A 57,671-nucleotide genomic window follows, 5' to 3' on the forward strand; every position below is an offset into this window, starting at 1 on the left:
TCTCGGGCCAGCGCAGTCGCGATGGCCTTGCCAAGGCCGCTGGTGGAACCGGTCATAAGTGCTGTTCGTCCGGTCATGGAGGACATAGCTCGATCACAGCACTTCCGGACGTGTTTGGCGAGAGTGCGTTGGTGGGGGAGCCTACTTTTTTGGCTTGTTCGCCTTGGCTTTAGGCGCCTTGGGCGGGAACTCTGCCACATGGGCGAAGGCACGTGCCACCCACGGCTCAGCCTGTGCAGCATCGCTGTTCCATGCTTCGGGCCAGCCGACGTAGCCGCCCATGGGCCGTTCCTCCGGCCCGAAGGGTTGGGTTACTTCTTCAGCTTCCAGTGCGGCCCTGTCAGCGTCGGAAAGCTTCACGCCGATTGTGGGGCCGAATAGGCCTGAGAACATGTTGCCGTTCACGAACGCACCCAGGTTGCCGAACATCGGTTTGACCACAACATCCGGATGATCTGGCAGTACGGAGCGGAAGCGCTCCTTGTCTTCCTCTGAGGGCTCGGGCATCTGCATAATTTGAACTCCTGCGTCGTGAGGAACTAATGGGGTGCGGCAATTACGGCCAGGATAAGTCAGTCAGACTCCAGCCGCGCCAGCGCCCACTCCCAAGCAATCAGCTCCTGTTCCAAGCGGACCTTGTCGCCATAGGTCCCGGCCTGGAGTGCCTCATACACGAGGGCTTCGTTTGGCGTCAGGCGTGTCAACGCAGCACGCGACGGCGACGCCTCCACGCTCCACGCGTCCCGGTGCGCCAAGAGAGTCGCTTCGTCCATGAGCACGCTGGACACATGCGGGTGCACGGATCGGAGCTGGTCCAAGATGCGGAAGCCGTGAGTGTCCAAGTCACCCCAGTAGAGAACCTGGCAGGACTGCAACCAGGCAGCGTCCCTCAATGATGAGAATCCGTAGCCCTTCCCGAAAATGGCGAGTGTTCCGGGCCGGTCTTGCAAGGCAAGGAAGTTCACGAGGTTCTCGGTAATGATCACATGCGTGACTGGGAGCCGGAGTGATTCAAAGGCCGAGGCCGTGACCGTAATGTCCCGCGCATCACCCAGCAGCGGTATGGACGGGTCCAATAGCCGGAAGCGAACCTGCTCCGGTTGATGAAGGAAGCCGTGGCGTTCGGCGAAACGAGCTGCGGGAGTGCGGGCTATCGGCGTGCCAAGCACAGAGTCATCAAGGTCCGGGTCTGCAGCACCTGAATCGTCGTCCGAGGGCAAGGTTCCTGCCAGGCCCGGCCTCAGCGACTCCACCATCTCCTCAATAGTCCTGCGGTGCGCCTCGATGAATTTGGTGTGCACGCCGGGCAGGCGCAACTGCCTCACATAAACGGCGGGGGAGGGGTGATCCCTAAGCCAAAGTGCCACCCGGGCAGCGAGTAAAGCGTCTTGACCTAGAACCAGCAACTGCTTCGGACGTTTCGCGGTCCAAGCTTGGAGCGCCGGGTCTAAGCCGCCCAGCTCGGCAGCCAAGGACAGGAACTGCTTCGTTTCCCGCTGCTTACCGGCGAACTCAATCTCGTCCTCCACAGAAGCAAACACGGCCACAGCGGGAAGGCGGTTTGAACCGATAGTGGTGCGTCCGACGTCGACGGTCTCCAAACTGAACGGACCTTCTGCGGCGAAGAGTCTCGCTGCCCATTCGCGGGCGGCCGCGTAGTCCCCGCGCAGTTCGGTAGCCGATGGGCGCTTCAACACCCGGCGGCGTGGATAAACTCCGCTTGGATCAAGAGCTTCCCGCAGCAGCTGCCCCCGATCCCACGCAGTTGCCGACAGCGCTCGCAAGTCAGCCAACGAGGTCCACCGGGAAGCAGTTGACTTACCCGGCACGCCGCTCCCGTTCCTCACGGTACTCAGTGATGGTCATGTTCCGAAGTTGGGAATCGTTGCCGTTGGTGTTTGCAACAAAGCCCACGTGTGCCACAAACGGCTCGATGACATTGATCTTCTGCAGTGGGGTCACGATCAGCAGCTGGAGCTTCATGCGTTGGAACAGCTCCATGCCGTACCGTGCGGACTCGTCGGAGCCACGACCGAAAGCCTCGTCGATCACCACGAACCGGAAACTCCGGCCCTTCCCGGAACCGCCTCCCCGCGCAGCTCCCTTCCCGGCCGCGAGCCCAAACTGGAACGCCAACGCCGCCGCCAGGATGGTGTACGCGAGCTTTTCCTTCTGGCCACCGGACTTGCCGCCCGAATCGGTGAAGTGCTCAAATTCCTCGCCGGTCTCCGTCCACCTTTCGGAAGCTGAAAAGGTAAACCAGTTCCGCACGTCAGTAACCTTGGCCGTCCAGCGTTCGTCAAGACTGGTGAATCCCTCGCGACCCCGGAAGCGTTCGATCAGACGTTCAACCTGCAGATACTTCTGCTCCGAGTACTGCTCGTCGTCGCCGATGGTGCCCTCGGAGCAGGCACGCAAGTCAATCCCGAACTGCCTCACATCAAGATCTAAAGAGCTTTGGTGCTCCAGTTGGATATGACGGCCCGGGTTGTATTGGATCTCCGCAAGCGACTGGTTGATCTCGCTGATGCGGTTCACGATGTCCTGCCGCCGGCTGTCCAGGAACGCGTTGAACGCAACCACCTCGTGGATGGTGTTCTGCGTCAGCGAGTCCTTGAACCGTGCCTCGAATCTCGGCAGGTCATCACGCTCCAGCTGCCCAAGCAGCCGATTGAACTCTTCGGCCGCCTCCAACGTCGCGTCGATGTCCGTTGTTTCGTTGGGGTACTTGTTACGGAAATCAGCCATGAGCCGGATCGTGGTGGCACTCGCTGTCGCGATCCGTTTCGTCAGAGCATCGATCCTTGCGGTCAGACTGGACCGGACCGAGCTCTCGGCCGGGCCAGTGTTGCGGTAGGTCAGCGCTTTATCACCCAAGGCCTCGGCGGTGAGCCGCGCTACCGCCGCCAGCACATCGCCGTCGTCCGTTAGCGGTTGTTCCGTGAGCGTCAGGCGGCATTCCTCAATAGCTGCAGCGATTTCCCGGGCAGCATTTTCATTGCCACCGAGCCTCTGCTGAACCCTATCCGAGCGCTCCTGCAATCGCTCGATGCGGACGGACACCTCCGATTCCTTAACAGTCAGTTGCTGCAACACACTGCTAGCCGACTGAAGCTCGAGCTTCTCATCCTTGAGCTCCTGAACCCTGCGGGCGGTCAGCTGCCAGGCGATGTCGGAAAACTCAGCCACGGACCCGACGTTGCCCAGCAACTGCCGCATCCGTCCCATGTCACCGAGCCCGGCGTCCACCTTCGCCAACTGGGTGCCGACACTGCGGTGCTTGCCATCGATGTGGTCACGCTCGGCCCTGATGCGGACGATCTTGTCGTGGTTGTCCCAGCCGAGCACGAAGGTGCGCCGGTCCATGAGGCCCTTGCGGTCGTCCTTCTCATGCCGCCCCCGGGCGCCCTTTATCTGACCGTTGATCGTCAGGGCCTTGGGATACCGACGGAACTCATCCATGGTGTCGCAGCACATGTAATCGAACCGCGCGCTGAGCTCGTCCAACAGGAAATCCCGGAAGGGCGTGCCCTGCTTGATCGCGATCTTCGCCCCCAAAGTCCCAGGTGCGGGCGGCCGCGATGAATAGGAGTCACCCACCTTCCGGTACACCAGTCTCCCTTTGAGATCATTGGCATCCACCCACGAGGCAACAGCCGCGTAGTGCTCCGTTGACACCAGCAGGGACAGCGCAAGGCTCCGCAGCGTGCGTTCGGCAGCACCCTCCCACTCGGCTTCGCCTTCGCGGACACGCAGCAGCTCCGCTGCGTAGGGGAGCGCGGCCTCGGCAATGCCAGTGCCCTCACAGATACGACGCCGGAGCTCAAGTTGCGGGCGTTCCAGCAAGGTGGGGCGGGAGCCAAGGCTGGCAAGCTCGGCATCCAGATCGTCCCGTCGGGCGGCGAGCGCGTTGAGCTCTGAATGCAACGCCGTGCGCTGCTCCTGCAGCTTGGCCGCCTTGGACGCGAGGTTTCCCTCCACCTCGCCCAGCCGGGCCCGGTTCGCGTCGAAGAGCACGCGGTCTTCGGGGGCATGGAGTCCAAGCTCGACGGCGGCAGCCGCGTAATCCTCGAAACGGTTGCGTTGCTTCTTGGCCGACTCCTCAAGTCGGGAGACCTCCGCGTCAATCGCGGCGAGCCTGCCACCACCGCTTGTACGGATGTCCTCCTGGACAATCGCGAGCTCGTGCCGGAGCCGGGCCATGTCCGAGGCCAGCTGGGCGCTGTCTTCGCGAAGCTTCTGACCAGTCCGCTCCAGCTCCTCCTGATGTTCGAGGCTTAACGTAAGTTGCTGGTCGGTGAACCAGGGATGCAGCTGGTCGCGTTGCCGGCGGGCCTGGTTTTCTTCAGAACTGAGCTTCCGGTGGGTGGCGGCGCCATCGCGGATCGGTTTCAAAAGCTCGATCTGGTCTCTAGCCCGGACCACAGCCTCGTGCGCTTTCTTCAGATCGTCAAAATGGCTGATCAGCTTGTTGATACGTGTCTGGACGTCATCGTCTTCCAGCATGTTGGTGCGCACGAAGTGGGTGATGTTCTCCACCTGCTTCATGGAAACAGTGCGGTGGAACAGCTCCATTGCCTGGTTGCCGCTGATGCCAAAGTGGCGTTTAAAAGCCGCGGCATAGGGATCAAAAGTGTCGTAGACAGAGACGCCCGCGGCGCGGAGCTTCTTCTTCAACTTGGCGGGGTCCTGCCCGAAGTTGGAGAAGTCTTCCGCGATGGATTGCTCGCCCTCGGCAAGGGAATAGAAGCGTGTGGGCTGTCCAGCCTCCTGCATGGTCCAGAGGGTGATGCCCAGCGTGATGGTCTTGTCCATGACGGCGTTATGGAAGACCCCAAGGACAACAGTGAGCGTGCCGGGCGCTCGCAAGGCAACCGGCTTCGAGTACTCGCCGCCCGTACTGCGCGTGCTCTTATGGAAGCCCCGCACATAAGACATCAGGGTCCGTTCACGCTTCTGAGCCCCTGCCGCCTTGTTGTACTCAATCCGGTTGGCAGGAAGCAGGAGCGTGGTGATTGCATCGACTACCGTTGACTTTCCGGAGCCAATGTCGCCTGTCAGAAGGCTGTTGGCCCCGTCCAGACGGAACGTGCGCACACCGCCGTGGAAGGTGCCCCAGTTGAGCAGCTCCAAACGGTGGAGTCGGAACCCGGGCGGAAGGCCGCCGTCGTTCGCTTGTTCGTCGGAGGGTTCCTCGTCGGGCTCCTCGAGAGTAAAGAGGCTGTCCTGAACGTCAGTGCTCATGGTTATTTGCTTCCGGTGAGTGATTCACGGTAGTCGGCCAGCCGCGCGTCGAACTCTTCCAGCCACTGAGCATCAACGTACGCCTTCAAGATACGCGCTACCTCGTAAGTCCCCGTTTCGCCGCGGAGCTTCCTCAAGAAGCCGAGCTCCACCACCTTCTTGATGTTGGTGCCTAGCCGGTCCAGAATCCTGGCCTCGTTACTGGACTCCGGCAGGAACACTGCGACCATGTCCTTTAGCTCCTCCTCCGTCATGATCAACCGGAGTTCACTGCTGTTGGTATCGAACTCCAACAACCGTTTCCTGAGTAGAACAAGCAGCAAGCTCACATCGAAAGTAAGCTGCCTGCGCGGAATAAGCCGGGGGAGCGTGCCTTCGGGATCCTCCCGGGACCTCAGAAAAGCGTAGCCCTCGGATTCGTCCAGAATCAGGTTCAGCCCCAGTACTGCCACATAATCGCGCACGTGGGACGTCAAGGCGAGCAACGATTGCCAGACCTTCTCGTCAGTCTCCGCGTAGACCACACCCTTGAACAGCTTGGTCACGATTCCCGGCAACTCTTCCGGGTTGGACGTTTCGCTTGCAGTATTCATGCCGGCCTCACAAAAATGATCTGATCGATGACTGCTTCCCGGACGCTGCCATCCTCCAAAGTCCACCGGAGGCGCTGCGTAGTTTCGGGGTTGATGCTGGCCCAGTCCGACTCCGCAGCGAGCTGGTAGTACGCCACAATCTCCGCGAGCCCTTGGGACAACGGATGGGCCGCCGTGATGTCCGCCAGCGTCGCCTGGGTCTCCTCCTCAAGGACCCTTTCGATATTGGACTTCAGGCGCTCACGGTCCACATGAAACTGACTGAACAGCGCGCTCGCATCCAGATCCTGATCATCTGCGGTAACAACATCATCCATCACCATCACGCGGCTGCCCGGCTCGTAAAGAGGCCGCTCGAACGGTAAGGCGACGTCCACGGAGGACGCTTCAATCTCCATGGCAAAGTTCGACGGCGGCTGGTCCCGTTGGTCCAGCGCGTTCGCCTCGATGCTTCGGATAAGTTGCATGATGCGTTTGTTCTCGAGGAAGACTTTGTCGTCCAGGAGGCGTCGCATCTGTTGCGAGAGCTGTCTAACCGTGGCCTGTGTTTGCTCCACTGCGGGTAGCCAATCCTGGTGGAGGTTGGTGATGGTGTGGAGGTTATCCATCCGGGCCAAAGCCTCGATCCGGGTAGCCCTGTGGAGGAGGTCGTTGAGTTCTCTCCTCAGCTGCGGAGACATGAGGTAGTCCCAGAAACCCTGGAACGTGCGGCCTTGGAGCGAGCTTCCGATGTCTTGCTGGTTGGCGAAGATCGAGTCCAGGAGTTCTCCTTGGCTGCCGTCCCACGTAGCAATCTGCTCCCGGACCTGTCTGTCCAGTTTTCGGAAGTTCTGCTCAACTTCGCGGAAGTCGGAGAGCAGGTCCTTTGCCAGGGTGGTGAGCTGTTGGAAGTGGTCCAAGGCCTCCGGTGCAGTCATGACTTTGAGGTCTCCCTCACGAATCCGGTGCATCTCGGCATCAATCTGGTCCCGTTGCTGTTGAAGTTCAGCCAATCGCACGTCCGGGTCTGTCTCTGACTGCTGTACGAGGGTCTTCAATACGGCAAAGATGCTTGTCAGCCTCGATTGGGTGGCCACAAACTCGCGGCCTTTGAGGCTCTCAACCCAGCGCACCACGTCTTCAGCCGCCGGAGTAAGGTCGTAATGCGGTTCGTCTTCGCCTTGGACGTAGTACTTTCGCAGCCAAGCGCGCTCAGACGCGGCCCAGTCATCCAGGTACTCCGAGGCGTTGCGGGGAAACTTCTCCTCCCCATAGGTTTCCCGTACGCCGAACAAGACGTCGTCCAGAACGTCAATCAGCTGTTGGCGCCCGACGTTCCGCTGATTGGGGTCCGTGAAGGCGGACATGAAGAAGTGCAGGGCGAGGGGCGCGTTTTGGGCTCGAAGCAATGCCCAGCCTGCATGCTTTTCGCGCAGCGCGTTGATCGCGTAATAGTCCATCTGGCCCTTCAACAGTTGGTCCTTCTTGCCTTGGACAGGGTTCCTGCTTCAAAGGCTAAGCCAGATCACTGACAGTTTCTTCTTGCTCCAACCCCCATCGGATTGATTAATCTGCTCCAGCACTAGCTATCCCCGCAGAAGTCTGTAGACTTGACGGTGTTGTTGTGTTTGGCATTTCGTAGTTCAGGCAGTCCCCGGGGTCCTTTGGATCGCGGTCTACTGAAGTAACGGTGGAGAACACCCCACACCCGGAGACCCGAAAGTCGGGAAGCATCTCCACCTTCAGTAAGGACTGAAATTATGGCTACAGGTACCGTCAAGTGGTTTAACGCTGAAAAGGGCTTCGGCTTCATCTCCCCGGAAGATGGCAGCCAGGACGTTTTCGCTCACTACTCTGCAATCAACTCCTCGGGCTACCGCTCCCTCGAAGAGAACCAGAAGGTTTCCTTCGACGTCGAGCAGGGCCCCAAGGGTCCCCAGGCAGTGAACATCCAGGCTATCTAGTCTTCGGATAACTCAAAGCAGGGCCGGTCTCATGACCGGCCCTGCTTTTTGTCGTCCTCATCGTATATATGTACTACTGTGCCTTAACCAGCTAGAACACATATCCACATAGCGAATTACATACATGTAATTCGTTTCCGGAACCCCATAGCGTTGGTAGCCACAAGCCGATACGCAAGGGGTACTGATGATCTGCCCGAACACTCACAACAGCCAACTGAAGCCACGCTTCCACCACCTAGAGGATTCCAACCACCACCTAATTCGGCTCAAACGGACCGTGTTTGCGGCCCAATCGGCCTGTGCAGGGTTCTTTTGGACCCCTAGTCCCGATTTTCGGGCTTAGTCTCCGGGGTGAGCCGCGTGCCGGTGATGGTGGGAAACGGAAGGTTGGATCGGGTGTTCGATACAGAAGTTCAGCGCATCCTCGACTACGTGGGGCATGGCATCGGCGTACGCATCGTAGGTGCCCCGGGCAGTGGGAAAACAACAGTGGCCTCCAGTGCGGTGTTCAACTTGGAGAAGACCGGGTTCACCATCCACGCGGTCACCGGACTGAGGACCCACCGGGCCATCCCGTACGCCGCGGTCAAAGGTCTCGGGATGGAGATGCGACCTGGCCGGAGCGGAGTGCTGGACCTCGCGGATGTTTTGGCAAGCCAGCTCGCGAAAGCCGGCAAACATCTGCTGCTTGTGGACGACATTCACTTACTGGACAACGAGTCATTAGCCGTCCTGGAAGCAGTCCGGCAACAATCGGCCGCCCCGATGATCGCCACGGCACCGGAAACGCACGCCTTCACTCGCGGAGAGCTGGCGGTCCTCAACCAAGGTCGGGAAGCAATCCTTCAACTGGATCCGCTGCATTACGAGCAGGTCCACGCGCTCGTAGCGCGCGTGCTTGGAGGTCCCGCGGACATCGACACCACCGCGAGAATCCTCACCAAGTCGGGCGGCAACCCGAGGCTCGTCGTGCGGATCGCGGAAACAGCATCCCTGAGCAACCTGCTTGTCCGGCGCGATGGGTCGTGGCAGATGTCCGGGACGTCACTGTGGAACGACCACCTTCGCGGAACTGTCGAAGCGCTTTTGGCAGAGCTCCCGCCCGAGGACGTCAACGCCCTGCACAGCATGGCTATCCTCGGAACGGCCCGCATCGATGTCCTGCAGAAGATCGTGTCCGCGGATGCTTTGGACAGCCTTGAGCGCCAGGGCTTCCTCTCCATCATGGACGACCACCATAACGGCACCATTGCGGCCATCAGCCCACCGGTGATCGTGGACTACTTCCGGGGCAGGCGCACTCTTCGAGACCGGCACATGTTGAGAACCAAGATCGCGGGCATGCTCGACTCCACACCACAGGTACCTGGAATCGAAGCCACCACCGCGGACTGCCTCACTCGGGTGCTTTCGGCGTTGCGCTCGGAACGTGGCAACGACGACGCCGTCACGGCAAGGCACTTCCACGATCACAGCGCCGTCCGCGAACGGTCGCGCTTCGAACGATGGGAAATCAACAAGACCGCCGCGAATGCAGCAGCCCTGCTCCGTGTTTACTGGGGCGCCCCGGTGGACCCGGTTCGCGCCGCGCGCGTCCTCGAAGAAACATCAACGCACGACGCCGACCCCTCGGACTTGCTCTTCCTCACCATCACGAAGGCCCTCCTAGCGATCCAGGCGGGCGGGTTGAGTGCCGCCGTCGAGGTTTTGCAGCAGTTTGCCGAAGCGTATCCGGAGCAGAAAGCAGAAGCCAACGCGGCCATCCAGTTCCTCAGCGCCTCCCACGGCCGTGTGCCGCAGCCGGACGCGGGAAGCTCGCCATATGCGGAAAGTTCCGAGGAGAAGCCCGGAACACTCGAGGTCCTCACCCAGGCGTTGGTGGAGCTGTACAGGGGCAGGCCGCTTGAAGCACTCCGAATTGTTGATGCAGCAGAGGATGACGAACTCTTCCCGCATCTGCGGCCATTCATCAAGGGCTTCGGACTTTTCGCGGCGGGCAGGATCGACGAATCGCTGGTCTTCGCGCTTGACTGGCGTGGCGAGGCCCGGAAGAACCTCGACCAGTTCGGAGTGGTGACCAGCAGCTACGTCGCCGCCCACGGGTTGCTTTACAGCGGACACTTTGACGAAGCGGAGTACCTCATGAGCAGCGTCTTTGCCATGGGACGGCCGGGGTTCGTGGTGGACATTCTCTACGACGCCATGCTTCGGCTCGCCGGCCTGCGGCAAGCGACCACCACCACAACGGCTACCGTGTCCATCGCCGCGCAGGCGCGGGCGGGAGTGCCCGATGTCGGGCCGTTGCCCGGGGTGGGAAAGGGCGTCTACGTCCTCATCGCCAAGGAGAACCAGCAGCCCGCGGTGTTCGATCGGCAGGCCAGCAGACTCATCAAGCGGCAGCTGAGGAGCGGCTACGCGCTGGAAGCGATGATGGCCGCCCTGCTGTTCACTTGCCTGGTCCCCGGACGCCAGGTGTTGGATCTGCTGCAAAGGATCCTCCGAGGAAGCGGTGTCACTGTTCATGACCCGTTCATGGCGATTGCCGCTGCTGTGGTGGAAGGCGACCACCAGCTCCTTGGCCTTCTCCTGAAGCACTACGGGCCCGACGCGGACGTCTACCAAATCGGCATGCTCCTCAGGAGCGCCCTCAAACGGCGCGTGGTGGAAGGCGACAACGTCGCAGCCGAAGCGTTGGCCAAGGCATCGTCATCATTTGCCGCCAGGTTCCCCAGTGCCAACGAACAGCTGGCGTTCAACACCTTCGAGGCCAGCTCGCTGACCGAACGGGAAATCGAGGTGGCTGCGCTTGCCGGGTACCTGTCCAACGTGGAGATCGGGGAGCGGCTGAGGATCAGCGCACGCACAGTGGAGAACCACATCTCCAATGCCCTCCGGAAGACGGGGGCAACGTCCAGGACAAGTTTGTTCATCCTGGTGGGCAATACGTTTCCGCCCAAGTGACCCTCGATAGGCTGGCTGGGTGAACAACCCGCCCGCGCTGACCCGCAGACTCGGTACTTTCGACGCTTCCTTGATTGGCCTCGGATCCATGATTGGCGCCGGGGTGTTCGCGGCGTTCACTCCGGCAGCCGCGGCCGCCGGTTCGGGCCTGTTGGTGGGCTTGGTGGTTGCCGCCTTCGTGGCGTTCTGCAACGCTACGTCCTCAGCTCAATTGGCCGCTGCGTATCCGACGTCGGGTGGCACCTACGTGTACGGGCGCGAGCGACTCGGTCCGTGGCCGGGCTTCCTGGCAGGTTGGGGATTCGTCATCGGCAAGACCGCCAGCGCTGCCGCCATGGCAATGACCTTCGCCGCCTATGCCGCGCCGCCCGGTTGGGAGCGGCCGGGGGCGATTGCCGCCGTCGTACTTCTCACGGCAGTGAACTACCACGGGGTGACGCGGACAGCGGGCCTGACGCGGATCCTCGTCATTGCCGTACTGGGTGCCTTGGCGATCGCTGTTGCAGCGTGCTGGGGCGGGAACGGGCTGGCGCTCGACAACGTGCTGGGGGAAGGGCTGCTGGCGCACGGTTGGTACGGGATACTGCAGTCGGCCGGTTTGCTGTTCTTTGCTTTTGCCGGGTATGCGCGGATCGCGACCATGGGCGAGGAAGTCATGGAGCCGCGGCGGACCATCCCCCGGGCCATCACCATTGCACTGGGCATCACAGTTGTTGTCTATGCGGTGATCGCCGCGACCGTGCTTTCCGCTTCTGGGCCCGACGGCGTGGCCGGTAACCCAACGCCGTTGGCGGCCGCCGTCGAGAGCGGGACGTTGGCGTGGGCATCACCGGTGGTGCGTGTGGGTGCCGCCGTTGCCTCGCTCGGAGCGTTGCTGGCACTCATCGCGGGCCTGGGGCGAACGAGCCTGGCCATGGCACGCGAGCACGATCTTCCACATGCGCTCGCCGCCGTCCATCCCCGCTACAAGGTTCCGCACCGGGCCGAACTCACCGTTGCCGTGGTGATTTGCCTGGTCATCGTTGTGGCGGATCTTCGAGGGGCAATCGGGTTCTCGTCATTCGGGGTGCTGCTGTACTACCTGGTGGCGAACATCGCCGCGTTCACGCAACCCGACGAGGACCGGCGGTATCCGAAGGTGCTTCAGGTCTTGGGTGCGGCTGCATGCGTCGCCCTGGTGGCTACCCTGCCGCCCCTGTCTGTGGGGTTGGGTGTGGCGATGTTCGTTGTTGGGATCGTGTACCGGATGGTCCGGCTGCGGACTCGGTAGGTGGGGCACGCGTTAGGTGGGGCACGGCTCCACCGTGGGGTTAGGAACGATGGAGCCGTGCTTTGTGCTCCCTACGCCTGGAACGGATGGGGGTTCCCGCCGGACACCGGGTCTCCCGTTCCGGAAGCACACTCCGAGAGTAAGGGCAGTTTTTGGGCCTAGGTGTCGGTTCGATTTTCCTAGGTGGTGGAACTATGGCATTTTGGGGTGGAACTATAGCTATTTGGGCCATTTCTCCTTGGCTGTCGGCAAAAATAGGTGCTTGAGGATGTTTCCTAGGTGGTGGTGCGGCTATGTTTTGGCGGCCTGATTGGACCCGGCTGGCAGAATGGCCGTATGACTGACACCCCGGTACCCGCCGTCGAACTGCGCATCACAATCAGCGACACTGAACCGGCTATCTGGCGGCAGCTGGTACTCCCGGAGAGCGCAACCCTTGAAGATCTGCACGAGGCGATCCAAGCGGCGTTCGGCTGGAACAACGCACACCTTTACGTCTTTTACGGAACGGAGCCCAGCGGAAGGCGGCGAGCCATAGGGGTGCTCGACGATGACTCCCCGGAAGGTGCTGAATCCGCGGGAGAGGTCGGGCTAATTGAGCTGTTCAACCCGGCTTCGCCTGGTGAGTCGGCATTCGAGTACGAGTACGATTTCGGTGACAGCTGGACTCACCAGATCGATGTCATCGGGGCAGCAGAGCTTCCGGCAGATACCTTCCTCTGCACTGGCGGCGCGATGCGCGGGCCGGTGGAAGATTCCGGCGGTGTGCACGGATACGCCAACGTAGTCCGCGTACTAGGGGATCCGAACCATCCTGAACATCGGGATGCCGTTTCCTGGTTCGAAACGGTGACCGGGGAGAAAGCCACCGGCTTCGACGCATCCGCCTTTGACCTGGAGGGCGTGAATACGGCGCTGGATCGACTTGCGCGCAGGCTTTGGGCAAAGCCACCCACGCCGGAAGACAGGAACGAGGTCCTTGCACCCGTCCTCTGGCTTTTGCGGGAAGCCGCTCCGGACGGGCTGGACCTCACATCGGCAGGATGGCTTAAACCGGCGATCATCAAGCGGATGATGACTGAACTCAACTGGGACGACGATTGGTTCGGGTCCGGCCGCAACGAGGTCAACATCCCCCATGTCATGGACCTCCGGGGACAGCTGCAACGCTGGAAGCTGCTGCGGAAGAGCAAGAACAAGCTGCTGCTCACTCCTCTGGGCCGTGGTGTGGTGCAGGACCCCTCGGCGCTCTGGGATTTCGTGGCGGACCGGCTTGCGTCCCCGGGCACACCTGCGGACGATGTGGTGATGAGGCTTCTTGTTCATTGGGAGCTCACTGGAACAGAACCAGACTGGAAGACGATCGACGAGGTGGTCCGCTCCGAGCTTACTTTTCGCGGCTTTGTCATGAAGGACGGCAACGGCGGCATCCCGTTGAACCTGGCCCGCGATCTCTATTTAGACGTACGGCGGCCCCTTGGCCTGTTGGCTCTCTGGGGCTCCCGCATGTGGGAAGGCCCAGAGCCGAAGCTATCCGACGCCGGCATCAAGTTCTTGCTGGACGTGCAGCAACGCTTGGATGCCAGCCAACGCTGACGCGGCTGAATCGGCAAGGATTCTGCTTGACCCGATTCACCGCCCAACGTGCTGCCCGTCCCCACGGTTTCAACGCTCGTCCCGACGGTTGGCCGGCTGCCTTCGAACAGATGCCCTGGAAAGGAAGAGTAGGTAAACAGCAGGTTCTCCTTTTTGTCACAGGCCGGCGATAGACTCACGGTCTACGGACGCGCTGGGGCGTTCCTGATGCTGGGGGTCTTTTCAATGAGTGCAGTCGGGGCTGGATTACGCGCGCTTAGTCACAGACGACGGCGGCGCCCAGCGGCGGTGCGGTCTGTCGCCGTCGGACTTGGGCTGGCGCTGGTTGGTTCCCTGGGGCTGATAGGTTCGCCGGCCATCGCGGACGCGGTTACTGACGTAGTTCCCGTCGGCACTAAGCCATCAGCAGTGGCCGTGAACTCCGTGACCGGTAAGGCCTATGTAGCCACGGACTATGGAGTTTCCGTGCTGGAGGGTGCGGCGTCAGCGGGGATTCTGTACCAGGGAGACCGACCCGTAGACGTTGCCGTGAACGAGGCGACGAACAAGATCTACGTCAGCGAGACCGGCGGAACGGTTGCGGTGGTGGACGGCGTTTCCCGAGCAGTAACATCCGTGCCTGTTGGCTCGTCGCCCGGTGTGGTCTCGGTCAACCCGGTGACGAACAAGATCTACGTCGGGGTGAAGAGCGGGGTGACCATCATAGATGGTTCCACCCTTGCCACATCGTCAGTGCCGCTCGCCGGGGGAGCGCAGGACATCGTGGTGAACCCTGCTACCGGCAAGGTGTACGTCCTGTCCGGCGGAACAATCCAGGTTCTGGGTACTGGCGGAACGGTGACTGCCTCCGTCAACATCGGAGCCGGCGGCATTCTTGCGCTCGCGGTAAACCCCGGGACAAACAAGATCTACTTCACAACTCTGGGCCGCTATGGTGCCGGGGTCCGCGTGATCGACGGCACCGCAGACACGGTCACGGATACCATTCCTTCCGCCAACTTGGTCGGTCAGCTCGCCGTGAACCCAGTGACGAACACGGTCTACGTGGCCGGTGACAGCACCTCCATCGATGGCTTTGTCCAAGTCATTGATGGCGCGACGAAGAAGCAGGTCGCCCAACTCCGGACGGCATCGCGCATTCGGGACATCGTGATTAACCCGGCCAATAACAAGGCGTACGCGAGCCTGTCCGGCAGGGGAGTGATGGTGGTGGACGGCGACACACTTCGGGTGGGCTCGGTCTTTACGGGCCAGGAGCCGATTGACGCTGCCGTGAACGCAGCCACGGGCCAGGTGTATGTGGCCAACAACAACAGTTCATCGGTGTCCATCATCGATCCGGACGTCGCTGCTCCTGTGAAGAACGACTTCAATGGCGACGCCCACTCGGACGTCCTGGCCCGGGATGCTGCCGGAGTGCTTTGGCTGTATCCGGGCAACGGATCCGGCGGGTGGCTTCCCCGCGCGCAAGTGGGCGTGGGCTGGAACGTGATGACGGCGCTGGTGTCGCCGGGTGACTTCAACGGTGACGCTCTGCCCGACGTCCTGGCTCGTGACAGTGCCGGGGTGCTTTGGCTGTATCCGGGCAACGGATTCGGTGGTTGGTTTCCGAGGATCGCCGTGGGCCAGGGATGGAACGCTATGACCGAGATTGTCGGCATTGGCTCGTTCTACGGTGGCGGTTTCGCTGACGTTGCAGCACGGGACGCCAGCGGGACTCTGTGGCTGTATCGCGGAGACGGCCGTGGCGGCTGGCTCCCGCGGATGTGGATTGGGTCAGGTTGGAACGGCATGTCCGAACTCACCGGCGTAGCGGACTTCAACGGCGACGGCGTTACTGACCTCGCTGCGCGCGACACCTCCGGAGCTCTGTGGCTCTACCCGCCGAACGGAATCGGCGGATGGCTTCCACGACAGGCGATCGGCCAGGGGTGGAACGTCATGAACTCCCTGGTCGGACCCGGGGATTTCGACGGCGACGGACGCGCGGACATCCTTGCCCGCAACGCTGCGGGTGAGTTGTGGCTGTACTCCGGCGCCGGAGGAACGGCGTGGCCATCAGCCAGCCGGGTGGGCACGGGGTGGAGCGGAATGACGGCGATTCTGTAGGACCCATACGCGCGAGGGGTGAGATCCCGGCGCTATCGATGTGGCTAAATGCCGAGATCTCACCCCTCGCGGGCTGAGCCCCGCGCCTTCTTTAGATCCGCCCGCAGCCCTTTGTTGTCAGCACGCAGCTCGCGGTTGTCCTCCGAAAGCCCACGGTTGTCTTCCACCAATCCGCGGTTCTCTTCCTCGAGTTCCAGCACCAGCTTCACACCGGCCAGGTTCAGTCCCTCATCAAGGAGCGCCCCGATCCGCCGCAGCGTCTTCAGGTTCCGTTCGCTGTAGCGCCGCGTGCCGCCGTCGGTCCGTTCCGGCGTGAGAAGGCCTTTGCGCTCATACAGCCGCAGGTTCTGATGCCCTGTGCCCACCAACTCGGCCGCTACGGAGATGGCATAGACGCCTTGGTCGTCCCGCGAACCCGGGCTGCCGTCCGGTGCGGAACCCCCGCCCGAAGTGCCCCCGGCACCCGGCCCACCGCCGTCGTACTCTTCCGAAGGCCCCTGTAAACCAGCCATCAAGTTCACTCCAAAAATCTTCTGGGAAACCACTTGCACCACTCTCATGCCGGTGCTATAAAAAATCTATACCAACCACCACAGATCTGGAAGGGTTGGAAACACAACAGAATCGCATCAAGATCTGAAGGAGTGAGAACCACAATGCTGATGCGCACTGACCCGTTCCGCGAATTCGACAGGCTCGCACAACAGGTTTTTGGCACAACAGCACGCCCGGCCGGCATGCCAATGGATGCATGGCAAGAGGGTGAAGAATTCATCGTCGCTCTCGACCTGCCAGGTGTAAGCCCCGAGTCGATTGAGCTGGACGTCGAACGCAACGTCCTGACCGTCAAGGCCGAGCGGAAGTCGTCCGCCGGAGAAAACACCGAAATGATCGCCGCCGAACGCCCGCAAGGCGTCTTCAGCAGGCAGCTCATTCTCGGCGACACCCTGGACACCGACGGCGTGAAGGCCAGCTACGACGCCGGCGTCCTGACACTCCGCATCCCGGTCGCCGAGAAGGCAAAGCCGCGGCGCATCGAGATCACGGCAAACGGACAACAGCGCCAAGAGATCAACGCATAGTCGAGCCTGCTTCGCCGGGATGCCCGGGGTGTCACCGGCGGAGCGCTCATGCGGGAGCATCAGACCGGCCGCATCGGAAGAATGGGCGCAGGCTTCGCGCCACGCCATAGCGCTTGTTGCGCAGAGGAAACGCGGCCCCCGACGTTGCCTCCCGAGAAGATGGCCCCCGTCCGAACTGCGAAGTTCGCCCGGGGGCCATCGCCCAGTCCACAGCAACTTCACGGGAACCGGCCTTGGGGAACAGCCAACCTGATTACTACGCGATCCTCGGTGTCGCGCCAACCGCGACGGCGCGCGAGATCACCCATGCTTACCGCTCACTGCTGCGCCGGCACCACCCGGACACCCGGCAGGCGGACCACGACGGCGGTGCCTCCGAGGCGTCCGACCTCCACCGCCTGCACGCCATCATGCAGGCATACGTCGTGTTGTCGGACGCAACACGGAAGCACGAGTACGACCGCGCACGTTCCGGGTCGCCCGGCATCGGCGCCGGAACGCCGGTCAAGGTACGGATTCACCGCAGGACGGCGGCAAAGGAACCGGACGCGGCGGGGGAGGGCGCCAGGCATGCTCCGCCTGCAAGTGGCCCCGATCGCAGCGAGCCCCTGATCTTCGGCCCCACCCGATGGGCACCCCTTCGCGGCCATTCAACACCAAGGAGACGCACATGAGTGCTTGGCGTTCGTACGACAGCCACCTGATCCCAGCGTTCTACGAGCGCTTCGAGCAACGCTGGGGGAAAGGGACGGCACCCTTCCTGGATCCCGAGGTCCACGAGCAACCCATGCCACGTGCGCAATGGATCAACGTGGACACGGGAGCCGCGGTGGCCGTGGTCCCCATCTGGACGGACGACCCCCAACACCGTTCGTTCGGAGTCTTCTATTTGCCGCCCTCCGGGGACATCTGGATCCTCCGCCCCGGGCCCACCACGTTCGTTGAGCCGGTTGCCGGCGCTTCACGGGAGCAGGTCTCGCTGCGAAACGATGCGTTCAAGAAGGCTGTGAACCACGCGAAGGAGTTCATCTACGGACCCCAGCCGTAACGCTCGGTGCCGGTGGCGGCGGAACCTGGCCCGCCGCCGTCGTGCTTTGCTCACCGAGGGGTGAGTTCTCGGGGCTTAGCGCCCGTCTAAGTGGCGAGATCTAACCCCTCGCGGAAGGTGGGGTGCCGTGGCGCCGGAACCCGGGCCGCCGCCGTCGTACTTTGCTCACCGAGGGGTGAGTTCTCGGGGCTTAGCGCCCGTCTAAGTGCCGAGATCTAACCCCTCGCGGCGAGGGTAAGAAGCCAAAAAGAAGGCTGGTGCAACCTGGAGAGTGTCCGTAGGTGGTTGCACCAGCTGCTAGTACGACGTTCTGTTATCAGTTGTGACACTTATTCATTGGCCGCTCCTAGTTCCCGGCTTCGACTTTTTCCGGGCCTTCTGAAGTCTGTGACGCCTTTTCCAATTTTACGGCCTTGATGCCCAAATTGCACGGAAAATGGGGGTTCCGCCGAGTGCCTGCCGGGGGAGCGGGGAGCCCCGTGGCACGATAGATCACGATGAAACTGCGCGCTGATCAGACCGGAAACCGTGGCCTCCCGATGCCCCTTTGGCTGCAGGGTGGTCTGGAAGCGGGGCAGGCAGCAATCCTCTCGGCCATCGTTGTGGTGCTTCCCTTGGTGGGAGTGTGGGCCACGGACGGATTCCAGAACCGGAACGTCGATGCTTTGGCTCGCCTGGCCGGGCAAGCCTGGCTCCTGATCCACGGGGTTCCGCTGCATCTGGCGCAGGTGAACCTTGGGACTGCGGCCCAGCCGGGTTCGGGAATGCTGTCCCTGATCCCGCTCGGGTTGACGCTCATTCCTTTTCTTCTGGCATGGCGTGCCGGCCGCAGGCTTGCCCGCGCCTCCTACACCGACCAGCTCTGGCAGGCGTTTCTTGGCGCGTCCGTGGTTTATGCCGCCTTCGGGACCGCAACGGGCTTCGTGTGCCGCACCCCGGACGTGGTCATCAACCTGTGGTTGGCGATGACCATCCCGTTGATTTCCTTCGGCCTGGGCATGGTGCTCGGCGCCCGGCGTGAGGCCGGTTCGTGGAGCCGCCTCATCGGCGTCGACGCCGTCGCGTGGCTGGCCAAGACCAGCCAGCATTCACGCTGGGCAGGGTCGTACGTCGGCTCTGCGTTGAAGGCCGGGTTCGTGGCCACCATGGCCGCTGTCTCCTTGGCAGCCCTGCTCCTTGCCGTGGACATCGTGTGGCATTGGACGGACATCATCGCCGTTTATGAAGGACTGAAAGCCGGTGCCCTGGGCGGCGCCGTATTGACCATTGCGCAGCTCGGGTTCCTGCCGAACCTGGTGATCTTCACCCTCGCATGGTCCTCCGGCGCAGGCTTCTCGCTCGGCGTGGGCTCCACCGTCGGACCTTTGGGATCCGCCGTCGGACCCCTGCCTGCTGTACCCATCTTCGGTGCGCTTCCCGCGGGCCAGCTCGACCTCGGCGGCATGGCCCTCGCCCTCCCCGTGGTGGCCGGCATCCTGGCCGGCTGGTGGTTCCTCCGTGAGGGCGAGAACCACTTTGACGAGTGGCTGTCCATCAAGATCAAAGCCCGGTGGTTCACGGCCGCCGCTTCAACCCTGTTCCTTGGTGCGTTCATCGGCGTAGTTGCGGGGGCGCTCAGCGGTGCGCTGGCGTGGATCGCCCGCGGCTCGGCCGGGATTGGCCGGCTCACGGAAATTGGCCCCAACCCGCTGTGGACGGCAGTCTGGGTGGCAGCCGAGGTGGGCATCGGCGTCGTGATCGGCTACGCAGTGGGGCCGTGGCTGGAACGCAGCCAGAAGCTGCGCGAAGCGAACCTGGACGAGCCAGCGCTCGACGACGAACACGCCTAAGCCGCCCGGCGTCCGCTCAGCGGATGGAAGCTAGCGCAACGCGCCCGGCATCGACTTTTCCAACTCGGACAAGCACTGCGACTTCGCGGTCTCCGTCAGCGCCGACCGCGTGCAGTCCTGGTACGTTGTGACGTGCTTGAAGAACAGGGCAGTAGTCAGGATCAGCAGGCACATGATCGCCGAGACAACCAACCCGGAAATGGTCCCGAACAACACCAACTTGGAATGCTTGTACTTCACGGCACGGACCAGGACGACGATCCCCAGGACGATGCCGGCGAGGGTCAGGATGGCACTGAGCCACACGTAATTGACGTTCAGCGAGAACACAAAGAACGATCCCAGGGCCGACAACAGGAACGCGCGGAACAGGATCTGCGTCACGCCAAGTGCGGACTTTTGCGCCTCGGGGCCGGGCTGCGGGCTCGGCCGGGGACCGACGTCGGGATTCATGTTTTCCAGCCTACGCGAGCCGCCCATAAGCTAGTGCAATGCGCATTGTTGTCCTCGTGTCCGGTACTGGCTCCAACCTCCAGGCTGTCATCGACGCCGTGAAGTCGGGTGAACTGGACGTGGAGATCGCTGCCGTCGGCGCTGACCGTCCGGACACCTACGGCGTGGAACGCTCCGACGAGGCCGGGATCGATACGTTCGTGGTGAACTTCAATTCCTTCGAAACCCGCGAGGAGTGGGACGCCGCCCTGCGCGACAAGGTCCTTTCCTACAAACCGGACGTCGTGGTGTCCTCGGGCTTCATGCGCATTGTGAGTGCCGACTTCATCGACGCCTTCGACGGCAAATACGTCAACACCCACCCCGCGCTGCTGCCGTCCTTCCCGGGCGCCCACGGGGTCCGCGACGCCATGGCTTACGGCGTGAAGGTCACGGGCTGCACTGTGCACTGGGCCGACGCCGGGGTGGATACGGGCCCGATCATTGCGCAGGAGGCTGTGGTGATCCAGACGGATGACACCGAGGAAACCCTGCACGAACGCATCAAGGTAGTGGAACGCCGCCTCCTGGTGCAGACCCTCGCAGACCTGGCCGCCGCCCCTTCCTCCAACTAGGTCGCATTTGTGCGCATTTTGAACGCCCAGAACGCGCTGTGCTGCGACCTACATTTCGCCTAAGGGCCACGGGCTGTGGATAACCGGGCGGCGGCACTCTGATATTTGTCAGCATGGGGCATGAAGACACCAAGTGCCCTGCCCGATCCGCTGTCATCAACACCGTTCACGTGGCAAGAAGCCGCCCGGGCCGGGATATCACGACGGCGGCTCAGTCACCACAGCCTGGCCTCACCCAGCAGGGCGATTCGAGTGCCCGGGTCCGGAGCCGACCACTCGTTGGCAGACATGGCCCGGCCCCTCACCCAGGTCACGGCATTCTCCGCAGCTTCGCACGCCACGGCCTTCCTGCTGTGGGAGTTCCCGGGCTTCCTGCCGGGCAGCAATGAGCCTGTCATCCACATCTCCCGACCGGAGCCGATGGCGATCCCTCGCCGTCGAGGTGTTGTGGGGCATCGGGGCCAGTTCTTCGACGACGAAATCACCATCGGTGCCGACTCCGCGCCGGAAACGCGACTGAGGCTGGCGCTGGGGCGGGCTGGGCTGCCCACAGCGGAAGCCAACGTGCGCACGGAACTGAGTCCCGGCGTCGAACGTCAACCGGACCTGAGTTTCCGCGAGTGGCGCGTGGCAGTCGACTATGAGGGGGAAGGCCATTCCGAGCCGGAACAAATCGTGCGGGACATCGAGAAGCAGGAAGACTTCGCCCGAGCAGGGTGGATCCTCGTCCGCATCTCAAAGCGCCACATGACCACTGACGCGACAACCGCTGTTCGGAAGGTCAGGCGCGCGCTCGAGCAACACGGCTGGTCACCCATCTAGGTCGCAGCAGTGCGCGTTTAGAGAGCTCTAAACGCGCACAAATGCGACCTAGTTGGGAAGGGAGGGAGGGGGAGAGCGCAGTTACGATAGCTCGCGCTGCTTCGTCTCCGGGGCGAAGAACGCCATCCACAACACGGACAGCAGGACAAGCCCGCCAGCGAGGGCGAAAGACGTCGCCAAGCCGAACTCCGGCCAGAAGTAGGAGGCAAACACGAGGGGCCCGAAGCCGGCGCCGATCCGGGAGAACGTCGACGCCCAGCCGAAGCCGGAGCCACGGAGCTCGGTGGGGTACAGCTCGGACACGTAGGCGTACAGGACGGGAATGGCCACCTGGACCACGAACCCGAACACCAGCAGCCAGGCCACCGCGGCCGAAGGCACATCCACCACGAACGCCACGATCACCAGCGTCACTGCGGACAGCGGACCAGTGATGGCCAGGATCCACTTGCGCCCCACGCGCTCCACCAGGAGCGCTGCGACAATAACGCCCAAAAGCCCGACGGCGGCCATCCCCGCCGTGGTCACGAAGGCCTTGTACTCCTCGAACCCGGCGCCAATGAGGATTCGGGGCATCCACGTGAGGGACAGGTAGTAGACCAACAGCACGGAGAAGAACAGCGCCCAGGCCGCAGTGGTGATCTTCCAGTTGAATGTCCAAATGTTTCGGAGCTGGAGCCACGCGCTGCCGGGGGAGAGGCGCGGCGCATCCTTTGGTTCGGGCAGGCTGTAGGCACGCGGCGTGGCGCCGGTTGCTTCCACGAGGCCGTCGATCACCGCAGCCGCTTCAACGCGACGACCCTTCCGGATCAGGAACAGGGGAGATTCGGGAACTGACCGCCGCACCCAGAACACCAGCAGGGCAGGGATCACCATGACAACCATCGTCAGGCGCCAATCGCCGTACAAAGCCACAAGGCCGGCGGAGACGAATCCGCACAGGGCCGCGCCCACGGGCCACCAACCGTCCATGGCCGTGAGGACTTTGCCCCGCTGTTTTCGGGGTGTGAATTCCCCAACCAGGGCATAGTCCACCGGGATGCAGCCGCCCAAGCCGAAACCGGCCATGAACCGGAAAATGCAGAACCACACGATGTCCGGCGCCAAGGCACCCAGCACCGTGAAGAGGCTGAAGATCAGGAGCGTGGCGGTGAAGGCCTTCTTCCGGCCGATCGTGTCCGCAATGGTGCCCCACGCGAACGCGCCCACGGCCATGCCGATCAGGTTCGAGGTGCCGATCCACGCGGCGTCGGCCGGTTGCAGGGACCAATGTTTGGACAGCAGGGGAATGAGGATGCCGTTGAGCGTCACATCCCAGGCGTCGAACATGAAGCCGAGGCCGCCAATGAGGAAGATCTTGCCCTGGACCTTCCACCGCCAAGGCAGTTCCTGCACCACTTGTTCGCCGCTGGGCACGGTCGTGTACGTATTCATGAGGCCTCCTGCATGCAACTTTAGGCCCTCAGCACCATTACTTTCGGGTTTCGATGGCCCTCCGCAGGAAACCGCCGGCTTCCTCCAGCGCGGGCTTTGCGTCGGCAGGATCCATCCCGGTCAGCAACACCAGAATCGCGGCCTTCACCGAACCCCCAACCGAGTCCAACGCCGTCGCAGCTTCCGAGGCGGAGACACCGGTGGCGTGCTGCACGGTCCGCTGCGAGCGGGCCTGCAACTTGTGGTTGGTCGCGCGAAGATCGACCATCAGGTTCCCGTAGGTCTTGCCGAGTTTCACCATGACCAACGTGCTGATCATGTTCAAGACCAGCTTCTGGGCCGTCCCGGAATTGAGCCTGGTGGAACCCGCGATGAACTCCGGCCCCACGGGCACCTCGATCGCCACGTCGGCCAGATGACTCACCGCCGAGCCCTTGTTGCAGGCCAGCGACGCCGTGAAGGCACCCCTTTTCCGCGCCTCCTCCAACGCGCCGATCACGTAGGGCGTCCTCCCGGAGGCGGTAATACCCACGACGGCGTCCGCTTCCGTCACGTTGATATGGTGCAGGTCCCGCGCGCCAGCGGTGGCGTTGTCCTCGGCGTACTCCACGGGTTTCCGGATCGCCTCAGGGCCTCCCGCGATGAGCCCGACGACGAGTCCCGGCGGGGTGCCGAACGTCGGCGGGCACTCGCTCGCGTCCAGCACGCCCAGGCGCCCAGCGGTCCCGGCGCCCACGTACAAAAGGCGCCCCCCGCGCTGGAGTCGCTCCGCAACGGCGTCGACGGTTTGCGCGATCGCGGAACTCGCCCCGGAAACGGCGGCATGCACGCCGGAGCTGTGGGCGAGCATGGCAGTGACGAGTTCGTCCGTGCCCAGGATGTCCAGGTCTTTGAGACTGTCCGTTGCAGCCTCGGTTTGGAGCCCGGAGAGTTCGGTGCGGAGACCTGCGAGTTTGTCAGCGTCAGTCGGGCCAGTTTGTTCCGTCACGGTGGATGTACCTTTCCTGGAGGAGCCCGCGGCGCTGCGCTGCGAGGGCGGCGCCGTCCAGGCCGTCCCCGAGCGGGGCCACCACTTCAATCCCAGCCGAAGCCAGGGACTTCTGCAAGAGTCCCTCGAAGAACTCCGAGTTGGCCACGCCGCCCAGGATGGCCACGCGCGGCGTCCCGCTCGGATCGCCGCTGGCGGCCAGGAGTACGGTGCGGGTCAGGCCCCGGCACGCCTCGCTGACGATGCCCTGCGCGACGGCGTCACCCGCCTCCGCTGCGTGCAGCACCAAAGGTGCGAAGCGAGCCATCGCCCGGTAGGGGTTGTCCATGTCGGCCAACCAGGCGGGCAGCATGGTCGGGGATTCAACGAGTGCCCCCGCCGCCGCTGAGAGGGAAGTGGCGGGGCCGCCGTCGAACGCCAACAAAACGGCCTGGAGTCCTTGCTGGCCGATCCAGCGTCCGCTGCCGAAATCGCCGAGGTACGGGCCCCAACCGTCGGCCCGGTGCAGGACGCCCGCCTCATCAAAGCGGAATGCCACCGCACCCGTTCCCACGATCAGCGTGGTGCCCGGTCCGCCCTGCAACGCGCCCAGATGGGCAGCAGTGGCATCGGAGAGAACCGCCGCAGGAACACCGAAATGCCGCGACAACATGGTGGCCAGCTCCCGGGACTTTGCCTCCGAAGCCTCGACGCCGGCCACGGCAGCTCCGACGCCGGTGAGGGTGCTGATGGGCAGGCCGGGCGGGAGCAGGGTGGTGGTCTCCAAGACGAGGTCGAACGCCAAGGTGGGACCGTTCTCGACGTGGACTCCGGGGAATCCGTGCTGGTCTGCCGCGCCCAACAATTCGTCGCCGGCGCGAAGCTCAACGCGGCAGCGGCTCTTCCCTATGTCGGCAACAAGAACGACGTCCGTGGCATCCATGGGTCAACCCTATGATGCACGCCACTCCTTGTGGGGCCGGAGACGCAAAATGAGGCCGCCATCGAAACACGATAAACTGCCCCTATCCCCACTCAACGCGACACCACCCGCGCTATCTACGCGACCTAAGACGGAGACTTTTGTGAGCTTGACGCAGCTTGACCGTGTTCCCATCCGCCGTGCACTGATCTCGGTTTACGACAAGACGGGACTGGAGGAGCTCGCAAAGGGCCTGCACGCAGCCGGCGTCGCGATCGTGTCCACCGGCTCCACGGCCAAGAAGATCGCCGCAGCCGGCATTCCGGTGAAGGAAGTCGAAGAAGTCACCGGCTCCCCGGAAATGCTGGACGGCCGCGTCAAGACCCTGCACCCGCGCGTGCACGGCGGCATCCTCGCCGACCGCCGCGTCCCGGCGCACATGGAAACCCTCACCTCCATGGAAATCGAGACCTTCGACCTCGTGGTGGTGAACCTGTACCCGTTCGTCGAGACCGTGAAGTCCGGCGCCGCACAGGACGACGTTGTTGAGCAGATCGACATCGGAGGCCCCGCCATGGTGCGCTCGGCCGCAAAGAACCACGCCGCCGTCGCCATCGTCACGGACCCCAACTTCTACGGTGCCGTTGTTGACGCCGCCGCACATGGTGGATTCGACCTCAAGACCCGCCGCCGCCTGGCAGCGAAGGCCTTCGCCCACACTGCGAGCTACGACAACGCTGTTGCTTCCTGGACTGCCAGCCAGTTCCTGGACGAAGACGGCGACGGCGTCATTGACTGGCCCGCCTACGCCGGCCTGGCCTTGGAGCGTTCCGAGGTCCTCCGCTACGGCGAAAACCCGCATCAGCAGGCTGCCCTCTATGTGGACAAGGCCGCTCCGGCTGGCATCGCCCAGGCTGACCAGCTCCACGGCAAGGCCATGAGCTACAACAACTTCGTCGACGCCGATGCCGCCCTGCGCGCTGCTTTCGACTTCGCTGAGCCCGCCGTAGCGATCATCAAGCACGCCAACCCGTGCGGTGTTGCAGTTGGCTCCGCTGATGCTGCCGACCCGATCGCCGACGCCCACGCCAAGGCCCACGCCTGCGATCCCGTATCCGCTTTCGGTGGCGTCATCGCAGCGAACCGCACCGTCACTGCAGGCATGGCCCGCACGGTCGCGGACATCTTCACCGAGGTGGTCATTGCGCCGGATTTCGAACCGGAAGCCGTGGAGATCCTCTCCAAGAAGAAGAACATCCGCCTCCTCGCTCTGCCCGAGGGCTACGGCCGCTACCCCTCCGAGATGCGCCAGGTTTCCGGTGGCGTCCTGGTCCAGATGACGGACAAGGTGGACGCCGACGGCGACAACCCCGCCAACTGGACCCTCGCCGCCGGCGAAGCCGCTGACGACAAGACCCTCGCCGACCTCGCTTTCGCGTGGACTGCCTGCCGGGCGGCCAAGTCGAACGCCATCCTGCTCGCGGACAACGGCGCAGCAGTGGGCATCGGCATGGGACAGGTCAACCGCCTCGACTCCTGCAAACTGGCTGTGGAGCGCGCCAACACGCTGGGCGTCCAGGTGGAGTCCGACGTCGAAGGTGCCGGCGGTGCCTCCAACGCCAGCGGTGCCGGCGCTCCTGAGCGCGCACGCGGCGCCGTGGCAGCTTCGGATGCCTTCTTCCCCTTCGCTGACGGACTGCAGATCCTGATCGACGCCGGTGTCCGCGCAGTCGTCCAGCCGGGTGGATCGGTCCGCGACGATGAAGTCATCGCTGCCGCGAACGCTGCCGGCATCACGATGTACTTCACCGGCGCACGCCACTTCTTCCACTAGTCCCCACCGCCTCCCTAACCTCGCTGCGCTTCGGCCAGGGAGCCCGGGCGGCGTGGGCCCATACAGCGCAACGGCGGCCGCCCCCGAAAAGGGACGGCCGCCGTCGTACTTAACAGGGGCCTGCTACAAAGGACCGGTTACGAAGCCGCAGCCGCCGTGTAGGTGGACTGGATCACGGAGCCCCAGTACGGGCCGTACATGGTGCTGGAGTTGCTGCCGTAGCCGTAGGAGTTCACGGAGTTCTGGTAACCGCTGGAGCTGTTGCCGATGAACCACGGACCGCCCGAGGATCCACCGGTCATGTTGCACGGGATGCCCTGGGTGAGGAACTGCGGGTTGTAAGGATCGTTGGTGGCGGTGCCGGAGCAGCTCTTAAGGGATTCGCCATTGAAGGGTGCAGCTGCCGGGTAGCCGAAGGACTTGTAGCTCAGGCCGCGGGCGGCGTTGAACTGGACACCGGAGGAGCCCACGACGTCGGCGAGCCTCTTGCCGTTGAGCGTGTTCACCACTGCGAAGGCGGTATCGTACTGCATGTTGCCGTTGGACGCCCACTGGGTGGGGGAGTACAGAGCTTTCGCCGTCCACTTGCCGTACGGTGCGGAGCCGTTCAGGTAGGCGGGAACGAAGACCAGGTTGGTGGCGTACGCTCCGGGCCCCTCGTTGACGCAGTGGCCGGCGGTGGACACGGTGCTCTTATTCGCTGCCGTGACGGAGTTGCCGGAGCAGACGTAGTTGGAGCCGCCGAGGGTGAAGAAGATCTTGCCGATGTGCTTGACCGGCGTCTCGGACTGGTTGACCTTGAGGTTGATGTTCTTGTCGGCGGCGGCCTGCTGGCCTTCGATGCTGGTGACGGCGCCCGGAGCTTCGGCCACCGGAGCCTTGCCGAGGTTCAAGAGCCCGCTGCGCTGCAGGGCTTTGCTGGCGAGGACATCGCCGCTCTTGGCGGACTTCATCCGCTCCGGGGTCCAGTAGTCTGCAGCGCCGTTGTCTGAGGCTACGTGGCGGCTGACCGCAGCGCCGTTCGAGTCGGTGTCCTTCGCGGGGGCCGCGTTTGCGCTGGTTGTTCCAACCAGGGCGAGGATCGCGGCGGCGGACAGACTCAGAAGGCTTGTGGCCAGGGTCTTGGTTTTTGTCACGTTGTTCCTACCTAATCGAGCGAGTGAGGCGGCCAGTGATGGCGACCGCCGACTGACGGAATCGAAGCTACCCGCCGTGTGACAACTTTGTAAAGAGATGTTTCAGATTTTGTGATATTTTGCTGTCACTTGGACCGGGACGGCTGGCGGGGAGGTACGACGGCGGGGAGTCGCCACCGTTGTTAGGCCCGCCGTCGCGCTTTTCGACGGTCCGGAGGTACGGGCAAGGTGCTTGTGAAAGCGGTAACGCAAGGCGTGATCCCGGACACGAACGGCCCTCAAACAGGTGCGCTCGGGTAAGTTAGAGATGTTGAAATCTGCAGACTTTCAGGGAGAACCCCGCCAATGGCCAAGATTATCTATACCCACACAGACGAAGCGCCGATGCTGGCTACCTACTCATTCCTGCCGATTGTGGAAGCGTATGCCTCGACCGCAGGTGTGGAGGTCGAGACCCGCGATATCTCGCTGGCCGGCCGCATCATCGCCGTATTCGGTGATTTCCTGACTGAGGAGCAGCGCACGGGCAATGCCCTGGCTGAACTTGGCGAACTGGCAAAGCAGCCGGAAGCCAACATCATCAAGCTGCCCAACATCAGTGCTTCCGTCCCGCAGCTCAAGGCCGCCATCGCCGAGCTCCAGGCCCAGGGTTACGCCCTCCCGGACTACCCGGACAACCCCTCTTCCGACACTGAGACGGACATCCGTTCCCGGTACGACAAGATCAAGGGCTCCGCCGTGAACCCGGTCCTGCGTGAGGGCAACTCGGACCGCCGCGCGCCGCTGTCGGTGAAGAACTACGCCCGCCAGAACCCGCACTCCATGGGCGCCTGGACCGCGGACTCCAAGACCAACGTTGCCACCATGGGCCAGAACGACTTCCGCTCCAACGAGAAGTCCGTTGTCATCGAAGCCGATGATGCCCTCTCCATCCAGCTGGTCCGTGAAGACGGCTCCGTCAAGGTCCTCAAGAAGGACTTCCCCGTTCTGGCCGGCGAGGTTGTGGACGGTACCGTCCTCCGCGCCGAAGCCCTGGACGAATTCCTCAAGGCCCAGGTTGCCCGTGCCAAGGAAGAGGGCATCCTCTTCTCCGCACACCTGAAGGCCACCATGATGAAGGTCTCCGACCCCATCATTTTCGGCCACGTCGTGAAGGCCTACTTCTCTGAGCTGTTCGACACCTACGGCAAGCAGCTGGCTGCCGCAGGCATCAACCCGAACAACGGCCTCGCCGCCATCCTCAATGGTCTCGACGAACTGCCCGAGGATGTCCGCGAAGGCGTCAAGACGGCCATCACCAAGGGCCTCGAAGAAGGTCCCGCCCTGGCAATGGTCGACTCGGACAAGGGCATCACCAGCCTGCACGTTCCTTCCGACATCATCGTGGACGCTTCCATGCCCGCCATGATCCGTTCCTCCGGCCACATGTGGGGCCCGGACGGCAAGGAAGCCGACACACTGGCAGTCCTCCCGGACAGCTCCTACGCCGGTGTGTACCAGGTTGTTATTGACGACTGCCGCGCCAACGGTGCGTTCGATCCCACCACCATGGGCACCGTCCCCAACGTCGGCCTCATGGCCCAGGCCGCTGAAGAATACGGTAGCCACGACAAGACGTTCGAGATCGAAGCAGCCGGAACCGTCCAGCTCGTGAACCGCGCAGGCACCGTACTGATCGAACACCAGGTTTCCCCGGGCGATATCTGGCGCGCTTGCCAGACCAAGGACGTGCCGATCCGTGACTGGGTCAAGCTGGCTGTCACCCGCGCCCGCGCTTCGGAGACCCCGGCCGTCTTCTGGCTGGACAAGGGCCGCGCCCACGACGCCAACCTGATCGCCAAGGTCAACGAGTACCTCAAGGACCACGACACCGAGGGCCTGCAGATCGAGATCCTCTCCCCGGAAGAGGCCACCGCCTTCACCTTGGAGCGCATCCGCAAGGGCCAGGACACCATCTCCGTTACCGGCAACGTGCTCCGCGACTACCTCACGGACCTGTTCCCGATCCTCGAACTCGGCACCAGCGCCAAGATGCTCTCCATCGTTCCGCTGATCAACGGCGGCGGCCTGTTCGAGACCGGTGCCGGTGGCTCCGCCCCGAAGCACGTCCAGCAACTGGTCAAGGAAAACCACCTCCGCTGGGACAGCCTGGGTGAATTCCTCGCCCTGGCCGTGAGCTTCGAGCACCTTGCCACCACCACCGGCAACGCCCGTGCCCAGGTCCTGGCCGACACCCTCGACCGAGCCACCGGCACGTTCCTGCTGGAGAACAAGTCCCCGCGCCGCAGCGTTGGCGAGCTGGACAACCGCGGAAGCCACTTCTACCTCGCCATGTACTGGGCGCAGGAACTGGCGAAGCAGTCCTCCGACGCGGAGCTGGCAGCAGCCTTCGCACCGATCGCCGAGGAACTGACCTCCAACGAGGACGCAATCGTCGGCGAGCTGAACGCAGTCCAGGGCCCCGCCGTCGATCTTGGCGGTTACTACCGTCCGGACGCTGCCAAGGCCGCTGAGGTCATGCGCCCGTCGGCAACCTTCAACAAGGTCCTCGCGACCCTGAAGTAAGCTCCCAACTGACTCGCAGTTGCGGTTGTTTTGAGAACTCAGAACAACCCCGACTGCGAGTCAGTTTGCGTTTAACGGTCCGCTGCGAACCGTGCGGGGGCCGTGCCGCCGTCGACGATGTCCTTCAGCACCCGGCCGATCGCCGGGGTGAACTTGAAACCGTGGCCTGAGAAGCCCGCGCCCACCACCAGCGGGCCGAACCGGTCCAGGACGAAGTCCTCGTTGGGCGTGGTGGTGTAGGTGCAGCTGATGGGAACCGCCGTTGAAGGGTCGACGCCGGGAAGCCACTCTTCGGCGTAGCGCACCAAGGCCTCGAGCTGCTGGGGGATGGGCTGGAACGTGCGCTCGTCGGGATCCATGACGGGACCCACGCCGTGCCAGCCCGCCTTGACCCCCTCGCCAGGGGTGAGCATGCCGTAAACGGGGCTGTACCAGTATTCGTAGAGTTCGTTGTTTGGATCGGGGTCCGGGTTGTGGTTGAAGCTCGGCCACACCAACGTGTTGTCCACCGGGGTGAAGTGCGCAGGCTGCTCCTGGGTGACCACCAAAGCCGGCAGTTCCGCCAGTCCGTCGAGCACTTTGGCGGTCCAGGCACCTGCCGTGACCACGACCCGTCGGGCCGTGTAATCCTCTTCCTCCGTCACTACCACCACCGAATCGGGACCGTCCACGCGGATGTCGCGGACCGGCGTCGAGTATTTGAAGACTGCGCCCTTGGATTCGGCGGATGTCCGCAGTGCTTTGAGCGCGTCAGCTGAGCGGACCCGGCCTGAACCCGGGACGAAGAGCACGTCCGTGGCGAAGTTTATGCCCTTCCAGCGGTCGGCGGCCTCGGTGGGGGAGATGAAGTAGCTTTCGATTCCGCGTTCCTGGTGAGCCGCGTGGATTTGCTGCAGCTTAGGGGTGTTGCCGTGGTTGGCCAGCCCCACCAGGTCCAGGAGCGGAGCGCCGTGTTCGGCCGCAAGCTCATCCCAAAGGATCTTGGACTCCGCCAGGAGGTCCAGGTAATCGGCCTCCGCGTAAGCGGTGTTGAAGTTGCGGGTGGCCCCGTGGGAAGCACCGATGTGGTGCCCGGCTTCGAACTGTTCCAGGAGGATCACGGATTTGCCGGCCCGGGATAATTGCCATGCGGCAGCCGATCCCATGGCTCCGCCGCCGACTACCACCACATCAACCTGCATACCCGCTCCATTCCTCGCGCGGCTCCTGCATCCGGGGGCCACCTCTCATTCTGCCCCCACTCACCCAACTAGATCGCAATTGTGCGCGTTTTGACGTCGCTAAACGCGCACAATTGCGACCTACTTGGGTGGGGCGCGCAGCGGGTTGGGTGGGTTGCGCGGGTTGCGGGGTGGCGCTGGGCCGGTTTGGTGAGCCGCGCTTGGGCATGGAAGATTGGGATGCGTGAAATTCCTTCACCCGTCTCCCAAGTCCTCTTCCCGCGGCATCACCATCCTGCGCGTCGCGTTCGGTGCGCTGCTGCTGGTCCACGGCGTGCAGAAGTTCACGGCGGGACACGCCGCGTTTGCCGCCTCCGTCGCCGCAATGGGCGTGCAGAAGCCGGACATCATTGCCTGGCTGGTGATCGCAGGCGAATTGGGCCTCGGGCTGCTGCTGGTGCTCGGAGCGCTGACCCGGGTGGCCGGCTTCCTCGCGGCAATCCTCATCGGTTCCATCTGGTTCGTCACGGAAGCGGGCAAGCCCCTGCTGACCGACGCGTCGGGCGTTACCGCGGAGCTGCTGATCATCTACTTCGCGATCGCAGTGTCCCTGATTTTTCTCGGCCCCGGCGCACTGTCCCTGGACCGGAAGCTGGCGAAGCAACCCGCCCGCCGTTAACTCACCTGGGTTAAAGCACGACGACGACGGCGGAGCGCGCCTTCAGCGCCCCGGCACAAACTCCCCGTTCCTCTATCACATCCCGCCCCCTTCAGGCGGTTCCTCTATCACATCCCGAGGCATATGGGAGGTTCCTCTGGCACATCCCGCCGACGGCCTACCGGGCGTCGTTCGGGTACCGGATGCCCAACTGGGACCGAACGCCGTCGAAAAGCCGCATGACGCCGACGGAATCCTCAAGCGGCATGGTCGGGCTTTCGGCCAGCCCCTGTTGGATGCAGCGGGTCACCTCCCGGAGTTCGTAGGTGTAACCGATGCCAACGACGTCGAACCGTTCATGGCGTGGCTCATCCCAACCCACCCGAACCACCAGCTCGCGCGGGTTGTTCACGGATCCAATCGTCTGCACATAACCGAGTCCGCCGGCGACAGTGGCGTTGCGGGGTCCATGTGCCGTCAGGGACGAGGTCAGTTGGGCCTGGGCGCCGGTGTCGTAGCCGAGGGTAAGTGCATTCTGGCTGTCCACTCCGTCTTCGTTCAAGGATGCGATGGCGGTCACGGACTGCGGAAAGCCCAGTGTGCCGAGGGCCCACAGCAACGGGTACACGGTGATATCCAAAAGTGCGCCGCCGCCGTCGTTGAGGGCCCAAAGCCGGGCCGTGGGGTCGTACGGGGCAGGGAATCCGAGGTCGGCCGAAACCCACTGGACCTGACCTATCTCTCCGGAGTCGGCAATAGCGAAAGCGCGTTGCATGCTCGGAAGGAAGCGGCTCCATACGGCCTCCATGAAGAAGACCTTCTGTTCCCTGGCCAGCCTGACCAGCTCTGTGGCTTCCCGGGCGTTGATGGTCAGGGCCTTCTCGCACAGCACATGCTTGCCGGCGCGCAACGCGGCGGATGCTATGTGGAAGTGTTGGGCATGGGGAGTGGCGACGTAAACGACGTCGACGGCGGGATCGTCGAACATGCGCTGGTAGCCGGGCACCCCGCCGTCGTCTCCGTACCCTTTACTGAAACCGACGGTTTGGGCAAAGGCGTCCGCCGCTTCCTGCGTGCGGGAACTGACCGCGTAGAGCTCGGCATCCTCAAGGAGCGACAGGTCCTGCGAGACGCTGCCGGCGATGTTCCCCGTTGACACTACGCCCCACCGCAGGCGCCGCCCGGTGGCAGCTCGGGGGTCCTGGTTGATCTGGGTGGACAGCCATGGTTTGGCGATAGGGAGAGTCATGCCTCACAGTCTCTCACTGCTGTCCAGCAGTCCCGGGGTAATTCGCGGGTCCGGGGTTCCAAAGGCTTCAAATCTCCCGACACGGTAAGCATCCTGTTCATCATTCCGGATGACGAGGCGCGGCCAAGGCTTCGCTTAGGCTGGAGCAATCATCCCTCGCAGAGGTTCTGTGGGGAGTTACCGAAACGGAGCAGGGATGGGTGTTTTTCGGCGTGTCATTTTGCCGGTTGCCTGGTTATTGGTGTTCGCCATCATCGCAGTGGCATTGGTCAAGATCGCTTTCATTGACGGACTTAAGTCCACAGCTTCAGAGCCGGCGCCACTGGCGGAAGTAGCCATTCCGACCGTTCCAGCCACGCGGGCCACGATCACCAATACAGTGCAGATCAAAGGCACGGTGCAGAGCGATGCCGCGGAATCCGTGCGCAGTACGTCAGCCGGCAGCGTCAATAAGGTCTTCGTTGAACAGGGGGCCACAGTGTCCCAAGGCGACCCCCTGTTCCAGGTCAAGGCCGAACGGGCCGTGACCAACCCGCAAGTGTCCAAGGACGGAACACCGCCGAAGCCGGTCTATGACTATTTCAACGTCCTGGCCCCCGGCACCGGGACGCTGCAGTCACTCAGTACGCTGATCGACCAGCAAGTCAGTGTCGGCGAGACTGTCGGAAAGATCGACCCCGGCACGTACACTGTTGCCGGATCCGTCACCGCCGCGCAGCAGTATCGGCTGCTTGGCAAGCCCGGTCCCGCGGAGATCGAACTGGCAGGAGGCCCGGCGCCCTTCCAGTGCGGCGAGGTGACACTCAAGAACAACGCATCCGACGACGGCGGAAGCGGCTCAGTGGGCATGTCCGGCTCGGGCGGGGGTCCCGGCATGGGCGTCGGATTTGCCATGGCTGGCCCAGGGGGCGGCGGGGGACAGCAGGACGGCGGCAGCACCCCCACGGGCACGTTAAGTTGCGCCGTGCCGTCGGACCAGCAGGTGTTCGCCGGCCTCGGTGCCACCTTGACGGTCAGCGCGGGAGTAGCCACGGATGTTGTCACCGTGCCGTTGACCTCGGTGAAGGGCAGCGTAAAGGACGGTGTTGTCTGGATCGCGGGTTCAAGCGGAGGAGCACCGGAGCAGCGCCAGGTGCAGCTCGGCTTGAACGATGGCTCCGCTGTTGAGGTGGTGTCCGGCTTGTCGGAGGGCGAGCAGGTCCTTGAGTTCGTTCCGGGTGCTCCGGCTGCGCAAGACCCGATGATGGGACCTGCCCAAGGCACTTACATTCCGGCGGGCTAGTCATGACGTCACTAAGCCCTAGCGAAACCCTGGTCAGCCTCCGCGCGGTGACACGCTCTGTGACGCTGCCCGATGCCCAGCATCTCCACATCCTTCGAGGCATTGACCTGGAGGTGCTCAGCGGCGACCACACAGCAATCGTTGGAAGGTCCGGCTGCGGCAAATCAACCTTGCTCAATCTCCTCGGTCTCCTGGACGTTCCAACATCCGGCGAGCTGGAGTTCCTTGGGCAGCCCGCGGAGCGGCTCGGCAGTAACGCCCGGGCCCGGTTACGCGGCTCAACGGTGGGGTTTGTGTTTCAGCAGTTCAACCTCTTGCCTGGACGCAGCGCCTTGGACAACGTCATCACGCCGCTGCTCTACGCCAAGGGCAGGGAATTCTGGCGTCGCAGGGAGCTCGCCATGAACATGCTGGACCGGGTTGGTTTGGCCGACCGCGCCCACACTATGCCGAACATGCTCTCCGGTGGTGAACAACAGCGCGTGGCCATCGCACGTGCCCTGGTCCGCGGGCCACGTCTCATTCTCGCGGACGAACCAACCGGCGCTCTCGACGTCGAAACCGGACAATCCGTTATGGCCCTTCTGGATACAGTGGCCACTGAAACTGCCGCCGCCCTTGTGACGATCACACACGACGTCAACGTGGCTGCGCTCGCCCGCGCCTGCTATCGGCTCGATTCCGGTGTCCTGGGTCCTATGAGCCTTGAAGAAGCAGGAGCGCCAGTATGATCGGCTTCGTGTCATCGTTGGTAGAGGCATGGCAGGAACTGCGCATCAACAAGGTGCGCATACTTCTGGCCCTGCTGGGCGTGGCATTGTCCGTTGCTGCCTTGACGTCCGTGGTGGGGGTCGGAAACCTGGCCAGGGAAGGCTACAAAGAGCAATCCGAACGGAACGGCGGCCGGGTGGCAACGTTATCCCTCGGTGTGTACGGGCCTTCCTCTCCGGACCCGGCCACCCTGGAAAAGGCCTATCAGGGCGTCCAGCAACGCTATGGGATCACCACATCCACCCATGTGGGGCGCACGCAGGCCGAGTTCCAGCTTCCGCGTGGCGTCACGAAGGTGGACACAACCATCGTGGACGTCGGATATGGCGTGATCCACCGTGTTCCCTTGACGCAAGGAACGTGGTTTGCCTCCGATGACCACCGGAGGTTGGCGCCCGCCGTCGTGGTCTCCGAAGCCTTCTATAACAGGGCTGGCAGGCCCAACCTGTCCAACAACCCCACGGTTACCGTCCCGGGTGATCACCCGGCAACCGTGGTGATCATCGGCGTCGTTCCCGACGTGTGGCCCGATACGCCGCCGGCCGCGTTCATTCTCACCGAAGGCGCGGCCATGGCGGGCATGAGGTCGGAGATGTCCGAATTCAAGATCTGGGTGGGGGAGGAGCAGGCTGAGGCCCTGACGGCCGCCATCACCGCCGATCTCCAGAGTCAGTTTCCGGGGTTCTCCGCGCAGGCCAACCGCATGGACTATGCGGCGCACGGGGATCCGCTCGGGCCGGCCCAACTGGTGATCGTCGGCGTCGCTGGACTGGTTCTCCTCCTCGGTGCCGTGGGTATGCTCAACATCTCCATGGTCACCGTGCGCTACAGGGTCCGGGAGATCGGCATCCGCCGGAGTTTCGGTGCTACCTCCGGTCGGATCTTCTTCGGGGTCATGATGGAGTCCGTGGTGGCCACCGCCTGCGCCGGACTGCTGGGGGTCATGGTGGCAGTTGCCGTGGTGAAGAATCCCTGGATCCAGTCGAAGGTGGCGCCGAGCCTGACAGAGTATCCGCCGTTCCCGATCGACGCCGCCCTGCTCGGGTTCGGTGCAGCCGTCCTCGTCGGAGCGCTCGCCGGAGCGATTCCTGCACTCGTGGCAGTGCGGGTCAAAGTCATTGATGCGATCCGGTTCTGACCTCTTCAACGGCGGCGAACCCCAAAACCGCGGAACGCAAAAGCCCCGGTCCGCCTGTTCTGGCGGGCCGGGGCTCCTTGCTAAGGGGTAACGCGACTACTTGGTGATCGGGCCGAGTACCGGATCGTCGACGTAAGCCGTCTTGACGTTCTCAGCAGTAACGATCTGCGGAGGCAGGAGGTACGCCGGAACGGTCTTGACGCCGTTCTTGTACGAATCCTTGTCGTTGATCTCCAGTTCCTTGCCGGCCTGCAGGTCCTTCACCATGGTGATGGCGTGCTCAACCAGCTTGCGGGTGTCCTTGTTGATGGTGGAGTACTGCTCGCCGGCCATGATCGACTTGACGGACTCAACCTCGGAGTCCTGGCCGGTCACAACGGGGAGCGGCTTGCCGGCAGCCTTGACGGAGGTCAGGACTGCGCGGGCCAGGGTGTCGTTCGGGGAGAGAACACCGTCGAGCGAAGCGGAGCCGTAGCTGCCGGTCAGCAGGGTGTCGGCGCGACGCTGGGCGTTTTCAGCCTTCCAACCCTGGGTAACAGCCTGCTCGAAAGCGGTTTGGCCCGAGAGTACCTTGAGGGTGCCGTCGTCGATCTTCGGCTTCAGGACGCTCATGGCGCCGTCGAAGAAGACCTTGGCGTTGGCATCGTCAGGAGAACCGGCAAACAGTTCGATGTTGTACGGGCCGGAGGGCTTCTTGGCCTTCAGTCCGTCCAGCAGTGCCTGTCCCTGCAGCTCGCCAACCTTGAAGTTGTCGTAGGCCACGTAGTAGTCCACGTTCTCGGTATTGAGGAGCAGACGGTCGTAGGCGATGACGGTTGCGCCGGCATCCTTGGCCTGCTTGAGCTGGGTACCCAGCTGGGCGCCGTCGATGGCACCCACAACGATCACCTTGGCACCCTTGGTGACCATGGCGCTGATCTGGTTCTGCTGCTCGGAAACGCCGCCGTTGGCGAACTGAACGTCCGGCTTGAAGCCGGCTTCGTTGAGGCCATCGTTGAACAGCTTCTCCGCGAGGACCCAGTTCTCACTGGTCTTCTGCGGAAGTGCGACGCCGATCAGCGAGTCCTTGGGGAACGCTTCCCCGCCAGCTGTGCTGCTGCTTGAGCCGCTGTCGGAGCGGCCGCAGGCTGTCAGCGCCAGTGCCGCGATGGCAGCGACTGCTGCTGCCTTTCCTGCTTTACCAAACATTCGCATATCTTGGTTCACTTTCTGTTTTGGTGGGGTGGAGCGAGTCTTCCGGGTAATGAAGTTCGTGTATGAAGCTCAGGCTTCCTTGGAGATGACTTCCTTGGTGGAGGTGGTCTCGTCCGGCTTGATGTCGTTGTTGTTGCGCTGGAAGTTCTTCATCAACATGCCCGTGATGGAGCGCTTGCCCTGGGACTTGTTGTAGACGTCGAAGGCGACTGCTGCCAGGAGCACCAGGCCCTTGATGATCTGGGTGAGGTCGGCGCCGACACCCAGCAACTGCAGGCCGTTGTTCAGGACAGCCATGACGAGGCCACCGACGATCGAGCCGATCACGGTACCCACACCACCGGTGACGGCTGCGCCACCGATGAAGACGGCCGCGATTGCATCGAGTTCCCAGCCGACGCCGTCGAACGGACCCGAAGCGGTGGAGCGGCCGACGAAGATCATGCCTGCAAGCCCGGCCAGGACGGACATGTTGAGCATGACCAGGAAGTTGACCTTCTTGGACTGGACGCCGGACAGTTCAGCTGCGTGGCGGTTGCCACCCACGGCGTAGACGTGGCGGCCGATGACGGTCTTGTCCGCAATGAAGCCGTAGATGAGGACCAGGACGGCGAGGATCAGGCCGGGGATGGGGAAGGAGGTTCCGGGACGGCCGGTTGCGAACAGGTACGTGGCGTAGAGGATGGCACCGCAGATCAGGACCAGCTTGGTGACCTCGACCCACAGTTCGGGAACGTCGGCGCCCAGGGCTTTGCTGGCAGCCCGGGCCCGCAGGGACATGACGACGACGAACGCGGCGGCAACGAGGCCGATCAGGAGGGTCAGGTTGTTGAATCCTGTGTCAGGACCGATTTCCGGGAGGTAGCCGGAGCCGAGGTACTGGAAGTCGTTGGGAACCGGGATGGTGTTGGACTTGCCGACGAACTGGTTGAAACCACGGAACAGGAGCATGCCTGCCAGCGTCACGATGAAGGCCGGGATGCCTACGTAGGCTGTCCAGAACCCTTGCCAGGCACCGATCAGGGCTCCCAGCGCGAGTCCGAAAAGCACGCCCATGTACCAAGGGATTCCCCAGTCACGGATGGCGAGGGCCACGGAAACACCGACGAACGCGGCCACCGAACCTACCGAAAGGTCGATGTGGCCGGCAATGATGACCAGCACCATGCCGATGGCCAGGATCAGGATGTAGGAGTTGCCGTTGAACAGGTTGATCACGTTGCCGGGGGTCAGAGTGCGGCCCTCGGTAAAGATCTGGAAGAAGATGATGAGTGCCACCAGGGCGAAAATCATGCCGAACTGGCGGGTATTGCCACCAAATAGCTTCTTGAGCGCGTTCATTGTTTTGGTCCTTGAGTCAGGAAGGGGCGTTTCGGGGCGACTGGGAGGTCAGGCTGCGGTCTTGCGGTTGGACGTCATGAGCTTCATCAGGCTTTCCTGGCTGGCTTCGTCCTTATTAAGGACACCTGTGATGGCGCCTTCAAAGATGGTGTAGATCCGGTCGGAGAGGCCCAGGAGCTCGGGGAGCTCCGAGGAAATGACGATTACTCCCTTGCCCTGATCTGCCAGGCGCTGGATGATGCCGTAGATCTCGTACTTGGCGCCGACGTCGATGCCTCGGGTCGGTTCGTCAAGGATCAGCAGATCGGGATCGGTGAACATCCATTTGGCCAGCACTACTTTCTGCTGGTTTCCGCCGGAGAGCTTTGCCACGCCCTCTTCCACGGAGGGAGTCTTGGTCCGAAGGGACTTCCGGTATTCCTCTGCGACCTGGAATTCCTTGCGGGTGTCCACCACTGAGTACTTGCTGATCTTGTCCAGTGCCGCAGCGACGGTGGTGGTCTTGATGTCATCGAGCAGGTTCAGGCCCAGGGACTTGCGGTCTTCGGTCACGTAGCCGAGGCCGGCGTCGATCGCTGCCTTGACCGTGCGGAGGTTGACCCGCTTGCCGTCCTTGTAGACCTCGCCGGAGATGAACTTTCCGTAGGAGTGGCCGAAGAGCGACCGTGCAAGCTCGGTGCGTCCTGCGCCCATCAGACCGGCGAAGCCGACGATCTCGCCGCGGCGTACAAAGAAGTTGGAACCCTTGCAGATGAGCCTGTCCTGGATGATCGGGTGGCCAACCGTCCAGTTCTTGACCTCGAAGAAGACCTCGCCGATCTTCGGTTCGTGGTCCGGGAAGCGGGATTCCAGGGTGCGTCCCACCATGCCCTTGATGATCCGGTCTTCATCCACGCCGTCGCGCTTGACGTTGAGGGTCTCGATGGACTTGCCGTCGCGGATGATCGTGATCTCGTCGGCGATCTGCTCGATCTCGTTGAGCTTGTGGGAAATGATGATGGACGTGATGCCGCGGCCCTTGAGGCCGAGGATCAGGTCCAGCAGGTGCTGCGAATCGGATTCGTTCAGCGCGGCCGTGGGCTCATCGAGGATCAGGAGCTTCACGGACTTGTTCAGTGCCTTGGCGATTTCCACCAGCTGCTGCTTGCCGACGCCGATTTCCTTGATGGGGGTATCCGGGTCTTCGCGCAGGCCTACGCGGGCCAGGAGCTCTACGGAACGACGCCGGGCCTCGGCCCAGTCGATGACGCCCCACTTGGTGGGCTCGTTGCCGAGGAAGATGTTCTCCATGATGGAGAGTTCCGGGATCAGTGCCAGCTCTTGGTGGATGATCACGATGCCGGCGGCTTCGCTTGCCCGGATGTCCTTGAACTGCTGGACTTCGGCTTGGTAAACAATGTCCCCGGTGTAGCTGCCGTAGGGGTAAACACCTGACAGGACCTTCATGAGGGTCGACTTGCCTGCACCGTTTTCTCCACAGATTGCGTGGATCTCACCGGCTTTCACCCGCAGGCTCACGTTCGACAAGGCCTTCACGCCGGGGAATTCCTTCGTGATCGAGCGCATCTCCAAAAGGATGGGATCACCTTGCGTGTCGAGGGTTGTCATCAGCCCTTGCGCCTCCAATGTCTGACTTCGTTGTCGGCCCCGCGGCGGCGGAGCTGTCTGATGAAAAAGTAAACTGTAAACACCATCTTGTCGTCAAGACTTGAACACAAGATGGTGCTAACGATTTGGTTACTAGCCGGTAATGCCGGCGTGTTGGAACACCAATGCGGCTGCGCCCAAGGCCTCTGCGCGCGCGCCGAGCGAGGACATGGCGAGATGCGTCGTCTCCCCGACGACGGGCACCGCGTGGCGTACAAGGCCCCTTCGGATGGGGTCCAGCAACAGGTCCCCGAGGCCGGCGAGGGGGCCGCCCACCACGATGACTTCAGGGTTGATCAGGTTGGAAACGTTGCCCAAGGCGCGTCCCACGGCAAGCCCGGCATCGTCCACCACGCGCTGGGTGGCGGAGTCCCCTGCGAGGCAGTTGCGCACTATGTCCTGGGGTGTCAGGAGGGCGTCCTGCCCCCGGCTCAGCAGCTCGATCATGGTGGTGGTGGACGCTATGGTTTCGAGGCATCCACGGTTCCCGCAGCGGCAGACAAGGCCGTGTTCGTGGATGGTGGCGTGGCCGATTTCTCCGGTGATTCCGACGTTGCCGTAATAAGGCGCGCCGTTCAGGATCAAGCCGGCACCGATGCCCGAACCGATCTTGAGGAACATCAGGTTGGACACACCGCTGTGCGGTCCCCAGGTGACCTCGGACAGGGCGCCCAGATTGGCGTCGTTGTCAACGAAGACGGGGCATTGGAGCGCTTCTTCGAGTCTGTGGAGGATGTCGATGCCCACCCATTCGGGGAGGATTGCCCCTTGCGCTACGGTGCCGCTGCGGCGGTCGATGGGCCCAGGGATGCCGGCTCCGGCCCCGACTACCGCGCTGGGGTCGATGCTGTTTTCCTCAAGGAGCCTCCCCAGGAGCCGGACAGCTGCGGCGATGCCTTCTTCTGCTTTGTGGCCGAGCGGCAGCTCGATGTACTCCTCGGCGATCACGTGGTAGCCGAGGGAGGCCAGCACTACCCGCAAGTGGCGCCTGCCGAAGTCGATTCCGACGGCGACAGCCCCGTTGCTGTTGAGCCTCACGTTCGTGGCGCGGCGGCCTGAACTGGTGGTCGGCTCCGTGGAGACGAGGCCCGCATCCTGCATGATTTTCACGATGTTGGAAACGGTGGCCGTTGACAGGCCGGTCTGCCGGGAAAGCTCGGCCTGGGTGGATGGCCCGCTCAGTAGGCACTCGATGATCCGCTGCTGGTTGAGGTGGCGAAGTGCGGACTGTGAGCCGGGTTTTCTCGGATGGCTCTTCGTTGAGCGCTGCGTAGCGGGCATGACAAGAAGAGTGCCCCACAAAGAGCCTTGTAGTCAAGAAGTGAACACAACGAGTAAATCTTGAGCGACATACTCCAACGCAGGGACGCCAGTAGGGCCGGGCGATGTGCCCTGCCTGCCAAGCATCCGGGTCCAAATGTCCCAGCCTGCGATGGCCCGGCGCGCCTAGGCTGGAACCAAGTACCCCCGGACCTACCAGCGCCGGGCCCCGGAGAACCAAGGTGGTAACGATGCTGCTCTCAGTCCTGCAGGCCAACGCCTCCGTCCTGGACATGGACGCAAACCTTCGGACTATTGACGACGCCGCACAGCGGGCATCCAAGGCAGGGGCTGCGTTATTGCTGACGCCCGAACTCTTTCCGGTGGGCTATGCGCCGCTCCGGATCCACGCCGGGATGGATCCGGCCACGTTGCCCGGGATCCGCGAGCGGCTTGCCCGGATCGCAAGGACTCATGGCATCGGCCTGGTGTACAGCCTCCCTGCATCGGCCAAAGAAGCGCACGACGACGGCGCGGAGCCAGCATCCGCGGAGGGGCGCTGGCATATCTCGGCTACTTTGCTGGACGCCTCCGGGAAAGAAATCCTGACGTACAACAAGGTCCACCTCTTCGGCGAGGAAGAGCACAAGGCGTTCGTCGGCTCCCAGGAACCTCCCGCCGTCGTGGATTTCAATGGCATCCGCACATCGATGCTGATCTGCTACGACGTCGAGTTCCCGGAAGCCGTGCGCGCGGCAGCGGGCCGCGGTGCGGAACTGTTGCTGGTACCCACGGCGTTATCCGCCGGCTTCGACAACGTGCCCCAGGTCCTCATCCGCGCGCGGGCGCTGGAGAGCCAACTGCATGTGGCCTACGCCAACCACTCCGGGCACGAGGACATCTACAACTTCCTTGGCGGAAGCGTCGTAGCCGGTCCCGATGGTTCATTGCTCGCCGCGGCGGGGGAGGGGGCTGCGTTGCTTTTCGCCGAGGTTGGAACGGAAGCTGTCAAAGCGGCCCGTGCCGAGGTCCCTTACTTGAAGGAACGCCGCCCGGACCTCTACGCGACATGGGAAGCTAGTCCGCGTCGAGGCTTCGCCGGCGCGCCTTGAGCGCGGAACCCACAGCAGCCATGAGCGCTGCCGTCAGGATGATGGCAAGAAGGGCGGGATAAGAAGCACCGAGTTCGAAGCGAAAGCCGCCCTGAGAGACTTCGGATCCGTCGAGGTGAACCGTACCCGAAACCCCTTGCGCCGATACGACGCTGGTTACGATGGTCCCGATCACGGCCGCAGCCAGGGCCACTATGACGGCGATTCGGACGGCAAAGGTTGGACGACGCAATATGGGCACGGTTTTCTCCTCGCTGGAATGACCTGTGTCGGCTTGCTTGGCATGCTATGTGACCTATGCGGGCTCATGACTGGTCTGCGCAAAATTAGGTGCCGAATCCGCCCAAATTAGGTGCTGAAAAGCCCTTGCACAGACTTCCGCGAGGAAATTTAGGTGGTGCCCGGTGCCTGCTCCTCCACATACTGCAGGGCGAACCACAGCTCCGCCCGCACTTGCGCAGCGTTGAGGTCCATGTCCAGCAGTTCCGCGATCACGCCGATCTGGCGCCGGACGCTGTTGCGGTGCAGGCCCAGCAGCTTGGCGGACGCATCCCAGCTTCCGTTTTCGGTGAGCCACCCACGCAGGACGGACAGCAGCGGATCGCGGCGCTCGGGCTCCAAGGAAAGCAGGGGCCCCAGCAGGCGCTCGGCGAGCATGGTCCCTGCCTCCCGGCCCAGCAGTCCCGTCACGGACCAGTTCACCTCATCGACGCGGGCGCTCACGCCGGTGGACAGCACGCGCGGCCTTAACGAGCCCACGCGCTGGTAGGCCGCCGATAAACCGCCCAGCTCGGTGGGTTCGCCGATCACCAGTCGCCAGCCGAGTTTCTCGACATCTGCCAGCAGGGAATCATCAACACGCAGGCGGGTGATAGCGGCGAATCCGTAGTCCGTGATCTCCACGAGCTTGGTGTCGAACAGGCGACGCCATTGCAGCAGTTCACGCACTGGTCCGTCATCCACGGAACCGTCAACCCTGACGCCCTGGATGACCCGCATCTGGCCTGACCGGGTAGAGGACAGGCTTTGTGCCAAGAGGTCCTTGAGCCCGTTGAGTTGTTTGGTCCCGCCCGAGACAAGCGTTTCCGGGTGAAGCAGCATGGCCGTGGCCAGTTGGCTTGGTGCCAGTGAACCGCTGGTCCGCTGCCGCACCAGCAACTCCAACAACCCCACGGCCGACTGCACCACGTTGTTCTGGGCCGGCGTCAGCGCAACGTCCGAACCCAAGATGAGCGCCCCGAGGTTTGCGTCCTTGGTGCTGCGCAGCGGATGCCCCACCACCAGGGCCGACCCCGGCTGTTCGAACCCGTCCATCTCCACCCGCGGGCCGCTGCCGGACAGCAGCCGTTCCAGCATGGGTGCCAGTAGGGAATGGTCGACGCCGGTGATGCCGCCGGTGCTGTGGCCGCGGGCTCGGACGCGCCCATCCGCGCCGAACAGCACCGCCCACACCGGCACCCGCTGAACCAGGGCGGCGAGGAGTTCGTGCTCGGGCCTGGGGGAGAGGACCGCCCGCATCAGTTGGCGGTTTGTTTCCGCGAGCTGCCGGAAAACCCGTGCATTGTCCGACTCCAACAACTGCGAAAATTCCAGCCCGATCGCGGCGAACGGCAGGGACTCGGGCACTTCGAACAAGGTGAGGTTGTGCGTTCGGCAAGCGTCAAGCAGGACGTCGGGAACGGCGTCGAAATAGGGCCTGATACCGAACCCGAGCGCGGCCACCTTCGCATCGACCAACCTTCGGACATACGCGTCCACTTTGTCCGCCGAGCCGCCCTCGCCCAGGAACGGCAACCCGGAGGTAAGCAGGAACTCGCCCTCGGGCAGGTACGGCGTCGGATCCTCGAGCTCGCTCGGTTCCACCCAGCGCAGCAGCGAGGCGCCGCTGCCGCCGTCGTGAAGCATCTTCAACTCCGGCGGCAGCTGCTCGAGGAACTGCTCAAGCGTGACGAAACTCAGGCGGGCGGCGGCGGGTTCAGGCAACATTGCCCTGCCCGGCGGCGGCCGGCTCCTGGTAGTCCGGGCACTGGTATGCGCTGCTCCGGTAGGCACGCGGCAGCCGCGGCGCGATCCGGTTGATGATTTCATCTCCATGGCTGCCGATCGCGGCACCCCAGTCATCCGCGCTCGCGGCTCCCTCCGCGGGGTCGCCGAACAGGACTGCAGTGTTCCCGACGTCGATTCCCGCGGCATCCGGTCCCAGGTCAACCATGAACTGGTCCATGCAGACTTTGCCGATCACCGGCACCCTCCGCCCTGCGATGTTTACGACGGAACGTCCGCTGATGCCCTTCGGAATGCCGTCCGCGTACCCCAAGGGGATGAGGCCAAGGTAGCGGGGTTCGTAGGTGATGGCTTGGTGTTCGTAGCTGACCCCGGTTCCCGCCGGGACCTTCTTGACCATCACCAAGGGAGCTGTGACGCTGAGGGCCGGGCGGAGTCCGAAGTCAGCCGGATCCAGGTGGTCCGCCGGCGCCAGGCCATAGATGGCGAGGCCGGCGCGCACCATGTCGAAGTGGAATTCGGGCCGTTCCAGGATGTTGGCCGAGCTGGAAACATGCCTCAGTTCCGGCGTCAGCCCGGCTTCCCGCGCCGCGCTGACGGCGTCCTCGAACCCGGCCACGGCTGCTGCGTTGCCGGGGTGGGCGGGGACGTCTGCCCAGGCCAGGTGCGTCCACACGCCGCGCACGCGCAGGGTCCCTTCGAGTTCGGCCTGGCGCGCCCGCGCCACCAGTGCGGCCCAGTCCTCCTTGCGCGCGCCGCCGCGACTGAGGCCGCTGTCCAGTTCCAGATGTACGACGGCGGGACGGCCCAAGTCCTTCGCGATGCCTGCCAGCACCTCCAGTTGGTGGACGCTTCCGAGTGAGACATCGATGGAGTTTTCGAGGGCTTCGCGGATGGTGTCGCTCGTCTGTGATGCCAGATACAACCAGGAAAGGATGGGTTCGGTGATACCGGCTTTCCGCAATTCGATGGCTTCCGACAGCTGCGCGGTGCCAAGCCAGTGAGCCCCCGCTTCGATTGCCGTGCGGGCCACTTCCACCAGGCCGTGACCGTACGCATTGCCTTTGACGACGGCCATGAAGAAGGGCGCCTTGGCCCGTTTCTTCAAAGCTTTGACGTTGTCTGAAATAGCAGACAGGTCCACGCTGACCTGGCCGGAAAGAGTCGCCGCTAGGGGCGATAATTGATGTGCATTACGTCTCATGGTGGATCACTATAGGTCATTTTGCACCAGCCTGAGAGTTGGCTCACATGCCAGTCTTGATGAGGGGAAACCGACAACTACTCAGAAGGGACGTCAACGGTGACTGTGCCTGTGAACACCCAAGACCCAACCCCGGCAAGCCTCACCCGGCTTGGCCTCGGCGCCCAATTGCTGCGCCGGAAGCCCATCGCGCAGATGGCCGGGGAAGCCGGAAGCAGCGAAAGCGGCACGCCCCTGGTCCGCAGCTTCGGCGTCCTGCAGCTGACCATGATCAGCGTAGGCGCCACGCTCGGCACCGGCATTTTGGTCATCCTCGGCGAATCCGTCCCGCTGGCCGGTCCGGCCATCTGGATCTCGTTCGTCATTGCAGGCCTCGCGGCATTGCTCTCGGCGGTCTCCTACGCGGAGATGGCCGGGCTGGTGCCCGTCGCCGGTTCCAGCTACTCCTACTCCTACGCCACCATGGGCGAAGGCATGGCCTGGATCTGTGGCTGGTGCCTCGTGCTGGAATATGCCGTGTCCGTGGCGGCGGTCGCCGTCGGTGCAGGACAGTACGTCAACGAGACACTCGCCGCTTTTGGGCAGGTCCTGCCTGACGCGATGAGCCAGCCGCCGGGGGACGGCGGCGTCGTGAACATTCCCGCGATGGTCATCGTGCTCCTGGCCATGGCCCTGCTGGTCCGGGGAGCCCGGGAGAGCGCCTGGATCAACACCGCGATCGTCGCCGTCAAGGTGGGCATCCTGCTGTTCTTCTGCGCCGTTGCCTTCACTGCTTTCAATGCCGGCAACTTCGAACCCCTCCTTCCCATGGGCGCAGCCGGAGTCTCCGCAGCTGCCTCGAGCGTCTTCTTCTCCTACATCGGCTTCGATGCAGCATCCACTGCCGGCGAAGAAGCCCGGAACCCCAAGCGGGACATGCCCCGCGCCATCATGCTCTCCATGGTGATCGTCACCAGCATCTACGTCCTGGTGGCCGTTGCAGCCATCGGAGCCAGGCCCTGGGGATGGTTCGACGGTACAGAAGCTGCGTTGGTGCAGATCCTGCACGAAATCACGGGTCAGCCCTGGATTGCCCTCGTCTTCTCCGTCGGCGCGGTCCTCGCGATCGCCAGCATTGTGCTCACCGTCCTCTACGGCCAGACCCGCATCCTCCTGTCCATGTCCCGCGACGGCATGGTGCCAAAGGTCTTCGGCCGCGTCTCCCGCCGCACCGGCACTCCGGTGACGGGAACGCTGATCGTGGGCGTCGCCGTCGCGCTCGCGGCCGGCCTGGTTCCGCTGGGTGCACTGGCAGAAGCCACCAGCATCGGAACCCTCTTCGCGTTCGCCTTGGTCAACGTTGCGGTGATCTACCTGCGCCGCAACCGTCCGGACCTCAAGCGCAGCTTCCGGGTCCCGCTGTACCCGGTTACTCCCGTGCTGGGAACACTCATGTGCGCCTACCTCATGGCCAACCTCGGCGCCGATACGTGGCTCGTTTTCGGTGCCTGGATGCTGGTAGGCATCGCGATCTACTTCGGCTATGGACGCCGGAATTCCAAGGTAGCCGCGCTCAGCGAGCAGGACTACCGTGAACTGACCACCAGGGCCGTGAGCCCGGAAACTGTGAAAGCAGAGAACGCATGACCATCGCCACCGAATTTCCGACAGCCGACGGCGCCGCCGGAGCAGCCGACCGCGCACCCGAAGCGCCCATCACCATGCTGAACCCGGACTTCCCGTTCAGCTACGACCACTACCTCGCCCACCCGGCCGGCCTTGGCTCGGTTCCCGAAGAGCGTTACGGCACCGAGGTAGCCGTCATCGGCGCCGGACTGTCCGGCATTGTCACCGCCTATGAACTGATGAAGCTGGGACTCCGGCCCGTGATCTACGAGGCCGACCAGATCGGCGGCCGCCTCCGGACGGCCAGCTTCCCGTCGGCACCCGGCGTCACGGCCGACCTTGGCGGCATGCGTTTCCCCGTCTCCGGCAAGGCCTTCTACCACTACATAGACTTGCTCGGCCTGGAAACGCAGGAGTTCCCCAACCCGTTGGCCCCGGTCACGTCCAGCACTGTGATCGAACTGGCAGGCAAGAAGCACTACGCCGCCACACCTGATGACCTGCCCGCTTTCTTCCATGAGGTAGCCGACGCCTGGAGAGACGCCATCAAGGATGGTGCCGCCTTCACGGAAATGCAGGAAGCCATCAAGGCCCGGGACACCACGCGCATCAAGGAACTCTGGAACGAACTCCTGCCCGAACTCGACGAGCAGACCTTCTACGGGTTTATCGCCGCGAGCAAGTCCTTCAAAGACGCCGGCTTCGCGCACCGTGAAGCGTTCGGCCAGGTGGGCTTCGGCACGGGAGGCTGGGACACGGATTTCCCCAACTCCATCCTCGAAATCCTCCGCGTCGTGTACACGGACGCCGACGACCAGCACCGGCTGATCCGGGGCGGAGCGCAAAGGCTCCCCGAGGCACTCTGGAACCACGCGCCGTCGGACATCAAGCATTGGCCGCAGGGCACCTCGCTGGCGTCCCTGCACTCAGGTTCGCCGCGCGGCGCGGTGGACAACATCCGGCGCGCAGCCAACGGCGACCTGGTGGTCCGGGAAAGCTGGGGCCGCGAGGCGACGTATCCGGCAGTGGTGACAACGTGCCAGTCGTGGCTGCTTTCCACGCGTATCCACACCGAAGAAGCCCTGTTCCCGTCCGAGCTGTGGACTGCCATTGAACGCTCGCACTACATGCAGTCGTCCAAGACGTTCGTGATGGTGGACCGGCCGTTCTGGAAGGACATCGATCCCGAAACCGGCCGCGAAGTCCTCTCCATGACCCTCACCGACCGCCTCAACCGGGCAACGTACCTGCTCGACGACGGCCCGGACAAGCCCGCGGTCATCCTCCTGTCCTACACATGGAACGACGACGCCCTGAAATGGCTCGCCCTCACCGCCGAAGAGCGCGTCAAGCTCATGCTGCACTCGTTGGAGCAGATCTACCCTGGCGTGGACATCGCCAGCCACATCGTGGGCCAGCCCATCACCGTGTCCTGGGAAGCCGACCCCAACTTCATGGGAGCGTTCAAGGCCAACCTCCCCGGCCACTACCGCTACCAGCAGCGGCTGTTCACGCACTTCAAGCAGGACAAGCTTCCGGAGAGCCAGCGCGGGATCTTCCTTGCCGGGGATGACGTGTCCTTCACCGCCGGATGGGCCGAAGGCGCCGTGACCACGGGCCTGAACGCCGTATGGGGCGTGGTCAACCACTTGGGCGGTTCCTCCGCAGCTGCCAACCCGGGGCCGGGTGAGCTGCTGGACGAGCTCGGGCCAATCAGCCTGGACTAGTTGGGGCCTAGGCGCCGTGCAACTGGCGGTGCGCCGCAGCGAGCTCCCGGTAGTGGGCGGCGTTGTGCTTCACGCCGTCGAACTCATCGTCGGTCAGTTCGCGGCGGACCTTTGCAGGCACCCCGGCAACCAGCGACCGCGGGGGAATCACCGTGCCTTCAAGGACCACGGCGCCGGCGGCCACCAGCGAACCCGTACCGATCACAGCTCCGTTGAGGATGGTGGCACTCATGCCGATGAGGCAGTCGTCCTCCACGGTGCAGCCATGGACCACTGCGCTGTGGCCGACTGACACGCGCTCGCCGACCGTGCAGGGAAAGCCCGGGTCCGCGTGCAGGACCACATTGTCCTGGAGGTTGGAGCCTGCGCCGACGCTGATCGCGGCAGTGTCCGCGCGAACGGAGACGCCGTAGAAGGCGCTGGAATCTTCGGCCAGCGTTGCCTTGCCGATGATCGACGCCGTGGGGGCCACAAAGGCAGTTTCATGGATGTCCGGGGTGTCCCCGGCAAAGGTGTAAGAGGGAGCCATGCCTCCCAGCTTAAGTCACGCCCTTCCCCACCTGGGTCGCAGCAGCGCACGTTTTGAGGGCTCAGAACGCGCACAAATGCGACCTACTTGGGGGAGGGGGTGCGCAGAACCAGGAACTGGTAGTGCTGGGCCCAGTTGCCTGCGCCGGGCCCGGATTCCTCCCCGGTTCCCTCGGGCCACGTCTGGAAATGCTCTACGCTGCCGTGCTCACCGAAGATCCGCTGCAAGGTCTGGTCGCTGCGGCGGCTGAAGAAGCGGCGGGGCTCGTCGAGGTCTTCGGGGTTGAGCACCTCTTCGTCGTCCCCGGACCAGAGCCCGACGCCGATCGGGGCACCTGCCGCTGTGACCCGCACGAGTTCGCGGACGACGTCGTGGATACTGCTGTTCGGCACATGCAGAAGCGTGCTCATGCTCCATGCCGCATCGAAGGCAGCGTCGGGAAAGGGCAGGCTGCGGCCGTTCGCCACGGAACAGTCGAGTCCGTGGGCTCGCGCCACATGGATACTCTCCGGGGATAGGTCGACCCCGGTGTAGTGCAGCCCGGCCTGGACAAAAGCCAGTCCTTCTACGCCCGTGCCGCAGCCCAGCTCCATCAAGGAGTGCCGGTGTTCACGTTTCAGCAGCCGAACAAACCACTCCCGGGCTTCAACACGGTGCGGCGTCAGGGAACGGGTATTGCGGAGCGCGGCGTGGCGGTCGTAGTAGGTGGCCAAGTCGGCGTCGGGATCGGGCATGCCCTGCATAGCCCCAGCGTAGATCGCCAAAGTGACTGGCAGTAGGGGTTGTTCTGAGCGCTCAGAACAACCCCTGCTGCCAGTCAGTTGGGAAAGGAGTTAGTTGAACACCACGGTCCGGGTGCCGTCCAGGAGTACCCGGTGTTCGGCGTGCCACTGGACTGCCTGGACCAGGGTACGGCCCTCCACGTCCCGCCCCATCTGGACGAATTGGGCAGCAGTGCGGGCGTGGTCAACACGGATCACTTCCTGCTCGATGATGGGACCCTCGTCCAGGTCTGCGGTGACGTAGTGGGCTGTAGCGCCGATGAGCTTCACCCCGCGGGCATGGGCCTGGTGGTAGGGCTTGGCGCCCTTGAACGACGGGAGGAAGGAGTGGTGGATGTTGATGGCCTTGCCGTTCAACTCCCTGCACAGATCGTTGGAGAGGACCTGCATGTAGCGCGCCAGGACCGTCAGTTCAACATCGTGTTCCTTGATCAGCTTCAGGAGCTCGGCCTCGGCCTGTGGCTTGGTGTCGGCCGTGACAGGGATGTGGTGGAACGGGATGCCGTAGAACTCTGCCAGCGACTCCAGGTCCCGGTGGTTGGACACGATGGCGGGCACCTCGATGGGCAAGGTCCCGGCACGCTGCTGGAAGAGGAGGTCGTTGAGGCAGTGGGCGTCCTTGGAGCACATGATGATGGTCCGGACCTTGCGGCCTACCGGATTGATCTGCCACGTCATCCCGAAGGACTCGGCAACCGGCCGCAGGGCTTCCGCCAGTTCCGCCTGGGGGCTCGACGTCGTAACCTCCACGCGCATGAAGAAGTTGCCGGTGCTGGGGCTTCCGTACTGCTGGGAGTCGGCGATGTTGCAACCGGCCTCAAGGAGGGCGCCGGCAACAGCGTGGACGATGCCGGGACGGTCGGGGCAGGACAGGGTTACAACGAAAGCGGAGTCAGTCACGCGGACAAGCCTACCCGCGGGGCCCTGTTGTATTGTTAACGGGTCGCAACTGGCGTGAGGTGGACAACCACCAGGGAGCGGCAATCACGAAGACCACGGATCGTACGCCTGGGCCGAGGGTCATGTTTTACCGGATGCATGCAGCGTGACCGATGCCTCTTGTCATTGAGGGGACGCGGGAATGCTGCTGCCGGTAGCCTGACCTGTAGCACCTCCCATTCCCTAGCCAGGAGATCTCCGTGACTACCACCACTTCAGCGTCTGTCAGTAACCAGCCGCTCGCCGAACTCGATCCCGAGATCGCAGCAGTCCTCGACCAGGAACTCGGCCGCCAGCGCGGCACCCTGGAAATGATCGCCTCCGAGAACTTCGCGCCGCGCGCAGTCATGGAAGCCCAGGGCTCTGTCCTGACCAACAAGTACGCCGAGGGTTACCCGGGCAAGCGCTACTACGGCGGCTGCGAGTACGTTGACGTTGCCGAGCAGCTCGCCATCGATCGCGTCAAGGCCCTCTTCGGTGCGGAGTACGCCAACGTCCAGCCCCATTCAGGTGCCCAGGCCAACGCCGCCGCACTGTCCGCCATGATCACCCCCGGCGACAAGATCCTCGGCCTTTCCCTGGCACACGGCGGCCACCTGACCCACGGCATGAAGCTCAACTTCTCCGGCAAGCTCTACCAGGTTGCTGCCTACCAGGTGGAAGAAGATACCTTCCGCGTGGACATGGACAAGCTGCGCGAGCAGGCCATCGCCGAGAAGCCGCAGGTCATCATTGCCGGCTGGTCCGCGTACCCCCGCCACCTTGATTTCGCTGCCTTCCGCTCCATCGCGGACGAGGTAGGCGCCCTCCTCTGGACGGACATGGCGCACTTCGCCGGCCTGGTTGCAGCAGGACTGCACCCGAGCCCGGTGCCGCACTCCGACGTCGTCACCTCCACCGTGCACAAGACCCTCGCAGGCCCGCGTTCCGGCGTGATATTGGCGAAGGAACAGTACGGCAAAAAGATCAACTCCAACGTCTTCCCCGGCCAGCAGGGCGGGCCGCTGATGCACGTCATCGCGGCCAAGGCTGTTGCCTTCAAGATCGCCGGCAGCGAGGAATTCAAGGAACGCCAGGAGCGCGTGCTCGAGGGTGCCAAGATCATCGCCGACCGCCTCAACCAGTCCGACGTTGCCGAGGCAGGCGTCTCCGTCCTCACCGGCGGCACCGATGTGCACCTGGTCCTCGTTGACCTGCGGAACTCCCAGCTGGACGGCCAGCAGGCCGAAGACCTCCTGCACTCCGTGGGCATCACCGTGAACCGCAATGCCGTTCCGTTCGATCCCCGCCCGCCGATGGTCACCTCCGGCCTCCGCATCGGTACGCCCGCACTGGCTACCCGCGGATTCGGCGCCGCGGAGTTCACCGAGGTTGCCGACATCATCGCCACCGCGCTCGTAAAGGGCGCCACGGGCAGCGTTGATGCAGAAGCCCTGCAGGCACGCGTGGACAAGCTCGCCGCCGACTTCCCGCTCTACCCGCAGCACGAGCAGTGGTGAACGCAGCACAGATCCTTGACGGCAAGGCAACCGCCGCGGCCATCAAGGCAGAACTGACCGAACGGGTTGCCGTCCTCGCGTCCAAGGGCATCGTTCCGGGCCTGGGCACCATCCTGGTGGGCTCGGATCCGGGCAGCACCTGGTACGTCGGCGGTAAGCACAAGGACTGCGCCGAGGTGGGCATCCAGTCCATCCGCCGGGACCTTCCCGAGGACATCACCCAGGACGAGCTGCTCAAAGTTGTCCGCGAGCTCAACGAGAACCCGGAGTGCACCGGGTACATCGTCCAGCTCCCGCTGCCCAAGCACATCGACCAGGACGTCATCCTGGAGGCCATGGATCCGGACAAGGACGCCGACGGCCTGCACCCCATGAACCTTGGCCGCCTGGTGGCCAACGTGAGCGGTGAGATGAAGTCCCCGCTGCCCTGCACGCCCAAGGGCTGCGTGGAGTTGATGCGCCGGCACGGCATCGAGCTCAACGGCAAGCGTGTCCTGGTGGTCGGCCGTGGTGTGACCATTGGCCGTCCCGTAGGCCTCCTGCTGACCCGCAAGGATGTCAACGCCACGGTGATCCTGGCCCACACCGGGACGGTGGATCTGCCTGCGGAACTGAAGCAGGCCGACGTCGTGATTGCTGCTGCCGGCGTGCCGCACATGATCAAGGCTGAGGACCTCAAGCCGGGCGCCGTGGTGCTCGATGTCGGCGTCAGCCGCGTGGAGGACGGCAACGGCAAGGCTGTTGTCACCGGAGACGTGGACCCGGCTGCGGCGGACGTCGCCGCATGGCTGTCCCCGAACCCCGGCGGCGTGGGTCCGATGACCCGTGCCATGTTGCTGGCCAACGTGGTGGAGAGCGCCGAACGCCAAGCCGGACTGGCGTAGCCGAAACCAAGCGCAGCAAGGCGCCTGCTCCCTGTGGAGTGGGCGCCTTGTTCGTTAAAGAGAATTTGATCCCACGATTTGCGGAACATCTCTTTCACATATTCCCCGGCGCTACTAGTCTGCTGAGGGTGCACAATGAAGCCACGCGTCCTGCGCCGTCGCAGGCCCGTCCAGACATGAATCCGCCAACAGTCATCAGCGCCCGCAACCTCACCAAGACCTACGGTGAGCTGATTGCCGTGGACAACATCTCCTTTGATGTGCCCGCGGGGGAGTCCTTCGGCCTGCTGGGCCCCAACGGTGCAGGCAAGTCCACCACCATGAAGATGATCGGCGGGGTCTCGCAGCGGACTTCCGGCGCGCTGGACATCATGGGCCTGGACCCGGAGACACACGGCCCGGAGGTCCGGGCGCACCTGGGCGTGGTTCCGCAACAGGACAACCTTGACGAAGAGCTGAAGGTCCGCGAGAACCTGATCGTTTACGGGCGGTACTTCGGACTCCCGCTCAGCTACCTCAGGCCCAAAGCCGATGAGCTCCTGGAGTTCGCCCAGCTGACGGACAAAGCCAACTCCAAGGTGGATGCGCTGTCCGGCGGGATGAAGCGCAGGCTCACCATCGCGCGTTCGCTCATCAACGAACCGCGCATCCTGCTGCTGGATGAGCCCACCACAGGACTCGACCCGCAAGCGCGCCACATCCTGTGGGACCGGCTGTTCCGGCTCAAGGAAAGCGGCGTCACCCTGATCCTCACCACCCATTACATGGACGAGGCCGAACAGTTGTGCGATCGGCTGATCGTTGTGGACAAGGGGCGGATCATGGCCGAAGGGTCCCCGGCAACCCTCATCCGCGAACATTCCTCCCGCGAAGTACTCGAGCTCAGGTTCGGGTCCGAGCGCAACGGGACAATCGGCGTCGAGCTTGAAGGCATCGGCGACCGGCTGGAAACGCTGCCGGACCGCGTGCTCATCTACACCCACGACGGCGAGGCCGCGCTGGAACAGGTGTCGGCACGGGGGCTGCGCCCGTTGACATCGCTGGTACGCCGCTCGTCCCTGGAGGACGTGTTCCTTCGGCTGACGGGCCGGAGCCTCGTTGACTAGCGGGGACGGGATGGCGGGAAGCAAACCAACGACGCCGGTTCCTCCGCTGCGGGCTCACCCGCCTGCCGTCTCGGCGGCCAGGGCGCGGAAGTGGGGTTCGTTCTTCTACGCCGAACAGGTGCTCCGCGTCATGCGGAACTATGGCTGGTCAGTTGTCTTGTACAGCGTGGGGCAACCCGTGGCCTATCTCTTCGCGATGGGTGTTGGCTTGGCCAGCTTGGTGGATGCCAACAGCGATTCCATGTTCGGCGGCGTCAGCTACCTGCAGTTCGTGGCGCCGGCGCTGCTGGTGTCAGCCGCTGTGATGACGGCGTCCGGGGAGTTCTCCTACCCGATCATGGATGGCTTCAAGTGGCGGCGGGTCTTTTTCGGCCCACATGCCTCGCCGCTGGTCCCGGAGCAGATCGCCACGGGCCACATCATGGCCAGCAGCCTCAGGTTCCTGCTGCAATCGGTGGTGTACTTTGCCGTGGTTGCGATGTTTGGCGCATCCCCGGGAGCGTGGGGGTGGGTGTCGGCACTGGTAGCCACACTTGCCGCGTTGTCGTTCGGACTCCCGCTGATGGCCTATGCCGCCAGCATCACGCAGGACAAGGGGCAGTTCGCCCTGGTGCAGAGGTTCATCGTCATGCCGCTGTTCCTCTTCTCCGGAACGTTCTTCCCGCTGGATACCTTGCCCTTGGCAGTACGGTGGATCGGCTGGATTTCCCCGGTATGGCACGGGACGGAACTGGGGCGCGTCTTCACCTATGGCATGGAGGAAAATCCCTTGCTGACACTCGTGCACGTTCTGTACCTCCTGGCCACGGCGACGGCGGGCTTCATCCTGACCCGGCGCCGCTTCGTCAAAAGGATGGGCTCATGAGCATCCTCACCGGCGGGCACAGCGCTACGGACCTCGCCCGCGAACGCAAGTTCGGGCCCCTGTATTCGCGCAACGCCAAGGCCGTTGTGGCCAGGGGACTCATGGCCGCGAAGTCCAGCACCTGGCTGGTCCTGCTCTCCGGATTCTTCGAACCCGTCCTGTTCCTGCTGGCCATGGGAGTGGGGATGGGGTCGATCGTCGGCACGGTCGAGGGCCCCGGCGGTACGGAAATCAGCTATGCGGCCTACATTGCCCCGGCGCTCCTGGCGGTCTCGGCCATGAACGGAGCGATCTACGATTCCACGTGGAACGTGTTCTTCAAGATGAACTTCGCCAAGCTGTACCAGGGCATGCTCTACACTTCCCTCGGCCCGCTGGATGTTGCCATGGGCGAGATTTTCCTGGCTTTGCTGCGCGGACTCCTCTACGCCACGGGCTTCACCGCGGTCATGGGCGTCATGGGACTGCTGACTACGTGGTGGGCGATCCTGGTGATCCCGGCGTCGGTACTGATTGCGTTCGGCTTCGCGAGCTTCGGCATGGGGATCACCAGCTTCATGAAGACCTTCCAGCAGATGGACTGGATCAACTTCTTCCTCCTGCCCATGTTCCTCTTCAGCGCCACGTTCTACCCGTTGAGCGTCTACCCGCAGCCCATCCAGTGGTTTATCCAGGCCATGCCCCTGTGGCACGGGGTTGAGCTGCTGCGCCAGATCAGCGCGGGATCCTTCAGCCCGGCCACGGCCATCCACGTGGCGTACTACCTGGTGATGATCGTCCTCGGCATCATGCTCACCACGGGACGGCTGCGCCAACTGTTCCTCAAATAACCCGTGGATGTTCGCCGTGCGTGGAAGGCGGCGCAGGCACCTCCGGGCATTTGAGACAATTGCACCATGCAATCTCTCGGTGACCCCCACCCAACCACGTCCGCATCCGCCCGGGGACCCTTCAAGGGCTTCCGCATAGGCGGCCTGGGAATGACCGTCGTCATCATCGCCTTCCTGGTGGCTGTGCTTTTCGCGGCCAACCAGAATGACGTCGTGGGCTGGGTCGTTGCCGTGGTCTCCTTTGGATGGCTGGCGCTCGCAACATTCGTGGTCTTCAGCATCCAGCGCGCCGCGAAGCGCGCCGGGGCCAAGCTGACTGAGGCCCAGAATGCGTTCGCCGCGGCAACCGGCCGCGCGCCGTCGTCGTCCGTTGCAGACAACGGCGGCACCCGGGTGGTGGCTGAACGCTCGCAGGCCGATGATGTCCGCGACTTGAAGCTGGACCACTCGTTCAAGATTG

At 63.5% G+C, this 57,671-nt stretch carries 49 protein-coding genes and 1 pseudogene (2 of these 50 cut by a window edge); 26 read left to right on the top strand and 24 right to left on the bottom strand.

The features are described from left to right. The 6 genes and pseudogenes from RI444_RS05375 to RI444_RS05400 form a co-directional block, all read right to left on the bottom strand. A pseudogene (locus RI444_RS05375) lies at positions 1-242 on the bottom strand (hypothetical protein); its annotated part reaches 1 nt to the left of the window's first position; the annotation flags it as partial. Continuing rightward, positions 142-513 carry a TfoX/Sxy family protein gene (locus RI444_RS05380; protein WP_062095598.1) on the bottom strand — a complete coding sequence of 124 codons (372 nt, stop codon included), beginning with the start codon at positions 511-513 and terminating at the stop codon, positions 142-144. The pseudogene RI444_RS05375 and the gene RI444_RS05380, both read right to left, overlap by 101 nt. Positions 514-572: 59 nt before the next feature. Then, positions 573-1,847, bottom strand: coding sequence for a Wadjet anti-phage system protein JetD domain-containing protein (locus RI444_RS05385; protein ID WP_316963874.1), 1,275 nt, complete (start codon positions 1,845-1,847; stop codon positions 573-575). Further along, positions 1,819-5,244, bottom strand: coding sequence for an ATP-binding protein (locus RI444_RS05390; RefSeq protein WP_207604999.1), 3,426 nt, complete (start codon positions 5,242-5,244; stop codon positions 1,819-1,821). Before RI444_RS05390 ends, RI444_RS05385 begins: the two co-directional genes overlap by 29 nt. A gap of 2 nt (positions 5,245-5,246) precedes the next feature. Beyond that, positions 5,247-5,837 (bottom strand): DUF4194 domain-containing protein, encoded by a 591-nt coding sequence (locus tag RI444_RS05395; protein WP_207604998.1) that lies wholly within the window; start codon positions 5,835-5,837, stop codon positions 5,247-5,249. Then, positions 5,834-7,288 (bottom strand): DUF3375 domain-containing protein, encoded by a 1,455-nt coding sequence (locus RI444_RS05400; protein ID WP_207604997.1) that lies wholly within the window; start codon positions 7,286-7,288, stop codon positions 5,834-5,836. Before RI444_RS05400 ends, RI444_RS05395 begins: the two co-directional genes overlap by 4 nt. 288 nt (positions 7,289-7,576) lie before the next feature. Here RI444_RS05400 and RI444_RS05405 point away from each other — a divergent pair, with 288 nt between their 5' ends. The 5 genes from RI444_RS05405 to RI444_RS05425 all read left to right on the top strand — a co-directional run bounded on the left by RI444_RS05405 (position 7,577) and on the right by RI444_RS05425 (position 15,719). Continuing rightward, positions 7,577-7,780 carry a cold-shock protein gene (locus RI444_RS05405; RefSeq protein WP_021472668.1) on the top strand — a complete coding sequence of 68 codons (204 nt, stop codon included), beginning with the start codon at positions 7,577-7,579 and terminating at the stop codon, positions 7,778-7,780. A 399-nt stretch (positions 7,781-8,179) separates the two neighbouring features. Beyond that, positions 8,180-10,744 carry a LuxR C-terminal-related transcriptional regulator gene (locus RI444_RS05410; protein ID WP_242703129.1) on the top strand — a complete coding sequence of 855 codons (2,565 nt, stop codon included), beginning with the start codon at positions 8,180-8,182 and terminating at the stop codon, positions 10,742-10,744. 19 nt (positions 10,745-10,763) lie between these two features. Beyond that, on the top strand, positions 10,764-12,014 hold the full coding sequence (locus tag RI444_RS05415) for an APC family permease (protein ID WP_207604996.1): 1,251 nt from the start codon (positions 10,764-10,766) through the stop codon (positions 12,012-12,014). A 336-nt stretch (positions 12,015-12,350) separates the two neighbouring features. Continuing rightward, on the top strand, positions 12,351-13,610 hold the full coding sequence (locus RI444_RS05420; protein WP_207604995.1) for a plasmid pRiA4b ORF-3 family protein: 1,260 nt from the start codon (positions 12,351-12,353) through the stop codon (positions 13,608-13,610). Between the two features lie 288 nt (positions 13,611-13,898). After that, entirely contained in the window at positions 13,899-15,719 is a 1,821-nt protein-coding gene (locus RI444_RS05425) for an FG-GAP-like repeat-containing protein (protein WP_207604994.1), read from the top strand. 59 nt (positions 15,720-15,778) lie between these two features. Here RI444_RS05425 and RI444_RS05430 read toward each other — a convergent pair whose 3' ends face one another. Further along, positions 15,779-16,231: a MerR family transcriptional regulator gene (locus RI444_RS05430; protein ID WP_207604993.1), complete on the bottom strand. Its 453-nt coding sequence runs from the start codon at positions 16,229-16,231 to the stop codon at positions 15,779-15,781. 144 nt (positions 16,232-16,375) lie between these two features. On the opposite strand from RI444_RS05430, the gene RI444_RS05435 reads away from it, so the two are divergent. The 4 genes from RI444_RS05435 to RI444_RS05450 all read left to right on the top strand — a co-directional run bounded on the left by RI444_RS05435 (position 16,376) and on the right by RI444_RS05450 (position 19,678). Continuing rightward, complete coding sequence (locus RI444_RS05435) at positions 16,376-16,801, top strand: Hsp20/alpha crystallin family protein (RefSeq protein WP_207604992.1); 426 nt, start codon at positions 16,376-16,378, stop codon at positions 16,799-16,801. Between the two features lie 233 nt (positions 16,802-17,034). Then, positions 17,035-17,475: a J domain-containing protein gene (locus RI444_RS05440; protein ID WP_207604991.1), complete on the top strand. Its 441-nt coding sequence runs from the start codon at positions 17,035-17,037 to the stop codon at positions 17,473-17,475. Continuing rightward, the gene (locus tag RI444_RS05445) at positions 17,472-17,849 is read left to right on the top strand and encodes a hypothetical protein (RefSeq protein ID WP_062095616.1); all 378 of its coding nucleotides are present in this window, start codon (positions 17,472-17,474) and stop codon (positions 17,847-17,849) included. Before RI444_RS05440 ends, RI444_RS05445 begins: the two co-directional genes overlap by 4 nt. A gap of 497 nt (positions 17,850-18,346) precedes the next feature. Continuing rightward, positions 18,347-19,678 (top strand): DUF6350 family protein, encoded by a 1,332-nt coding sequence (locus tag RI444_RS05450; protein WP_062095618.1) that lies wholly within the window; start codon positions 18,347-18,349, stop codon positions 19,676-19,678. 30 nt (positions 19,679-19,708) lie between these two features. Here RI444_RS05450 and RI444_RS05455 read toward each other — a convergent pair whose 3' ends face one another. Beyond that, on the bottom strand, positions 19,709-20,158 hold the full coding sequence (locus tag RI444_RS05455) for a hypothetical protein (RefSeq protein ID WP_031217079.1): 450 nt from the start codon (positions 20,156-20,158) through the stop codon (positions 19,709-19,711). A gap of 11 nt (positions 20,159-20,169) precedes the next feature. Between RI444_RS05455 and purN the strand changes: the two genes are divergently transcribed. Both purN and RI444_RS05465 read left to right on the top strand, forming a co-directional pair. Continuing rightward, the gene (gene purN, locus RI444_RS05460; RefSeq protein ID WP_207604990.1) at positions 20,170-20,745 is read left to right on the top strand and encodes a phosphoribosylglycinamide formyltransferase; all 576 of its coding nucleotides are present in this window, start codon (positions 20,170-20,172) and stop codon (positions 20,743-20,745) included. A gap of 120 nt (positions 20,746-20,865) precedes the next feature. Further along, positions 20,866-21,567, top strand: a complete 702-nt coding sequence (locus RI444_RS05465; protein ID WP_207604989.1) for an endonuclease domain-containing protein — start codon at positions 20,866-20,868, stop codon at positions 21,565-21,567. An 81-nt stretch (positions 21,568-21,648) separates the two neighbouring features. On the opposite strand, the gene RI444_RS05470 is transcribed toward RI444_RS05465, so the two are convergent. From RI444_RS05470 to RI444_RS05480, 3 genes are read right to left on the bottom strand one after another with little or no spacing between them, the layout of a single operon-like run. Continuing rightward, complete coding sequence (locus RI444_RS05470) at positions 21,649-23,001, bottom strand: MFS transporter (RefSeq protein ID WP_021474106.1); 1,353 nt, start codon at positions 22,999-23,001, stop codon at positions 21,649-21,651. A gap of 37 nt (positions 23,002-23,038) precedes the next feature. Next, positions 23,039-23,989, bottom strand: coding sequence for an N-acetylmuramic acid 6-phosphate etherase (murQ, locus tag RI444_RS05475; RefSeq protein WP_062095622.1), 951 nt, complete (start codon positions 23,987-23,989; stop codon positions 23,039-23,041). Continuing rightward, positions 23,964-24,911, bottom strand: a complete 948-nt coding sequence (locus tag RI444_RS05480) for an N-acetylglucosamine kinase (RefSeq protein WP_207604988.1) — start codon at positions 24,909-24,911, stop codon at positions 23,964-23,966. The genes murQ and RI444_RS05480 overlap by 26 nt, the downstream gene beginning before the upstream one ends. A gap of 142 nt (positions 24,912-25,053) precedes the next feature. Here RI444_RS05480 and purH point away from each other — a divergent pair, with 142 nt between their 5' ends. Next, positions 25,054-26,724, top strand: a complete 1,671-nt coding sequence (purH, locus tag RI444_RS05485) for a bifunctional phosphoribosylaminoimidazolecarboxamide formyltransferase/IMP cyclohydrolase (protein WP_179011663.1) — start codon at positions 25,054-25,056, stop codon at positions 26,722-26,724. Positions 26,725-26,861: 137 nt separating this feature from the next. Here the strand turns inward: purH and RI444_RS05490 are convergent, their stop codons facing one another. After that, on the bottom strand, positions 26,862-27,860 hold the full coding sequence (locus tag RI444_RS05490; protein ID WP_062095628.1) for a trypsin-like serine peptidase: 999 nt from the start codon (positions 27,858-27,860) through the stop codon (positions 26,862-26,864). A 345-nt stretch (positions 27,861-28,205) separates the two neighbouring features. On the opposite strand from RI444_RS05490, the gene RI444_RS05495 reads away from it, so the two are divergent. After that, the gene (locus tag RI444_RS05495; protein ID WP_062095630.1) at positions 28,206-30,425 is read left to right on the top strand and encodes an NADP-dependent isocitrate dehydrogenase; all 2,220 of its coding nucleotides are present in this window, start codon (positions 28,206-28,208) and stop codon (positions 30,423-30,425) included. 71 nt (positions 30,426-30,496) lie between these two features. Here the strand turns inward: RI444_RS05495 and RI444_RS05500 are convergent, their stop codons facing one another. Continuing rightward, positions 30,497-31,606, bottom strand: coding sequence for an FAD-dependent oxidoreductase (locus RI444_RS05500; RefSeq protein ID WP_207604987.1), 1,110 nt, complete (start codon positions 31,604-31,606; stop codon positions 30,497-30,499). A gap of 223 nt (positions 31,607-31,829) precedes the next feature. Between RI444_RS05500 and RI444_RS05505 the strand changes: the two genes are divergently transcribed. Next, a complete protein-coding gene (locus tag RI444_RS05505) occupies positions 31,830-32,264 on the top strand; it encodes a DoxX family protein (protein WP_207604986.1) in 435 nt (144 codons plus the stop codon). Between the two features lie 157 nt (positions 32,265-32,421). Here the strand turns inward: RI444_RS05505 and RI444_RS05510 are convergent, their stop codons facing one another. Then, positions 32,422-33,492 (bottom strand): Gfo/Idh/MocA family protein, encoded by a 1,071-nt coding sequence (locus RI444_RS05510; RefSeq protein ID WP_207604985.1) that lies wholly within the window; start codon positions 33,490-33,492, stop codon positions 32,422-32,424. A 196-nt stretch (positions 33,493-33,688) separates the two neighbouring features. Here RI444_RS05510 and RI444_RS05515 point away from each other — a divergent pair, with 196 nt between their 5' ends. From RI444_RS05515 to RI444_RS05525, 3 genes are read left to right on the top strand one after another with little or no spacing between them, the layout of a single operon-like run. Next, positions 33,689-34,774: an efflux RND transporter periplasmic adaptor subunit gene (locus RI444_RS05515; RefSeq protein WP_207604984.1), complete on the top strand. Its 1,086-nt coding sequence runs from the start codon at positions 33,689-33,691 to the stop codon at positions 34,772-34,774. Between the two features lie 2 nt (positions 34,775-34,776). Beyond that, positions 34,777-35,505, top strand: coding sequence for an ABC transporter ATP-binding protein (locus RI444_RS05520; protein WP_062095639.1), 729 nt, complete (start codon positions 34,777-34,779; stop codon positions 35,503-35,505). Then, complete coding sequence (locus tag RI444_RS05525; protein WP_062095642.1) at positions 35,502-36,683, top strand: ABC transporter permease; 1,182 nt, start codon at positions 35,502-35,504, stop codon at positions 36,681-36,683. Before RI444_RS05520 ends, RI444_RS05525 begins: the two co-directional genes overlap by 4 nt. 96 nt (positions 36,684-36,779) lie before the next feature. On the opposite strand, the gene RI444_RS05530 is transcribed toward RI444_RS05525, so the two are convergent. The 4 genes from RI444_RS05530 to RI444_RS05545 form a co-directional block, all read right to left on the bottom strand. Further along, entirely contained in the window at positions 36,780-37,877 is a 1,098-nt protein-coding gene (locus RI444_RS05530) for a sugar-binding protein (RefSeq protein ID WP_043427207.1), read from the bottom strand. A 69-nt stretch (positions 37,878-37,946) separates the two neighbouring features. Continuing rightward, entirely contained in the window at positions 37,947-39,218 is a 1,272-nt protein-coding gene (mmsB, locus tag RI444_RS05535; protein WP_021474119.1) for a multiple monosaccharide ABC transporter permease, read from the bottom strand. A gap of 48 nt (positions 39,219-39,266) precedes the next feature. After that, positions 39,267-40,826, bottom strand: coding sequence for a multiple monosaccharide ABC transporter ATP-binding protein (mmsA, locus tag RI444_RS05540; protein ID WP_062095644.1), 1,560 nt, complete (start codon positions 40,824-40,826; stop codon positions 39,267-39,269). Positions 40,827-40,958: 132 nt separating this feature from the next. After that, on the bottom strand, positions 40,959-42,146 hold the full coding sequence (locus tag RI444_RS05545; RefSeq protein ID WP_062095646.1) for an ROK family transcriptional regulator: 1,188 nt from the start codon (positions 42,144-42,146) through the stop codon (positions 40,959-40,961). Positions 42,147-42,376: 230 nt separating this feature from the next. Between RI444_RS05545 and RI444_RS05550 the strand changes: the two genes are divergently transcribed. Further along, positions 42,377-43,237, top strand: coding sequence for a nitrilase-related carbon-nitrogen hydrolase (locus RI444_RS05550; RefSeq protein WP_207604983.1), 861 nt, complete (start codon positions 42,377-42,379; stop codon positions 43,235-43,237). On the opposite strand, the gene RI444_RS05555 is transcribed toward RI444_RS05550, so the two are convergent. The 3 genes from RI444_RS05555 to alr all read right to left on the bottom strand — a co-directional run bounded on the left by RI444_RS05555 (position 43,203) and on the right by alr (position 46,445). Then, on the bottom strand, positions 43,203-43,478 hold the full coding sequence (locus RI444_RS05555; protein ID WP_021474123.1) for a hypothetical protein: 276 nt from the start codon (positions 43,476-43,478) through the stop codon (positions 43,203-43,205). The genes RI444_RS05550 and RI444_RS05555 overlap by 35 nt on opposite strands. Positions 43,479-43,627: 149 nt before the next feature. Beyond that, positions 43,628-45,223 carry a PucR family transcriptional regulator gene (locus tag RI444_RS05560; protein WP_207604982.1) on the bottom strand — a complete coding sequence of 532 codons (1,596 nt, stop codon included), beginning with the start codon at positions 45,221-45,223 and terminating at the stop codon, positions 43,628-43,630. Further along, complete coding sequence (gene alr / locus RI444_RS05565) at positions 45,213-46,445, bottom strand: alanine racemase (protein WP_242703127.1); 1,233 nt, start codon at positions 46,443-46,445, stop codon at positions 45,213-45,215. Before alr ends, RI444_RS05560 begins: the two co-directional genes overlap by 11 nt. A gap of 195 nt (positions 46,446-46,640) precedes the next feature. On the opposite strand from alr, the gene RI444_RS05570 reads away from it, so the two are divergent. Next, positions 46,641-48,071 carry an amino acid permease gene (locus RI444_RS05570; RefSeq protein WP_242703270.1) on the top strand — a complete coding sequence of 477 codons (1,431 nt, stop codon included), beginning with the start codon at positions 46,641-46,643 and terminating at the stop codon, positions 48,069-48,071. After that, the gene (locus RI444_RS05575; RefSeq protein WP_170828577.1) at positions 48,068-49,777 is read left to right on the top strand and encodes a flavin monoamine oxidase family protein; all 1,710 of its coding nucleotides are present in this window, start codon (positions 48,068-48,070) and stop codon (positions 49,775-49,777) included. Before RI444_RS05570 ends, RI444_RS05575 begins: the two co-directional genes overlap by 4 nt. Positions 49,778-49,784: 7 nt before the next feature. On the opposite strand, the gene RI444_RS05580 is transcribed toward RI444_RS05575, so the two are convergent. From RI444_RS05580 to purU, 3 genes are all read right to left on the bottom strand, one after another. Further along, positions 49,785-50,306 (bottom strand): gamma carbonic anhydrase family protein, encoded by a 522-nt coding sequence (locus RI444_RS05580; protein WP_069694826.1) that lies wholly within the window; start codon positions 50,304-50,306, stop codon positions 49,785-49,787. A gap of 83 nt (positions 50,307-50,389) precedes the next feature. Next, on the bottom strand, positions 50,390-51,049 hold the full coding sequence (locus RI444_RS05585; protein ID WP_179011644.1) for a class I SAM-dependent methyltransferase: 660 nt from the start codon (positions 51,047-51,049) through the stop codon (positions 50,390-50,392). 90 nt (positions 51,050-51,139) lie between these two features. Beyond that, positions 51,140-51,988 (bottom strand): formyltetrahydrofolate deformylase, encoded by an 849-nt coding sequence (gene purU / locus RI444_RS05590; protein ID WP_021474130.1) that lies wholly within the window; start codon positions 51,986-51,988, stop codon positions 51,140-51,142. 239 nt (positions 51,989-52,227) lie between these two features. Here purU and glyA point away from each other — a divergent pair, with 239 nt between their 5' ends. From glyA to RI444_RS05620, 6 genes are all read left to right on the top strand, one after another. Then, positions 52,228-53,526 (top strand): serine hydroxymethyltransferase, encoded by a 1,299-nt coding sequence (gene glyA, locus RI444_RS05595; protein WP_021474131.1) that lies wholly within the window; start codon positions 52,228-52,230, stop codon positions 53,524-53,526. Further along, the gene (locus tag RI444_RS05600) at positions 53,520-54,410 is read left to right on the top strand and encodes a bifunctional methylenetetrahydrofolate dehydrogenase/methenyltetrahydrofolate cyclohydrolase (RefSeq protein WP_031217089.1); all 891 of its coding nucleotides are present in this window, start codon (positions 53,520-53,522) and stop codon (positions 54,408-54,410) included. The genes glyA and RI444_RS05600 overlap by 7 nt, the downstream gene beginning before the upstream one ends. A 176-nt stretch (positions 54,411-54,586) precedes the next feature. Then, the gene (locus RI444_RS05605; protein ID WP_021474133.1) at positions 54,587-55,516 is read left to right on the top strand and encodes an ABC transporter ATP-binding protein; all 930 of its coding nucleotides are present in this window, start codon (positions 54,587-54,589) and stop codon (positions 55,514-55,516) included. Between the two features lie 10 nt (positions 55,517-55,526). Beyond that, positions 55,527-56,381 carry an ABC transporter permease gene (locus tag RI444_RS05610; RefSeq protein WP_207604980.1) on the top strand — a complete coding sequence of 285 codons (855 nt, stop codon included), beginning with the start codon at positions 55,527-55,529 and terminating at the stop codon, positions 56,379-56,381. Continuing rightward, positions 56,378-57,211 (top strand): ABC transporter permease, encoded by an 834-nt coding sequence (locus tag RI444_RS05615; protein WP_021474135.1) that lies wholly within the window; start codon positions 56,378-56,380, stop codon positions 57,209-57,211. The genes RI444_RS05610 and RI444_RS05615 overlap by 4 nt, the downstream gene beginning before the upstream one ends. 66 nt (positions 57,212-57,277) lie before the next feature. Beyond that, positions 57,278-57,671, top strand: the 5' portion of a protein-coding gene (locus RI444_RS05620) for a hypothetical protein (protein WP_069694822.1). Its footprint extends 173 nt past the window's final position; the window shows 394 of its 567 coding nt (coding positions 1-394); it begins with the start codon at positions 57,278-57,280; the stop codon falls past the right edge of the window.

Origin of the sequence: Paenarthrobacter sp. AT5 (assembly GCF_032764245.1) — a bacterium.
Classification (GTDB): domain Bacteria; phylum Actinomycetota; class Actinomycetes; order Actinomycetales; family Micrococcaceae; genus Arthrobacter; species Arthrobacter ureafaciens.

Coding starts and splice junctions, on each gene's coding strand:
- RI444_RS05380 (WP_062095598.1), bottom strand. CDS start 513: ATGCAGATGCCCGAGCCCTCAGAGGAAGACAAGGAGCGCTTCCGCTCC.
- RI444_RS05390 (WP_207604999.1), bottom strand. CDS start 5,244: ATGAGCACTGACGTTCAGGACAGCCTCTTTACTCTCGAGGAGCCCGAC.
- RI444_RS05395 (WP_207604998.1), bottom strand. CDS start 5,837: ATGAATACTGCAAGCGAAACGTCCAACCCGGAAGAGTTGCCGGGAATC.
- RI444_RS05405 (WP_021472668.1), top strand. CDS start 7,577: ATGGCTACAGGTACCGTCAAGTGGTTTAACGCTGAAAAGGGCTTCGGC.
- RI444_RS05420 (WP_207604995.1), top strand. CDS start 12,351: ATGACTGACACCCCGGTACCCGCCGTCGAACTGCGCATCACAATCAGC.
- RI444_RS05430 (WP_207604993.1), bottom strand. CDS start 16,231: ATGGCTGGTTTACAGGGGCCTTCGGAAGAGTACGACGGCGGTGGGCCG.
- RI444_RS05435 (WP_207604992.1), top strand. CDS start 16,376: ATGCTGATGCGCACTGACCCGTTCCGCGAATTCGACAGGCTCGCACAA.
- RI444_RS05445 (WP_062095616.1), top strand. CDS start 17,472: ATGAGTGCTTGGCGTTCGTACGACAGCCACCTGATCCCAGCGTTCTAC.
- RI444_RS05450 (WP_062095618.1), top strand. CDS start 18,347: ATGAAACTGCGCGCTGATCAGACCGGAAACCGTGGCCTCCCGATGCCC.
- RI444_RS05455 (WP_031217079.1), bottom strand. CDS start 20,158: ATGGGCGGCTCGCGTAGGCTGGAAAACATGAATCCCGACGTCGGTCCC.
- purN (WP_207604990.1), top strand. CDS start 20,170: ATGCGCATTGTTGTCCTCGTGTCCGGTACTGGCTCCAACCTCCAGGCT.
- RI444_RS05465 (WP_207604989.1), top strand. CDS start 20,866: ATGAAGACACCAAGTGCCCTGCCCGATCCGCTGTCATCAACACCGTTC.
- RI444_RS05470 (WP_021474106.1), bottom strand. CDS start 23,001: ATGAATACGTACACGACCGTGCCCAGCGGCGAACAAGTGGTGCAGGAA.
- RI444_RS05480 (WP_207604988.1), bottom strand. CDS start 24,911: ATGGATGCCACGGACGTCGTTCTTGTTGCCGACATAGGGAAGAGCCGC.
- RI444_RS05495 (WP_062095630.1), top strand. CDS start 28,206: ATGGCCAAGATTATCTATACCCACACAGACGAAGCGCCGATGCTGGCT.
- RI444_RS05500 (WP_207604987.1), bottom strand. CDS start 31,606: ATGCAGGTTGATGTGGTGGTAGTCGGCGGCGGAGCCATGGGATCGGCT.
- RI444_RS05510 (WP_207604985.1), bottom strand. CDS start 33,492: ATGACTCTCCCTATCGCCAAACCATGGCTGTCCACCCAGATCAACCAG.
- RI444_RS05515 (WP_207604984.1), top strand. CDS start 33,689: ATGGGTGTTTTTCGGCGTGTCATTTTGCCGGTTGCCTGGTTATTGGTG.
- RI444_RS05520 (WP_062095639.1), top strand. CDS start 34,777: ATGACGTCACTAAGCCCTAGCGAAACCCTGGTCAGCCTCCGCGCGGTG.
- RI444_RS05525 (WP_062095642.1), top strand. CDS start 35,502: ATGATCGGCTTCGTGTCATCGTTGGTAGAGGCATGGCAGGAACTGCGC.
- RI444_RS05530 (WP_043427207.1), bottom strand. CDS start 37,877: ATGCGAATGTTTGGTAAAGCAGGAAAGGCAGCAGCAGTCGCTGCCATC.
- mmsB (WP_021474119.1), bottom strand. CDS start 39,218: ATGAACGCGCTCAAGAAGCTATTTGGTGGCAATACCCGCCAGTTCGGC.
- mmsA (WP_062095644.1), bottom strand. CDS start 40,826: ATGACAACCCTCGACACGCAAGGTGATCCCATCCTTTTGGAGATGCGC.
- RI444_RS05545 (WP_062095646.1), bottom strand. CDS start 42,146: ATGCCCGCTACGCAGCGCTCAACGAAGAGCCATCCGAGAAAACCCGGC.
- RI444_RS05550 (WP_207604983.1), top strand. CDS start 42,377: ATGCTGCTCTCAGTCCTGCAGGCCAACGCCTCCGTCCTGGACATGGAC.
- RI444_RS05560 (WP_207604982.1), bottom strand. CDS start 45,223: ATGTTGCCTGAACCCGCCGCCGCCCGCCTGAGTTTCGTCACGCTTGAG.
- alr (WP_242703127.1), bottom strand. CDS start 46,445: ATGAGACGTAATGCACATCAATTATCGCCCCTAGCGGCGACTCTTTCC.
- RI444_RS05570 (WP_242703270.1), top strand. CDS start 46,641: ATGGCCGGGGAAGCCGGAAGCAGCGAAAGCGGCACGCCCCTGGTCCGC.
- RI444_RS05575 (WP_170828577.1), top strand. CDS start 48,068: ATGACCATCGCCACCGAATTTCCGACAGCCGACGGCGCCGCCGGAGCA.
- RI444_RS05580 (WP_069694826.1), bottom strand. CDS start 50,306: ATGGCTCCCTCTTACACCTTTGCCGGGGACACCCCGGACATCCATGAA.
- RI444_RS05585 (WP_179011644.1), bottom strand. CDS start 51,049: ATGCAGGGCATGCCCGATCCCGACGCCGACTTGGCCACCTACTACGAC.
- RI444_RS05605 (WP_021474133.1), top strand. CDS start 54,587: ATGAATCCGCCAACAGTCATCAGCGCCCGCAACCTCACCAAGACCTAC.
- RI444_RS05610 (WP_207604980.1), top strand. CDS start 55,527: ATGGCGGGAAGCAAACCAACGACGCCGGTTCCTCCGCTGCGGGCTCAC.
- RI444_RS05615 (WP_021474135.1), top strand. CDS start 56,378: ATGAGCATCCTCACCGGCGGGCACAGCGCTACGGACCTCGCCCGCGAA.